General features: G+C 71.5%; 49 protein-coding genes and 1 tRNA gene (1 of these 50 cut by a window edge). 25 read left to right on the top strand and 25 right to left on the bottom strand.

What is annotated here, in order from left to right; all coding sequences use genetic code 11:
* Positions 1-1,135, bottom strand: the 5' portion of a protein-coding gene (locus ACFZDK_RS09000; protein ID WP_390971216.1) for a cytosine permease. 323 nt of this gene lie to the left of the window's left edge; 1,135 of the gene's 1,458 nt are visible here — the first part of the coding sequence; it begins with the start codon at positions 1,133-1,135; its stop codon lies off the left edge, out of view.
* 139 nt (positions 1,136-1,274) lie between these two features.
* Between ACFZDK_RS09000 and ACFZDK_RS08995 the strand changes: the two genes are divergently transcribed.
* Positions 1,275-1,973: an FCD domain-containing protein gene (locus ACFZDK_RS08995; RefSeq protein ID WP_390971214.1), complete on the top strand. Its 699-nt coding sequence runs from the start codon at positions 1,275-1,277 to the stop codon at positions 1,971-1,973.
* A 111-nt stretch (positions 1,974-2,084) separates the two neighbouring features.
* Positions 2,085-3,557, top strand: a complete 1,473-nt coding sequence (locus ACFZDK_RS08990) for a LamG-like jellyroll fold domain-containing protein (protein ID WP_390971212.1) — start codon at positions 2,085-2,087, stop codon at positions 3,555-3,557.
* Between the two features lie 10 nt (positions 3,558-3,567).
* On the opposite strand, the gene ACFZDK_RS08985 is transcribed toward ACFZDK_RS08990, so the two are convergent.
* Positions 3,568-4,260: a uracil-DNA glycosylase family protein gene (locus ACFZDK_RS08985; protein WP_390971210.1), complete on the bottom strand. Its 693-nt coding sequence runs from the start codon at positions 4,258-4,260 to the stop codon at positions 3,568-3,570.
* Between the two features lie 64 nt (positions 4,261-4,324).
* Between ACFZDK_RS08985 and ACFZDK_RS08980 the strand changes: the two genes are divergently transcribed.
* The gene (locus ACFZDK_RS08980) at positions 4,325-4,996 is read left to right on the top strand and encodes a S4 domain-containing protein (protein ID WP_390971208.1); all 672 of its coding nucleotides are present in this window, start codon (positions 4,325-4,327) and stop codon (positions 4,994-4,996) included.
* A 67-nt stretch (positions 4,997-5,063) separates the two neighbouring features.
* On the opposite strand, the gene ACFZDK_RS08975 is transcribed toward ACFZDK_RS08980, so the two are convergent.
* Both ACFZDK_RS08975 and ACFZDK_RS08970 read right to left on the bottom strand, forming a co-directional pair.
* The gene (locus ACFZDK_RS08975) at positions 5,064-5,744 is read right to left on the bottom strand and encodes a methyltransferase domain-containing protein (RefSeq protein ID WP_390971597.1); all 681 of its coding nucleotides are present in this window, start codon (positions 5,742-5,744) and stop codon (positions 5,064-5,066) included.
* Between the two features lie 106 nt (positions 5,745-5,850).
* On the bottom strand, positions 5,851-6,765 hold the full coding sequence (locus tag ACFZDK_RS08970) for an acyltransferase domain-containing protein (RefSeq protein WP_390971206.1): 915 nt from the start codon (positions 6,763-6,765) through the stop codon (positions 5,851-5,853).
* Positions 6,766-6,847: 82 nt separating this feature from the next.
* On the opposite strand from ACFZDK_RS08970, the gene ACFZDK_RS08965 reads away from it, so the two are divergent.
* A complete protein-coding gene (locus tag ACFZDK_RS08965) occupies positions 6,848-7,147 on the top strand; it encodes a DUF6343 family protein (RefSeq protein ID WP_390971204.1) in 300 nt (99 codons plus the stop codon).
* Positions 7,148-7,159: 12 nt separating this feature from the next.
* Here the strand turns inward: ACFZDK_RS08965 and ACFZDK_RS08960 are convergent, their stop codons facing one another.
* From ACFZDK_RS08960 to rpsA, 5 genes are all read right to left on the bottom strand, one after another.
* Positions 7,160-7,546 (bottom strand): tetratricopeptide repeat protein, encoded by a 387-nt coding sequence (locus ACFZDK_RS08960; protein ID WP_390971202.1) that lies wholly within the window; start codon positions 7,544-7,546, stop codon positions 7,160-7,162.
* Between the two features lie 72 nt (positions 7,547-7,618).
* Positions 7,619-8,230 (bottom strand): dephospho-CoA kinase, encoded by a 612-nt coding sequence (coaE, locus tag ACFZDK_RS08955; protein ID WP_390971200.1) that lies wholly within the window; start codon positions 8,228-8,230, stop codon positions 7,619-7,621.
* Between the two features lie 132 nt (positions 8,231-8,362).
* Positions 8,363-9,301 carry a PAC2 family protein gene (locus ACFZDK_RS08950; RefSeq protein WP_359209891.1) on the bottom strand — a complete coding sequence of 313 codons (939 nt, stop codon included), beginning with the start codon at positions 9,299-9,301 and terminating at the stop codon, positions 8,363-8,365.
* A gap of 192 nt (positions 9,302-9,493) precedes the next feature.
* Positions 9,494-11,008 carry an FAD-dependent oxidoreductase gene (locus tag ACFZDK_RS08945; RefSeq protein ID WP_390971596.1) on the bottom strand — a complete coding sequence of 505 codons (1,515 nt, stop codon included), beginning with the start codon at positions 11,006-11,008 and terminating at the stop codon, positions 9,494-9,496.
* Between the two features lie 385 nt (positions 11,009-11,393).
* The gene (gene rpsA, locus ACFZDK_RS08940) at positions 11,394-12,890 is read right to left on the bottom strand and encodes a 30S ribosomal protein S1 (RefSeq protein WP_123977983.1); all 1,497 of its coding nucleotides are present in this window, start codon (positions 12,888-12,890) and stop codon (positions 11,394-11,396) included.
* A gap of 316 nt (positions 12,891-13,206) precedes the next feature.
* Here rpsA and ACFZDK_RS08935 point away from each other — a divergent pair, with 316 nt between their 5' ends.
* Entirely contained in the window at positions 13,207-14,163 is a 957-nt protein-coding gene (locus ACFZDK_RS08935; protein WP_390971197.1) for a methyltransferase domain-containing protein, read from the top strand.
* A gap of 30 nt (positions 14,164-14,193) precedes the next feature.
* Positions 14,194-16,671 (top strand): ATP-dependent helicase HrpB, encoded by a 2,478-nt coding sequence (gene hrpB, locus ACFZDK_RS08930; protein WP_390971195.1) that lies wholly within the window; start codon positions 14,194-14,196, stop codon positions 16,669-16,671.
* Here hrpB and ACFZDK_RS08925 read toward each other — a convergent pair.
* From ACFZDK_RS08925 to ACFZDK_RS08915, 3 genes are all read right to left on the bottom strand, one after another.
* Positions 16,661-17,653: a porin PorA family protein gene (locus tag ACFZDK_RS08925; protein WP_390971193.1), complete on the bottom strand. Its 993-nt coding sequence runs from the start codon at positions 17,651-17,653 to the stop codon at positions 16,661-16,663. The two genes, hrpB and ACFZDK_RS08925, sit on opposite strands and share 11 nt — an antisense overlap.
* Positions 17,654-17,674: 21 nt before the next feature.
* Positions 17,675-17,809 (bottom strand): SPW_0924 family protein, encoded by a 135-nt coding sequence (locus ACFZDK_RS08920; RefSeq protein ID WP_123977979.1) that lies wholly within the window; start codon positions 17,807-17,809, stop codon positions 17,675-17,677.
* 146 nt (positions 17,810-17,955) lie between these two features.
* Positions 17,956-19,719, bottom strand: a complete 1,764-nt coding sequence (locus tag ACFZDK_RS08915) for a lytic murein transglycosylase (protein WP_390971190.1) — start codon at positions 19,717-19,719, stop codon at positions 17,956-17,958.
* A 322-nt stretch (positions 19,720-20,041) separates the two neighbouring features.
* On the opposite strand from ACFZDK_RS08915, the gene ACFZDK_RS08910 reads away from it, so the two are divergent.
* Positions 20,042-20,881, top strand: a complete 840-nt coding sequence (locus ACFZDK_RS08910) for a DUF4184 family protein (protein WP_390971189.1) — start codon at positions 20,042-20,044, stop codon at positions 20,879-20,881.
* On the opposite strand, the gene ACFZDK_RS08905 is transcribed toward ACFZDK_RS08910, so the two are convergent.
* Both ACFZDK_RS08905 and polA read right to left on the bottom strand, forming a co-directional pair.
* Positions 20,817-21,188, bottom strand: a complete 372-nt coding sequence (locus ACFZDK_RS08905; RefSeq protein ID WP_390971187.1) for a hypothetical protein — start codon at positions 21,186-21,188, stop codon at positions 20,817-20,819. The two genes, ACFZDK_RS08910 and ACFZDK_RS08905, sit on opposite strands and share 65 nt — an antisense overlap.
* A gap of 160 nt (positions 21,189-21,348) precedes the next feature.
* A complete protein-coding gene (gene polA, locus ACFZDK_RS08900; RefSeq protein WP_390971185.1) occupies positions 21,349-24,075 on the bottom strand; it encodes a DNA polymerase I in 2,727 nt (908 codons plus the stop codon).
* A 183-nt stretch (positions 24,076-24,258) separates the two neighbouring features.
* Between polA and ACFZDK_RS08895 the strand changes: the two genes are divergently transcribed.
* The 9 genes from ACFZDK_RS08895 to ACFZDK_RS08855 all read left to right on the top strand — a co-directional run bounded on the left by ACFZDK_RS08895 (position 24,259) and on the right by ACFZDK_RS08855 (position 34,284).
* A complete protein-coding gene (locus tag ACFZDK_RS08895; protein ID WP_390971183.1) occupies positions 24,259-26,568 on the top strand; it encodes an FdhF/YdeP family oxidoreductase in 2,310 nt (769 codons plus the stop codon).
* Positions 26,569-26,656: 88 nt separating this feature from the next.
* The gene (locus ACFZDK_RS08890; protein WP_390971181.1) at positions 26,657-27,139 is read left to right on the top strand and encodes a hotdog fold thioesterase; all 483 of its coding nucleotides are present in this window, start codon (positions 26,657-26,659) and stop codon (positions 27,137-27,139) included.
* A 55-nt stretch (positions 27,140-27,194) separates the two neighbouring features.
* Entirely contained in the window at positions 27,195-27,638 is a 444-nt protein-coding gene (locus tag ACFZDK_RS08885; protein WP_390971179.1) for a hypothetical protein, read from the top strand.
* Complete coding sequence (locus ACFZDK_RS08880; RefSeq protein WP_390971177.1) at positions 27,635-28,225, top strand: Tat pathway signal sequence domain protein; 591 nt, start codon at positions 27,635-27,637, stop codon at positions 28,223-28,225. The genes ACFZDK_RS08885 and ACFZDK_RS08880 overlap by 4 nt, the downstream gene beginning before the upstream one ends.
* 305 nt (positions 28,226-28,530) lie before the next feature.
* Positions 28,531-29,769, top strand: a complete 1,239-nt coding sequence (locus tag ACFZDK_RS08875; RefSeq protein ID WP_390971175.1) for an ABC transporter substrate-binding protein — start codon at positions 28,531-28,533, stop codon at positions 29,767-29,769.
* Between the two features lie 114 nt (positions 29,770-29,883).
* On the top strand, positions 29,884-30,816 hold the full coding sequence (locus ACFZDK_RS08870) for a branched-chain amino acid ABC transporter permease (RefSeq protein WP_359209855.1): 933 nt from the start codon (positions 29,884-29,886) through the stop codon (positions 30,814-30,816).
* Positions 30,817-30,821: 5 nt separating this feature from the next.
* Positions 30,822-32,663 carry a branched-chain amino acid ABC transporter permease gene (locus tag ACFZDK_RS08865; RefSeq protein WP_390971173.1) on the top strand — a complete coding sequence of 614 codons (1,842 nt, stop codon included), beginning with the start codon at positions 30,822-30,824 and terminating at the stop codon, positions 32,661-32,663.
* Positions 32,664-32,668: 5 nt separating this feature from the next.
* Positions 32,669-33,571 (top strand): ATP-binding cassette domain-containing protein, encoded by a 903-nt coding sequence (locus ACFZDK_RS08860; protein WP_390971171.1) that lies wholly within the window; start codon positions 32,669-32,671, stop codon positions 33,569-33,571.
* On the top strand, positions 33,568-34,284 hold the full coding sequence (locus ACFZDK_RS08855; protein WP_355708067.1) for an ABC transporter ATP-binding protein: 717 nt from the start codon (positions 33,568-33,570) through the stop codon (positions 34,282-34,284). The genes ACFZDK_RS08860 and ACFZDK_RS08855 overlap by 4 nt, the downstream gene beginning before the upstream one ends.
* Before the next feature lie 114 nt (positions 34,285-34,398).
* Here ACFZDK_RS08855 and ACFZDK_RS08850 read toward each other — a convergent pair whose 3' ends face one another.
* Positions 34,399-35,055 carry a response regulator gene (locus tag ACFZDK_RS08850; protein ID WP_390971169.1) on the bottom strand — a complete coding sequence of 219 codons (657 nt, stop codon included), beginning with the start codon at positions 35,053-35,055 and terminating at the stop codon, positions 34,399-34,401.
* 100 nt (positions 35,056-35,155) lie between these two features.
* On the opposite strand from ACFZDK_RS08850, the gene ACFZDK_RS08845 reads away from it, so the two are divergent.
* Positions 35,156-35,230: transfer RNA gene (locus ACFZDK_RS08845), tRNA-Leu, on the top strand.
* An 88-nt stretch (positions 35,231-35,318) separates the two neighbouring features.
* Here ACFZDK_RS08845 and pyk read toward each other — a convergent pair.
* Both pyk and ACFZDK_RS08835 read right to left on the bottom strand, forming a co-directional pair.
* Entirely contained in the window at positions 35,319-36,755 is a 1,437-nt protein-coding gene (gene pyk / locus ACFZDK_RS08840; protein ID WP_390971167.1) for a pyruvate kinase, read from the bottom strand.
* Between the two features lie 157 nt (positions 36,756-36,912).
* Positions 36,913-37,608 (bottom strand): SIMPL domain-containing protein, encoded by a 696-nt coding sequence (locus tag ACFZDK_RS08835; protein ID WP_390971165.1) that lies wholly within the window; start codon positions 37,606-37,608, stop codon positions 36,913-36,915.
* A 150-nt stretch (positions 37,609-37,758) separates the two neighbouring features.
* On the opposite strand from ACFZDK_RS08835, the gene ACFZDK_RS08830 reads away from it, so the two are divergent.
* The gene (locus tag ACFZDK_RS08830) at positions 37,759-39,564 is read left to right on the top strand and encodes a 5'-nucleotidase C-terminal domain-containing protein (RefSeq protein ID WP_390971163.1); all 1,806 of its coding nucleotides are present in this window, start codon (positions 37,759-37,761) and stop codon (positions 39,562-39,564) included.
* A gap of 60 nt (positions 39,565-39,624) precedes the next feature.
* Here the strand turns inward: ACFZDK_RS08830 and ACFZDK_RS08825 are convergent, their stop codons facing one another.
* The gene (locus ACFZDK_RS08825) at positions 39,625-41,031 is read right to left on the bottom strand and encodes a SidA/IucD/PvdA family monooxygenase (protein ID WP_390971161.1); all 1,407 of its coding nucleotides are present in this window, start codon (positions 41,029-41,031) and stop codon (positions 39,625-39,627) included.
* Positions 41,028-42,386 carry an aminotransferase class V-fold PLP-dependent enzyme gene (locus tag ACFZDK_RS08820; RefSeq protein WP_390971159.1) on the bottom strand — a complete coding sequence of 453 codons (1,359 nt, stop codon included), beginning with the start codon at positions 42,384-42,386 and terminating at the stop codon, positions 41,028-41,030. The genes ACFZDK_RS08825 and ACFZDK_RS08820 overlap by 4 nt, the downstream gene beginning before the upstream one ends.
* Before the next feature lie 243 nt (positions 42,387-42,629).
* On the opposite strand from ACFZDK_RS08820, the gene ACFZDK_RS08815 reads away from it, so the two are divergent.
* Positions 42,630-43,160 (top strand): GNAT family N-acetyltransferase, encoded by a 531-nt coding sequence (locus ACFZDK_RS08815; RefSeq protein ID WP_390971157.1) that lies wholly within the window; start codon positions 42,630-42,632, stop codon positions 43,158-43,160.
* Between the two features lie 3 nt (positions 43,161-43,163).
* Here ACFZDK_RS08815 and ACFZDK_RS08810 read toward each other — a convergent pair whose 3' ends face one another.
* The 4 genes from ACFZDK_RS08810 to ACFZDK_RS08795 all read right to left on the bottom strand — a co-directional run bounded on the left by ACFZDK_RS08810 (position 43,164) and on the right by ACFZDK_RS08795 (position 48,054).
* The gene (locus tag ACFZDK_RS08810; protein ID WP_390971155.1) at positions 43,164-43,997 is read right to left on the bottom strand and encodes an NAD(P)H-binding protein; all 834 of its coding nucleotides are present in this window, start codon (positions 43,995-43,997) and stop codon (positions 43,164-43,166) included.
* Between the two features lie 98 nt (positions 43,998-44,095).
* Positions 44,096-46,579: an aminopeptidase N gene (pepN, locus tag ACFZDK_RS08805; protein WP_390971154.1), complete on the bottom strand. Its 2,484-nt coding sequence runs from the start codon at positions 46,577-46,579 to the stop codon at positions 44,096-44,098.
* Between the two features lie 207 nt (positions 46,580-46,786).
* Positions 46,787-47,137 (bottom strand): chorismate mutase, encoded by a 351-nt coding sequence (locus tag ACFZDK_RS08800; RefSeq protein ID WP_390971152.1) that lies wholly within the window; start codon positions 47,135-47,137, stop codon positions 46,787-46,789.
* Positions 47,138-47,172: 35 nt separating this feature from the next.
* Entirely contained in the window at positions 47,173-48,054 is an 882-nt protein-coding gene (locus ACFZDK_RS08795) for a helix-turn-helix domain-containing protein (protein ID WP_390971595.1), read from the bottom strand.
* Positions 48,055-48,176: 122 nt separating this feature from the next.
* Between ACFZDK_RS08795 and ACFZDK_RS08790 the strand changes: the two genes are divergently transcribed.
* Positions 48,177-49,928 carry a beta-galactosidase gene (locus ACFZDK_RS08790; RefSeq protein WP_390971150.1) on the top strand — a complete coding sequence of 584 codons (1,752 nt, stop codon included), beginning with the start codon at positions 48,177-48,179 and terminating at the stop codon, positions 49,926-49,928.
* Positions 49,929-50,057: 129 nt separating this feature from the next.
* Entirely contained in the window at positions 50,058-50,948 is an 891-nt protein-coding gene (locus ACFZDK_RS08785) for a hypothetical protein (RefSeq protein ID WP_390971148.1), read from the top strand.
* 13 nt (positions 50,949-50,961) lie between these two features.
* Here the strand turns inward: ACFZDK_RS08785 and ACFZDK_RS08780 are convergent, their stop codons facing one another.
* Together ACFZDK_RS08780 and ACFZDK_RS08775 are read right to left on the bottom strand one after the other, a co-directional pair.
* Complete coding sequence (locus tag ACFZDK_RS08780) at positions 50,962-51,867, bottom strand: SDR family oxidoreductase (protein ID WP_390971146.1); 906 nt, start codon at positions 51,865-51,867, stop codon at positions 50,962-50,964.
* 1 nt (position 51,868) lies between these two features.
* Complete coding sequence (locus tag ACFZDK_RS08775) at positions 51,869-52,627, bottom strand: SDR family oxidoreductase (protein ID WP_390971144.1); 759 nt, start codon at positions 52,625-52,627, stop codon at positions 51,869-51,871.
* Between the two features lie 101 nt (positions 52,628-52,728).
* Between ACFZDK_RS08775 and ACFZDK_RS08770 the strand changes: the two genes are divergently transcribed.
* The 4 genes from ACFZDK_RS08770 to ACFZDK_RS08755 are packed head-to-tail and all read left to right on the top strand — an operon-like array spanning position 52,729 to position 56,099.
* Entirely contained in the window at positions 52,729-53,481 is a 753-nt protein-coding gene (locus ACFZDK_RS08770) for an enoyl-CoA hydratase family protein (RefSeq protein WP_390971142.1), read from the top strand.
* Positions 53,474-54,322: a CoA-transferase gene (locus ACFZDK_RS08765; RefSeq protein ID WP_390971140.1), complete on the top strand. Its 849-nt coding sequence runs from the start codon at positions 53,474-53,476 to the stop codon at positions 54,320-54,322. Before ACFZDK_RS08770 ends, ACFZDK_RS08765 begins: the two co-directional genes overlap by 8 nt.
* Positions 54,322-55,050 (top strand): CoA-transferase, encoded by a 729-nt coding sequence (locus ACFZDK_RS08760; protein WP_390971139.1) that lies wholly within the window; start codon positions 54,322-54,324, stop codon positions 55,048-55,050. Before ACFZDK_RS08765 ends, ACFZDK_RS08760 begins: the two co-directional genes overlap by 1 nt.
* Complete coding sequence (locus ACFZDK_RS08755) at positions 55,050-56,099, top strand: nitronate monooxygenase (RefSeq protein ID WP_390971137.1); 1,050 nt, start codon at positions 55,050-55,052, stop codon at positions 56,097-56,099. The genes ACFZDK_RS08760 and ACFZDK_RS08755 overlap by 1 nt, the downstream gene beginning before the upstream one ends.
* Positions 56,100-56,235 lie beyond the last annotated feature (136 nt).

Below are 56,235 nucleotides of genomic sequence, written 5' to 3'. Positions count from 1 at the left end.
AGTTGACGACGGTGGGGTTGGAGAAGAGGTTCCAGGGCGTGACGACCAGGGCCGCGACCGTGCTGATCATCCCGCCGACCTTGAAACTGATCTTCTGCGGCCAGACGTTGGCCAGGTCGTACGCCGGCGAGACGAAGTTGGCGACGATGTTGACGCCCATGGTGGCGACCGCGAAGGTCAGCGCGGCCACCACCAGGACCCAGGTGTTGCCGACCTTGGCGACCAGTTCGGCCGGGTCGGTGATGGCCTCGCCGAAGACCTCCAGGGAGCCGGCCGTGACGATCACCGAGACGACCACGAACGCCGTGGAGTTGATGGGCAGACCCCAGAAGTTGCCGCGGCGCACGGTGCGGTAGTCCGGCGCGAAGCGGGAGAAGTCGCAGAAGTTGAGCATCAGCGTGCCATAGGTGGCGAGGATCAGGCCGATCGCGCCGAACCACTGCCGCCACTGCTCGCCGGTGGAGACCGGGTGCGGGGTGGAGGTGAGCGAGATGGTCCAGTGGGCCTTGGCGAGGATCCAGACGGCGAGGGCGATCATCACCAGCCAGATCGCCGGGCCGCAGAAGTCCTGGAACTTGCGGATCGTCTCCATGCCGCGGCTGATGATCGCCGCCTGGACCAGCCAGAGCGAGACGAAGGAGATCCAGCCCAGCGTGTCCAGGCCCAGGAAGGAGCTCTCGGTGAGGGACTTCAGGTCCGGCCAGGCCGCCAGCAGCATCACGTTGACGGCGACGGAGGCCAGATAGGTCTGGATGCCGTACCACATGATGGCGATCACGGCCCTGATCAGCGCCGGGATGTTGGCACCCCAGACGCCGAAGCTGATCCGGCTGACCACCGGGAACGGCACGCCGTGGCGCTGGCCGATCCTCCCCATCCAGTTCATGCCGACGTAGATGAGCACGAAGCCGACGAGGAGGGAGGTGAAGACCTGCCAGACGTTCATGCCGAGGACCAGCAGGCCGGCGGCGAAGGTGTAGTTGCCGAGGTTGTGGACGTCGGACATCCACATGGCGAAGAGGTCGAAGACCTTCCAGTTCCGCTTCTCGGCGGGGGCGAGGTCTTCGTTGGTGAGCCGTGGGTCGGGGACGAAGGCGGGTGCGCCGGTGACGTCGGCGCGGTCGGCCAGGGACACGGGGCCTCCAGGGAACCAACCGGTGTACCAACTTTTGGTATACCAAACTCCCGTCATGGTGCTCCCGTCAAGCGTTCCGACCGATGTCCGTCCCGTTACGGCTCCGTAAAAGGCCCCCGGGTTCGGCGAAAATGACCTCATGGGCTCTCCCACGACGAAGATCGAACCTCTGGGCGCGGTGCGCGAGCGCGTCCTGGCGACACTGCGGCAGGACATCATCGAGGGCCGCCTGGGCCCGGGCGACCGGCTGGTCGAGCGCGAGCTGGCCGAGCGGTTCGGAGTCTCCCGGGTGCCGGTCCGGGAGGCGATCCGGGCCTTGGTCGCCGAGGGCTTCGTCCTCTTCGAGTCGGCCCGCCGCACGGTCGTGCGCCGGCTGACCCCGACCGACGTCAAGGAACTCTTCGAGTTGCGCGAGGCGTTGGAGGTGTACGCGGCCGGCCTTGCGGCGGCCCGGGCGACCCCCGAGGCACTGGCGGAGCTGCGGGAGCTGCTCGACCGGGCGGCCACGGCCACCGAGGCGGACGACGCCGAGACGATCACCGACATCAACACCCGCTTCCACGACCGGATCCTGGCCCTGGCCGGCAACAGCCTGCTCATCTCGGTGATGGAACCGGTCGACGGCCGACTGCGCTGGCTCACCCGGCGCAACGAGGAGTGGCCCCAACTCCTCACCGAACACCGCGAGCTGTACGACGCGATCGCCTCCGGCGACCCGGACCGGGCCCGCGCCCGCGCACTGGGCCACGTACAGGCCAACTACCGGTCGACGGTGCGACACCTCTTCGGCGACGGCGGGGACTTCGAGGACTTCGAGGACGGGGGGACCGACCGCTAGCCGAGGGCCCGGCCACCCACGGGAACACCCGTTCCCACAGGAATCTCCTAGAGTTCTCCTCGCCGGTGAAGATCACATCACCGCGAGGATCGAAACGGGGAGGGCATCACCATGGTGAGCAGACGGGGGCTGTTGAGCGGAGCCGCACTCGTGGGGGTGGGCGCGATGGCAGGGATGGCGACCGGCACCGGGACCGCCGCGGCCGACACCCCGCTGGACACGCCGTTCACCCCGGTCACCGCGCCGCATCTGGCCGAGGCCGAGCGGCTGGTGCAGTACCAGCGGATGCTGGCCGCCGGCTACCTGCCGACCGGGCTCGCCGGACACTGGCCGCTGGACGGCTCCGGCACCGACCGCTCCGGCCTGGACCACCCCGTCACCCCGGGCTCCGGGGCGAGCTGGACCGGTCTGCGGGCAGGCGGCGAACTGAGCCTCGACGGCACCTCCGGGGCGTACGCCGCCACCGCCTCCGTCCTGGACACCACGGCCCCCTTCACGGTCTCGGCCTGGGTCCGGCTGGCCGACGACGCCGTCCTGACGAACATGTACACGGCCGTCAGCCAGGACGGCGGCAGCGCCAGCCGCTTCCTGCTCCAGTACGACGACACCGCCGGGACCTGGGCCTTCAAGGTACGCAGCGAGGACCAGGCCGCCAAGGCCTCGGCGCTCGCGGCCACGCCGGTGACCAAGGTGGGCGTCTGGACCCATCTGGTGGGCGTCTGGGACGGCACGAGCATCAAGCTGTATGTGAACGGGGTGCAGGAGGGCAGCGCCGACACCACCCTCTCCTGGGCCGCCACCCAGGGCTTCAACATCGGCCGGGCCCGCTGGGACGGCGGTTACGTGAACCGCTTCAAGGGCGCGGTCGACGACGTCCGCGCCTACGGCCGCGCCCTCACCGCCGATGAGATCGCCCTGGTCAGCGGGCGTACGGCACGCGCCAACAACGTCTACCTGATGAACACCACGGCGACTGTGACCTGGGGCCTGCCGGACGACCTCGCGAGCTGGGTGGCCCGGGCCCGCTGCTCGTCCTTCGTCACGGCCGTGCTCAAGCACACCTACGGCTGGGCCACCGACGACTACTTCCTCCAGTACTTCCAGGAGAAGGGCCCGGAGGCCGCCGACTACTGCTCGGCCTTCATCGGCGGCACGGCGGGCCCGCGCTTCCGCCGCATCCGCAAGGTCACCGACCTGCGCCCCGGCGATCTCGTCGCCGTCGACTACAGCGGACAGGACGCGAACAACACCGGGCACATCGTGATGGTCCGCGAGGTCAAGGGCGTCTTCAGCGGGGTCGCCGACTTCGCCGGCGAGACCCAGTACGCCGTCGAGATCGTCGACTGCACCTCCGACCCGCACGGCGTCTACGGCCTCTCCAACTACCCGCAGTACCCCGACACCCGCATGATCGGCACCGTGGACGGCGAGAACCTCCAGGGCGTCGGCATCGGCCACATGATGTTCTACGCCTCCAACACCACCGGCGAGTTCTCCCGCTACCGCTGGAGCGTCAACTCGTCCGCGTCCACCGGCACCCACACGGTCGCCGACCGCCCGGTGGCGGCGGCCCGACTCGCCTGACCCCGCCCCCTCAGGGCAACCCGGCCGCCTCCGCCGCCGTCCGCAGCACCTCGCGGAGCATCTCGGGGGTGAGGCGGCCGGTGAAGGTGTTGCGCTGGCTGACGTGGAAACAGCCGAAGACGTCCAGGCCGCCGAGGTCGACGCGGGCGCCGTGGGCGAAGGCCGGGCGGGGCCGGGGCACAATCCAGCCCGCCTGCGCGAACGCCGGCAGCGCGGCCTGCCAGCCGAAGGCGCCGAGCACGACGGCGGCACGCACCGTCGGCCGCAGCAGCGTCAGCTCCTCGACCAGCCAGGAGCGGCAGGTGTCGCGCTCCTCGGGGGTCGGCTTGTTGGCGGGCGGGGCACAGTGCACGGGCGCGGTGACCCGCACGCCGTACAGCTCCAGACCGTCGTCGGCGCTCACCGACGTCGGCTGCGAGGCGAGCCCGACGTCGTACAGCGCCTGGTACAGGACGTCACCGGAGCGGTCGCCGGTGAACATCCGGCCGGTGCGGTTGCCGCCGTGCGCGGCCGGGGCGAGGCCGATGATCAGCAACCGGGCGTCGGCCGGCCCGAAGCCGGGGACGGGCCGGCCCCAGTACGTCCAGTCGGCGAACGCGGCCCGCTTGGTGCGGGCCACGTCCTCCCGCCAGGCGACCAGCCGGGGGCAGGCCCGGCAGACGCTGACGCGCTGGTCGAGGCGGGCGAGGGGGCTGCTGGTCATGGCTCCACGGTAGGCCCCGGAAATCGGCTCCGTTTCTCTCGGCCCTGGGGGCTAAGGTCAGGGCATGGCTTCTGAGGACGCGGACGAGAGCAGCGAGCGGGCGAACGGTGGGACCGGAACCCCCACCGCGGCCGAGTCCGCCGAAGGCACCGAGGCCGCTGCCGCCCAGGCACCCGATCCCGCCACCCAGACTCTGGACCCCGCCGCCCTGGCCGCGGCCGTCGCCGCCGCCGAGGCCGCCGGGCCCGCCCCCGGTGAGAACGTGCGGATCGACAGCTGGATCTGGGCCGTGCGCCTCATCAAGACCCGCTCCATGGGAGCCACCGCCTGCCGGGGCGGGCATGTCCAGGTGAACGGCGAGCGGGTCAAGCCCGCCCACTCCGTGCGCGTCGGTGACGAGGTGCGGCTGCGTCACGAGGGGCGGGAGCGGATCGTCATCGTGAAGCGGCTGATCCGCAAGCGGGTCGGCGCACCCGTGGCCGCCCAGTGCTTCATCGACAACTCCCCGCCGCCCCCGCCCCGCGAGGCCGTCGCCCCCATCGGCATCCGCGACCGCGGCGCGGGCCGCCCCACCAAGCGCGACCGCCGCGAGCTGGAACGGCTGCGCGGTCTCGGCGGGATGGGCGGAGCGGGAGGCTTCGGCGGAGCCGGAGGCAAGGGGGGCGGAGGCATCGGCGGCGGAGGCAAGGGGGGCGGCACAGGTCGGCCGAGCGGTGGGCGCCCCGGCGGTCGGTGACCCGCCCCCGGACGACTCCCTCCGGACAACCGCCTGCGGACGACCGCCTCCGGAGGAACGGCCCCGGCTAAGCCGTCGGCACCGCCCTCACCCAGGTCCCGTCCTCGGTCAGATACTCGGCCACCTCCAGTCCCCCTTCCGCGAGTGCCTCCTCGAACTGTTCCCGGGTGAGCGGTCGCGCCAGGAACGTCTGGGTCCAGGCCGCGTCCGGGAACTCGTACTCCGCGCGCACCGAGTTCACCCCGTCCCCGACCGGCTCGACCGACGCGATCCGCACGGTGTAACCGCTGGGATCGGCCCGTTCTCGTGGCACGTTCGTGTGGTAGTCCGCGCCCTCCCGCTGGATGAGCACAGAGCCGCCGTCCGCCACGTGCGCCGCGCAGGTGCGCAGCATGCCCCGGCGCACCTCCGTGTCCCCGGTGTTCACCAGGAACGACGCGAGCATCACCACGTCGAACTTCTCGCCCAGGTCGAGCCCTTCGATGGTGCTGCGTATCGTGCGTGCCCCGCGCACCCGCGCCAGCATCTCCGCCGACTCGTCCACCGCCGTGACCCGGAACCCGCGCTCCAGCAGCGGGTGCGTCATCCGCCCCACCCCGCTGCCCAGCTCCAGGATCTGGGCGCCGGCCGGGACCGCCGCCTCGATGATGTCCGGTTCGCCACCCGCGGCCAGGCGGGTGTAGAGCTCCACCGCGCAGCCGTCCGGGGTGATCGCACCGGGCCCTGTTCCCTCGTACCCCTCACGCATTTCAACCGTCATGCCCGAACAACGGCCCGCCGCCGCACGGGCGTTCCCGCCCGCCGATGGTTCACTCGTTCGAGTAGTTCGAGGGCCGACGGGAACTTCGATCACCTCACCGCGGCCACGGGAACCAGCCGTGGCCGACGTACCAGTGGCCGCCCGCCCGCAGATGGTCGCCGACCGTCCGTTCCAGCGAGGTACGCCGGGGCAGGTCCGCTACCGGCAGGTCCGGGACGCCGAAGACGAAGCCGACCGGTGTGGTGTCGGCCGGTTCCGGGTCCTCCCACCCGGGCCGGAACCTCTCCTGGAAACGGACGATGTTGGAGTGCGCCGGGAGGAGGCGGCGCAGCTGCGGATCGAGCAGCCAGGAGTGGCAGGTCGCGACGGCCGGGGACTCCTCGGGGAAGTACCGGGTGAAGAAGTCCCGGGCCCGCGCCAGGGAGTGGTCGAAGGCGGCAGAGGTGAGCGGTCCGAGGAAGTCGGGGATGTGCAGGTTCAGGCAGGGCTCGCCCGCGGTCACGCCGGTTCCGGCCGCGGTGACGGCCCGTGCCGTGCGTTCGCCGAGCCCCGTCCGCTCGTACTGCAGCCGTCCCAGTTGGTAGAGGCGGCCGCCGAAATGGCGGGTGAGCCAGTGCGCCTGGCGGGTGCCCAGCCCTCCGCCGCCGTACCGCCTGCGGTGCAGTGCCATGCCGCGGCCGAGGTCGGCGAGCGTGTGCCGGGAGATGTCGTCGGGGATGCCGAGTGCCCGGTGCCGGGCGCGGATGTCCGGCACCGCGGCGAGGAAGACGTACACGAGGAAGTACGCGCCCAGCGCGGCCGGGGCCCGGGCGGCCCGGGCGCCGAGGCCGTCGGGGTCGTCGACCTCCCGTACGGCACCGGTCGCGTCCTCGGCGCACTCCTCCAGCAGCCGTCGCAGGCCGGGATCGGCGGTCACGGCGCGCCGCAGCGCCACCACCTCGTTGATGTCCTCGTGCGGCACGGCCAGGTCGAGAAGGAGGTCGGGCAGGTCGTCGGCGTCCGGCAGCACGGTGGGTCCCCCCTCGGTGGACGTCCTGCTTGGTGAACGTGCTGGTCGAAGAGTACGTTGCAAGGAGGAGCGGTGATCCGGGATGCGTACGGGCAGTGAACCGGCGACCGCCCGCAGTGCGCTGCGGGCGCGGCTGTGGCTGAGCCTGTGGGGTCTGTTCTGGGCGATCTTCGGCACGGCGGCGTTCGCGCTGGTGGGGCGTCCCGGCTGGGCGGCCGCCTGCGGCGTGCTGTGGCTGGTGGCCACCGTCGACCTGACGATGATCCTCCGGCACATCAGGCAGGGCCCGCACTACCAGCCGGGCCGCGATGTGCCGCCGTACCCGCCGGCCGACGGCAGCCCGCCGCCGTTCAGACGGCCGCCGCGGCACGGGCACCCGTGAGCGAGCGGTCGCTCACGCACCGCTCTCGAAGCGGGCCGCCTTCAGGTACTCCGGGTTCGGGTCCAGGGCGGCCGCCAGCCGGAAGTGGCGTATCGCGAGCTCGGCACGGCCCTGGCGCTGATAGGTGCGGGCGAGCGCGAAGTGGGCGAACGCGTTGTCCGGTTCGCGCTCCAGGACGATGGTGAACTCCAGCTCGGCGGGCCGCAGTTGCGCGGCGGCGAAGAAGGCACGCGCGCGCAGGAGCCGGGCGGCGGTGTTCTCGGGGTGCGCGGCGATCACTCCGTCGAGCAGTTTCACCGCGCCTCGCGGGTCCCGTGCGTTGAGCAGTTGCTCGGCGGCACGGAAATCGATCACATGCGTCTCCGGAGTACGTCCGGTCGAACCGCTGGTCTCGGGCACGGCAAAGTCCTTCCCTCACTGAAGCGGTTCAACGCCCGGACGGCTGCCCGCTATTTCGAAGACGGCTTCCCGCTAGTTGGAGCCCGGCTCCCGCGCCCGCCGCACAAGGTCGGCCCACACCTCCGCGACCCGCTGTTCGAGCACGTCGAGGGGCACGTCGTTGTCGATGACGATGTCGGCGATCTCCCGACGCTTCTCGCGCGTCGCCTGCGCGGCCATGCGCGCGCGTGCGTCCTCCTCCGTCATCCCGCGCAACCGGGTCAGCCGGTCGAGCTGGGTCTCGGGGGCGGCGTCCACGACGACCACGACGTCGTAGAGCCCGGCGAGGCCGTTCTCAGCGAGCAGCGGGACGTCGTTGACCACCACGGCGTCGGCGGCTGCCGCGCTCTCCAGTTCACGGGAGCGGGCGCCGACCAGGGGGTGCACGATCGAGTTCAGTACGGCCAGTTTCGCGGGGTCGGCGAAGACGATCGAACCCAGCTTCGGCCGGTCCAGGCCGCCGTCGGCGGTGAGCACCTCCGGGCCGAAGGCCTCGACGACCGCCGCGAGGCCCGGGGTTCCGGGCGCGACGACCTCCCGCGCGATCCGGTCCGCGTCGATCAGCACGGCGCCGTGCCCGACGAGCAGTCGCGACACCGCGCTCTTGCCGGCGCCGATCCCGCCGGTGAGGCCCACTTTCAGCATGCCCCGAAGCTTAGGGCCTGGCACGGACACCGGCCCGGAGGGGGCTCGTTCTCCCCGTCCGGGCCGGTGCTCGTCGCTCGCGCGGGCCTTCGCTGCAGCCCGCGCGGACCTTCGTTGTCGCCCGCGCGGGCTTCAGTTGTCGCCCTCGCGCTCCGCGAGGAAGCGTTCGAACTCGAGGCCGATCTCGTCCGCCGACGGGATCTCCACCGGCTCGGCGAGCATGTTGCCGCGGGTCTCGGCGCCCGCGGCCGCGTCGTACTGGTGCTCAAGACCCTGGACGAGGGCGGTGAGCTCCTCGTCGCCCTCCTGGATCTGGCTGTCGATCTCCGTCTGCGTGCGGTGGGCGTCCGTGCGCAGGGCGTGCGCGATCCCGGGGAGCACCAGGCCGGTGGCGCCCGTGATGGCCTCCAGGACGGTCAGGGCGGCGTCCGGGTAGGGCGAGCGGGCGATGTAGTGCGGGACGTGCGCGGCGACGCCCAGGACGTCGTGGCCGGCCTCCATGAGGCGGTATTCCAGCAGCGACTCGGCGCTGCCGGGCACCTGGGCCTCGTCGAAGGGGCTGCGGTGGCCCGGGACGAGGTCGGTGCGGTTGCCGTGCGGGGTGAGGCCGACGGGCCGGGTGTGCGGGACGCCCATGGGGATGCCGTGGAAGTTCACGGACAGGCGCACACCGAGCCGCTCCACGACCTGCTGTACGGCCGCGGCGAAGCGCTCCCACTCGACGTCCGGCTCGGGGCCGGACAGCAGCAGGAAGGGCGCGCCCGTGGCGTCCTGGACCAGCCGGACCTCGATGCTGGGCTCCTCGTACTCGGTCCAGCGGTCCCGCTTGAAGGTGAGCAGCGGGCGGCGGGCCCGGTAGTCCACGAGCCGGTCGTGGTCGAAGCGGGCCACGACCTGGTGGGGCAGCGAGTCGAGGAGCCGGTCGACGATCTGGTCGCCGGTCTCACCCGCGTCGATGTATCCGTCGAAGTGGTAGAGCATGACAAGACCGGCCGACTCCTGGGCGAGCGCCATGTCGACCACGGCGAGGCCCTTCGGCTCCCATGCGTACAAACCCTGCGGATCAAGCACTGTGACCGCTCCTCCTCGTGTTCGTACGGCTCAACGCGGCACAGTCCACAGGCATTCCCGTCGGCGCCCCTGAACAGGCGGGCTCTCACCGCCTTCTCATGCCGGGAGGGCGACACGCGCGCGTGTCCTGCCGGGAGGGCGGGCACGCGCGCGTGCGGGACTCAGGGGCTCAGGCCGACAGCACGCGGGGACTCAGGCCGACAGCACGCGCGCGTGCAGCGCCGTGACCGCCTTGCGCGCGGAGCTGAACGCGCCGTGCTGCCAGGCGTCCGTGTAGCTGAGCCAGTCGCCGGCGAAGTAGACCCGCCCGGTGGGCTCGTTCAGGGGCTTGTAGCGCACGTCGTCCGGACCGCCGGGGGTGTCGTGCCAGGCGGCCTCCAGGTGGGGTGTCTGGCGCCAGTGGTGGGAGAAGGAGGAGACCAGCTCGGTGCGGTACTTGGCGCCGTAGATCTTCACGCCGGCGGCCACCGCGCGCTTCTCCCGCGCGGCGGGGCTCAGCTTGGCGTAGGAGTCGGCGTCGTCGCCGTAGTTGTAGTAGCCGATGAGGACGCCCCGTTCGCCGTGGAAGCCGTACGAGGGATGCCAGATGTGGGTGACGTCCTGGTCGGTCTCGGTGATGCCGCCGTAGATGTGGTGGTCCAGCTCCCACCAGCGGGAGCGGTACTCGAGGCCGATCTTGGCCGCGGACGACGGTGTGATGGCCTCCAGGGCGCTCTGTACGCCGGAGCCGAGGTTGTGCGGCACCTTGGCGAGGATGTTGGGCGGCATGGCTGCCACGCAGTAGTCGGCGTCGACGGTCCTGGTACGGCCGCCCTGGGTGTACGTCACGGTGACGCCGTTCCCGGTGTCGGTGATCTTGGAGACGGCGGCTCCGGTGCGGATGCGGTGGGCGCCGATCGCCCGGGTGAGGGCTCGCGGTATCTGGTCCATGCCGCCGACCGGCTGGAACATCAGCATGGCCTGGTCGAAGCCGAACTCGAAGGAGAAATAGCGCCCGACACCACTTGCGAACACCTGGGAGGCGGTCGGAACGTCGCCGAGCAGCACCCCGGGGGTGCCGGCGGCGGCCGGTACGGTCGTGTATCCGCGCCGCTCGCCTCCCTCGTACGTCAGTTTGTCGCCGAGTTCGCCCCAGTCCTTGAGGAACTCGACGAGCCGCTCCTGGTCGGTGGCCGTCAGCGCCTCGTCCAGCGCGCCCTTGTCGCTCGCCTTGGCGAGCAGCTCCGAGACATAGCCGTACACGTCGGCCTTGGCGGTGCGGTAGCGCTCGGGCTTCGTCATGCCGGCCGACTCGTTGTAGAGGTACGCGTCGGCGTTGACGTTCGTGAACACCTGGATGGGAACACCGAGTTCACGACAGTAGTCGAGGGTGATCATCCACTGCGGTATCCGGGCGGGCCCGGCGTTCATGTAGTGGCCGTCGGCGAACCGCGCGGTCTGCGTGTTGCCGTAGAGGTCGGTGGTCGAGTCGCCGCCGCGCACGGTGAAGTTGCGTCCGCCGGTACGGTCCCTGGCCTCCAGGATCGTACAGTCGTAGCCGGCCTTGCCCAGTTCGTAGGCGGTCGCCAGGCCGGCGATGCCACCGCCGAGGACGACCACCCGGGCCGCGGCGCGTCCGGTGAGGGTGAAGTCGCCGGTGCGGGGAGCCTGGAAGGCCTCCGCCCGGGCGGTGGGAGCGAGGCCGAGGGCCCCCATGGTGGCGAACATGGCGCCGGCGCCGCCGGTGACACCGACGTTCCGCAGGAACGCCCGCCGACTCGTCCCTGACCTGTCCTGAGGCTGTGCCATGACGGGACTCCCCTTCCGATCTTGAACGAAGACCGGGGAAGCGTCCCAGCGCCGCGTTACGGCCCCACGATGACTCGTGTATCCCACACATTTCCGCGAACGCGAAGGGGAGCAACTCCCCACAAGGCGCTCGGAACCCTCGGGCAGACGGCGACGACGACCCCCCGAGGGGCGCGAGGAACTACGCGCTCAGCCCCCACCAACCGTGGACCGAGAGAAAGCCCAGGGCGAGCAGACAGCACTGAGGGCCCGCACCTCGAAAGGTGCGGGCCCTCAGTCATCGGCTAGGCCGAGCGGCGAGCGATCAGCTCTGGCCGCCCGCGAGCTTCTCGCGAAGCGCGGCCAGCGCCTCGTCCGAGGCCAGCGCACCGGAGGTGTCGGCGCCCTCGGAGGAGTACGAACCGCCACCGGCGGCCGGAGCGGCACCCGCGGCGTCGCCACCCTCCTCGGCAGCGGCAGCGTCGGCCTCGCGGCTCTTGATGACCTGCTGCTGGTGCTGCTCGAAGCGCTGCTGCGCCTCGGCGTACTGGTGCTCCCACGCCTCGCGCTGGGTCTCGTAGCCCTCGAGCCAGTCGTTGGTCTCGGGGTCGAAGCCCTCGGGGTAGATGTAGTTGCCCTGGTCGTCGTAGGACGCGGCCATGCCGTACAGGGTCGGGTCGAACTCGACCGTGGCCGGGTCGGCACCGAAGGCCTCGTTGGCCTGCTTCAGCGAGAGGCTGATGCGGCGGCGCTCGAGGTCGATGTCGATGACCTTGACGAAGATCTCGTCGTTGACCTGGACGACCTGCTCCGGGATCTCCACGTGGCGCTCGGCCAGCTCGGAGATGTGGACCAGACCCTCGATGCCCTCGTCCACGCGGACGAACGCACCGAACGGAACGAGCTTGGTGACCTTACCCGGGACGACCTGACCGATCTGGTGCGTACGGGCGAACTGCTGCCACGGGTCTTCCTGGGTCGCCTTCAGCGACAGGGAGACGCGCTCGCGGTCCATGTCGACGTCGAGGACCTCGACGGTGACTTCCTGGCCGACCTCGACAACCTCGGACGGGTGGTCGATGTGCTTCCAGGACAGCTCGGAGACGTGGACCAGACCGTCGACGCCACCCAGGTCCACGAAGGCACCGAAGTTGACGATCGAGGAGACCACACCGGAGCGGACCTGACCCTTCTGGAGGGTCGTGAGGAACGTCTGGCGGACCTCGGACTGGGTCTGCTCCAGCCAGGCACGGCGGGACAGGACCACGTTGTTGCGGTTCTTGTCCAGCTCGATGATCTTCGCCTCGAGCTCCTTGCCCACGTAGGGCTGGAGGTCGCGGACGCGACGCATCTCGACCAGGGAGGCCGGGAGGAAGCCGCGGAGGCCGATGTCGAGGATGAGACCACCCTTGACGACCTCGATGACGGTACCGGTGACGATGCCGTCCTCTTCCTTGATCTTCTCGATGGTGCCCCAGGCACGCTCGTACTGGGCGCGCTTCTTCGAGAGGATCAGGCGGCCTTCCTTGTCCTCCTTCTGGAGAACAAGGGCTTCGATCTCGTCACCGACGGCGACGACCTCGTTGGGGTCGACGTCGTGCTTGATCGAGAGCTCGCGGCTCGGGATGACACCTTCGGTCTTGTAACCGATGTCGAGCAGGACCTCGTCCCGGTCGACCTTCACGATGACGCCGTCGACGATGTCGCCGTCGTTGAAGTACTTGATCGTCTCGTCGATCGCGGCGAGGAAGGCTTCCTCGTTACCGATGTCGTTGACCGCTACCTGCGGGGTGGTGGCGGTGGTCTCGGTGCTGCTCGTCATGTGAGAAAGGGCTCCGGTACGGACATTGAAGTCGTAGGTACTGCTTACGCCGGGAGCCTGTTTCGCTCTGCAGAAGCCGGACAGCCTGGGAAGCGTCACCCGAACCACTGGTGACGCCTCGACAACCGAGGGGACATACATACAGATGCGAGCGCAGCCTGCTACGTCTGAGGTGCGCAGGCCCGCAGCGCAACTTGTAGCATACGGGGGCAGCCAGGCAGGGTCAATGCGCGAAGCCGCACACCCGGGGCGGATCGCCGCATACCCGGCACAAGAACCGTCCCAGGAAGCCACGCAGGCCTGCGGGACCTCTTCCGTGACGCCCTCCGAACGGGTTGCACGGAAGAGTACGACGAGGGAGCCGATCATCCAAGAGCCCGATTCGTTCGACCTCGCAGAGGCCGGGACAGACACCGGAACCGAGGCCGAACCGGAAGCCACCCGGCGCGACGCCGGTACCACGGAGAGCAGCCGGGCCAACCGGGGCTGGTGGGACCGCAACGCGGACGAGTACCAGATCGAACACGGCACCTTCCTCGGCGACGACCGTTTCGTGTGGGGCCCCGAGGGGCTCGACGAGGTGGAGGCGGAGCTGCTGGGCCCGCCGGAGGAGCTGAAGGGCAAGGACGTCCTGGAGATCGGCGCCGGCGCGGCCCAGTGCTCGCGCTGGCTGGCCGCCCAGGGGGCCCGTCCGGTCGCCCTGGACCTCTCGCACCGCCAGCTCCAGCACGCGCTGCGCATCGGCGGATCGTTTCCCCTGGTCTGCGCGGACGCCGGCGCGCTGCCCTTCTCCGACGCCTCCTTCGACCTGGTGTGCTCGGCGTACGGCGCGCTCCCCTTCGTCGCCGACCCCCGCCTGGTGCTGCGCGAGGCGCGCCGCGTCCTGCGCCCCGGCGGGCGTTTCGTCTTCTCCGTCACGCATCCCGTCCGCTGGGCCTTCCCCGACGAGCCCGGCCCCGAGGGCCTCACGGTCTCGGCCTCCTACTTCGACCGCACCCCGTACGTCGAGCAGGACGAGGACGGCCGCGCGGTGTACGTGGAGCACCACCGCACGATCGGCGACCGGATACGCGACATCGTGTCGTCGGGCTTCCGGCTGGTCGACCTGGTGGAGCCGGAGTGGCCGGCCTGGAACACCTCCGAGTGGGGCGGCTGGTCCCCGCTGCGGGGCAACCTCCTCCCGGGCACGGCGATCTTCGTGTGCGAGCGAAGCGAGATGGGGGTCCCCCGGCCGAAGGCTGGGGGAGGGACTGAGCCGGCACACCCGGCGTAGCCGGAAGCGGGCCCGTACGACACTAAGAGCGTGATCCGCCACGACGCCCTGGACGCGCTCCCCGTACGGCAGGCCCTGCCCGGTCTGGACGACGCCCTGGAGGGGCACGGCACCGCCGTCCTGGTGGCACCGCCCGGCACCGGCAAGACGACGCTGGTGCCGCTGGTGCTGGCCGGGCTGGTGGGCGAGGGTCCCGCGCGGCGGGTGGTGGTGGCGGAGCCGCGCCGGATCGCCGCCCGCGCGGCGGCCCGCCGGATGGCCTGGCTGCTGGGCGAGCAGGTCGGGCGGAGCGTCGGCTACACGGTGCGCGGCGAGCGGGTCGTCGGGCGCCACGCGCGCGTGGAGGTCGTCACGACCGGTGTGCTGCTGCAGCGCCTGCAACGCGACCAGGAGCTGTCCGGGGTCGACGTCGTCGTCCTCGACGAGTGCCACGAACGCCATCTCGACGCCGACACGGTGGCGGCCTTCCTCTGGGACGTGCGCGAGACCCTGCGGCCGGAGCTGCGGCTGGTGGCCGCGTCGGCGACCACGGACGCGCAGGGCTGGGCTCGGCTGCTGGGCGGGGCTCCGGTGGTCGAGGCGGACGGCGTCTCGTACCCCGTCGAGGTGGTGTGGGCGCCGCCCGCGCGGCCGGCGCGGCCACCGCACGGGATGCGCGTCGATCCGGCGCTGCTGACGCACGTGGCGTCGCTGGTGCGGCGGGCCCTGACCGAGCGGCCGGGGGACGTGCTGTGCTTCCTGCCGGGCGTGGGCGAGATCGCGCGCGTGGCGGGGCAGCTGGGCGGCCTGGGGGAGGTGGAGGTGCTCCAGGTGCACGGCAGGGCGCCGGCGGCGGTCCAGGACGCGGTGCTGGCGCCCGGGGCGCGGCGCCGGGTGGTGCTGGCGACGGCGGTCGCCGAGTCGTCGCTCACCGTTCCCGGGGTGCGGGTGGTCGTCGACTCGGGGCTGGCCCGGGAGCCGCGGGTCGACCACGCGCGCGGGCTGAGCGCGCTGACGACGGTACGGGCGTCCCGCGCGGCCGGGCGGCAGCGGGCGGGGCGGGCCGGGCGGGAGGCGCCGGGGGCGGTGTACCGGTGCTGGTCCGAGGCCGAGGACGCCCGTCTTACGGCGTTTCCGGCACCGGAGATCAGAGTGGCCGACCTGACCGCGTTCGCCCTCCAGGCGGCCTGCTGGGGCGATCCCGGGGCGACGGGGCTGGCGCTGCTGGATCCGCCGCCGGGCGGGGCGATGGCGGCGGCCCGGGAGGTGCTGACGGCGATCGGAGCGGTCGACTCCGCCGGGCGGGCGACGGAACGCGGGGTGCGGCTGGCCCAGCTGGGCGTGCATCCGCGGCTGGGGCGGGCGCTGCTGGACACCCCCGACGGGGGTGCCGAGGTGGTCGCGCTGCTGAGCGAGGAGGCTCCGCGGGAGTACGGCGACGATCTGGCGGCCGCCCTGCGCACGGTCCGGCGCGGCGGTGACGCCTACGCCGGGCGGTGGCTCGCGGAGGTGCGGCGGCTGCGGACGGACGACGAGGGCGCGTCGGCGCCCGGCGTGGACGACCGCGCCGTGGGGCGCGTCGCCGCCCTCGCCTTCCCCGAGCGCGTCGCCAGGGCCGACGGAGGGTCGTACCTCATGGCCTCCGGCACCCGGGCCGAGCTCCGTGAGGGCAGCCCGCTGCGTGGTGCCCCGTGGCTCGCCGTGGCCGTCGCGGACCGTCCCGTCGGCAAGGGCCACGCGCGCGTGCAGCTCGCGGCGGCGGTGGACGAGGACGTGGCCAGGTCGGCGGCGGCTTCCCTGTACGCGGAGGGCCAGGAGGTTCACTGGGCCGACGGGGACGTCGTCGCGCGGCGCGTGGAACGGCTCGGGGCGATCGAGCTGGCGGTGCGGCCGTTGCGGGACGCCGACCCGGCCCTCGTACGCGAGGCGCTGCTGGACGGGCTGCGCCGCGAGGGGCTCGGCCTGTTGCGGTGGACTCCCGACGCGGCCGGCCTGCGGCAGCGGCTCGCCTTCCTGCGGCTGCACCTCGGGGAGCCCTGGCCCGACGTCTGCGACGACGCGCTGCACGCGCGCGTGGACGACTGGCTGGAGCCGGAGCTCGGCAGGGCGCGGCGGCGGGCCGATCTCGGGCGGATCGACGCCGGGGAGGGGCTCCGGCGGCTGCTGCCGTGGGCGAGCGGGGAGGCGGGGCGGCTGGACGAGCTGGCGCCCGAGCGGATCGCCGTGCCCAGCGGGTCGCGGATCCGGGTCGACTACGGGAATCCCGAACAGCCGGTCCTCGCCGTGAAGCTGCAGGAGATGTTCGGGCTGCAGGAGTCGCCGGCGGTGGCGGGGGTGCCGGTGCTGGTGCATCTGCTGTCGCCGGCCGGGCGGCCCGCCGCGGTCACCGCCGATCTCGCCTCCTTCTGGCGGGACGGGTACAAGGGCGTGCGGGCCGAACTGCGCGGGCGGTATCCGAAGCATCCCTGGCCCGAGGACCCGGCCGGCGCCGAGCCCACCCGGCACACCAACGCACGGCTCAGGCGCTGACCGGTTCCGGGACCTCGGACGGCGCGGGTTCCGGGTCGGCGGGGCGGCGGGCGCGCGCCTCCAGCCAGAGGGAGAGGGCGAGCAGCACGATGCCGAGCGAGAGGAAGCCCCAGGGGAGATAGGAGGTCAGCAGCAGGACGATGGTGCGGTTGTGCTTGACCAGGGCGACCGTGTGCTCGATGTAGTCCTCGCGCATCTTCACGTCGCCGGCGAAGGCCGTCACCTTGGCCCGGCCGCCCAGCAGGGTGCCGCCGCGCAGCTCCTCCTTGTGGATCTCCTCGCCGTAGACGGGCGCCCCGGTGACCGGTTCGACCCAGAACCTGCGGACCGTGGTGTACCAGCGGGTGGTGCCGGTCTTGGCGACGGTCTCCGGGGTGACGCCCTGCACCGGCATCTTCTTCGGCAGGGAGACCTTGGTCCACGGGATGGTCTGCTCGAAGTAGTAGACCTCGACGCCCCGGAAGGTCTGCGTCCCCTTGTAGTGGATGGGGTTGGTGGTGCGGGTCTGCGCGTCGAAGTACTCGTAGTCGCGCTTCTCGGTCAGGAACGGCCACTTGAACTCGATGCCGTCCCGCTTCACCGGGTCGCCGTCGACCATCTCGCCGGTGGCGTGGACGGGTTCCTGGCTGTGGGCGTCGAAGATGTAGCGCTCGGGGATCTCGGAGACCATCTTGCCGTCGGGGCCCTGGACGTACGACAGGCCGTCCCAGACGACGACGTCCCGGCCCGCCGTCTTCTCGATCTTCTTCGCCGCCTCCACGTTGCCCTTGAGGGTCTGCACGATGGTGACCTGGGGGACCTTCTTGGCCTGCATGGTGCCGTAGTCGAGGAGGGTGGCGTTCCTCGCGACCAGGACCATGTCCTGGTACTGGTTGGCCGGGATCTTGGCGAGGCGCGGGAAGGCGTACCAGCGCAGCAGCGGGGACAGGGCCGCGAAGAACACGGCGCAGGCGAGCAGGACCAGACTGGCCTTGCGGCGCATCTCGGCCTCCCGGGGCGGCGGTTACGGGTGTGAGGGCACCGTCGTGAGCAGCGGCTTCGGGGACGTCTTCCCGTTCGGCGACCCCAGGGCGCTGATGGTCACGACCAGGACGAGCGCGAGGGCGAGACCGGTCGCGGCGGCGATCAGGGCACGCATGCGGAGCCTCCCTGCGGACGGTTTCCTGATGGATCGTCAGGTCGGGGCACCGTAGCAACGGGAGGGTGAGATGAGAACAGGTCTCGCACGCGAGGGCGCCCTCCCGCTGTCGCGGAGGGGCGCCCCGGTGGCCGTACGGCTGTGGATCAGGAGGAGGCGGAGGCGGACGGGCTCTCCGAAGCCGAGGCCGACGCCGAGGCCGAAGGCGAGGCGGAAGCGGACTCGGAGGCGGTCGGTGACGGGCTCGGCGAGCTGTCCGCGGTGACCGTCAGCTCGACGGTGAGCGTGGCGCCACCGGTGGTCGTGATGCGGAGCAGGAACGTGCCGGTGGCGTCGTCCGCGTACAGCTTGGGCAGCGTGAGCAGGCCGTTCGCGTCCGTCTGGAGGTCCGTGAGGGTGCGGACGGCGTCGCCGTTCGCGTCCTTGAAGTACGGGCCCTTGTCGTTCTCGCTCGTGTCGTCCGCCGACTTGACGAGCGTGGCGGTGGCGGCGACCTTGTCGGCGACGGCGCCCTGGTAGGTGGCCTTCGCCTGCACCTGGTCGGCGAACTCGCCGCCCGCCACGCAGGTCAGCGGGGTGGTGTTGGCGAGGGCGAGGGTGTCGGCGGCTCGCGCGGTGACCGTCGCGTCGTAGTCGACGCCCTTCGCCGTACGGCCGACCACGCTGGCGTGGATCGTGAAGTCGCCAGTCTTCTCGCCCGCCTGGAGCGTGGGGGCGACGGCGACGCCCTTGCTGTCGGTGGCGACCGTGGCGACGCTCTCGCCGCCGGTGAAGGTCGTGTCCGTGTCCCCGACGATGGTGAAGCGGACGCGGACCTTGGCGACGGTCCGGCCGGCCTTGGTCTCCGCGCGCGTGCTGATCCTCTTGGCGAACGCGTCGCCGGCCGTCGCCGTGAGCTTGGCGGTGCCCGCGTCCTCGAGGTGGTCCACGGTGTCGGTGGCCGTGGGCGGCAGGGTCGGGTCCGTGCTCGGGGTGCTCGGCGTGGGCTCGGTGGGCTTCGGCGTGCTCGTGGTGGGCTTGCCCGTGGAGCCGTCGGAGCCGGAACCGGTCTTGCCGTCGCTGCGGTGCGTGGGCAGGGTGCCGGTGCCGTTCGGGATCGAGTGCGTGCCCTTGCGGTAGAACTCGTACCAGGACAGGACCAGGTTCAGGTAGTCCTGCGAGTTGTTGTAGCTGAGGATCGCGCTGTTCATGTCGGCCTGGACGGACAGGTCCCAGCCGTAGCGGCACAGGTAGTGGCCGGCCGCGAGCGCCGCGTCGTAGACGTTGTTGGGGTCCTTGACGCCGTCGCCGTTGCCGTCGCGGCCCGCCCACGCCCAGGTCGACGGGATGAACTGCATGGGGCCGACGGCCTGGTCGTACTGGCTGTTGCCGTCGTACTTGCCGCCGTCGGTGTCCTTGATGAGCGCGAAGCCGTTGCCGTCGAGCTCGGGCCCGAGGATGCGGTGCAGGGTGTTGCCCTCGGCGTCGACGTCACCGCCGCGAGCCTGGCCGGACTCCACCTTGCCAATGGCGGCGAGCAGTTGCCAGGGCAGGTTGCAGCCGGGCTTGGAGCTGCGCAGCTCCGCCTCGGCCTTCTTGTAGGCGTCGAGGACCGTGGCCGGTATGCCGGCCTCGGCCGCGCCCCGGGAGACGGCGGTGCCGATGCTCGACGAGGGGGCGGTGGGGCTGGAACTGGGGTTCGGGCTGTTGAGCGGCGGCAGGTCCGTGTAGTACGGCGAGTTGCCGGTGGCGCCGTCGGCCGCACCGCCCCCGTCGGGCACGGAGGTGCTGGCGCCGGCGTTGGCCTGCCGGCCCGCGTCGCCGGTCGTCCCGCCGGGTGCCTGGGACGCGGACAGAGCCGCTACCGCCAACGCGGCCGCGGCGGTCGTCGCCGCTCCCTTGCGCAGCCGCCTGCCGATGTGCGCCGCCATAAGGTGAACCCCTCCCCTGGGCGCCTTCCGAGCGCCCGTCTCCGTCTGTCTGCTCGCCCTGGTGTGACGGTTGACCCGGTGCTGTGGTTGCCCCCTGTTGCCTCCGTTACCTCTTTCGAGTGGTGAGGTGGTGCATCCTGCGGTGCACGCCGGGGCGGCGACCCAGGCGACCCTACGACAACTTCCCTTCCACGGACACCCGGCGGTGCCCGATTTTCACCAGTTGGCCATCCCCCGTTGAATGATGGTGGTGTCCCGGATACTTGCCGTACGCGATCACTTGTTCGGCGCTTCGGCCGACGACCGTTCCAGGGGGACCCGGGTGCCGTTCACTCTCAGCCACGCCGCCGCCGTGCTGCCCGCCGTACGCGGCGACGGGACCGGGCGCGGGCGGCTGGTGCCGGCGGTGCTCGTCGCGGGGTCCTTCGCGCCCGACCTCACCTACTACGCGGCGAGCGCGGCGCCGGACGCGATGGAGTTCGGCGCGTTCACGCACTCCTTCACCGGTGTCCTCACGGTCGATGTGCTGTTCGCCTGGGCGCTGGTGGCGTTGTGGGTGCTGGTGCGCGAACCCCTGGTGGCGCTCGCGCCGCGGGCCCGGCAGGGGCGGCTGTCCGCGCTGCTGCGCTGCGGGACGCCACGCGCGCGTGCCGGTCTCTCCCTGACGGCCCGGTGGTACGTCTCCGCCGTGCTCGGCGGGCTCACGCATGTCGTCTGGGACGCGTTCACGCACCACGACCGCTGGGGGACGCGGCTGGTCCCCGCGATCGGCCGGAACCTCGCGGGCGTGCCGCTGTACACCCTGCTCCAGTACGGCAGTTCGGCGGCGGCCGCGGCCGTGCTCGCCGGGTTCCTGGTCCGCGCGGTACGACGGGCGCCGGCCGGGGAGCCGGTGGGGGTCCCGACGCTGTCGGTACGGGACCGGTGGTGGGCCGGGGCCGGGATCGGCGGCTGCGCGCTGGCCCTGGGGGTGCGGCGGGCGACCCGGTGGTGGGAGTACTGGGGGGCTGTGGCGAAGCCGTGGGAGCTGCTGCCCACGGTGCTCTTCGGGGCGGGCGCCGGGCTGCTGCTCGGGGTGCTGGGATACGCCGTGGCGGTCAGGGTGTGGCGTCCGGCTCCGGTGGCCGACGGCGTGCGGCCGAGCCCTTCGGCCGTTCGGTGAGGCTCGCCACGAACACGGTCATGGTGCGGGGGCGGCGGGTGCCGGGGAGCGCGGTGAGGAACAGCGCGAGGTAGCTGCGGGCGAGGTCGAGCCACTGGCGCAGGCCGGACCGGGCGCGCAGTCGCCACCGGAGGCGGGTGACCGCCCGGCGCACGGCGACGGTGAGGTCGGAGGGGATGCGGGCGGAACTGGCGTCGGCCGCCACGGCCGGTCCCGACGAGTCCGTCGTGACCTGGGCGGAGGCGGAACGGGCCTTGGCCGGGGGCCTGCTCTGGGGCGTCCGGCGGTGAACCATGCGTATACCCATGGCCGCATCCTTGCCGGTGGCGATGGCGAGGGCGTTCTGGCGGGGTCCAGGTGAGTGATGCGGCCGGAAAGGGCCGAAGGGCGTCGCTCCACCGAGGTCGGGGAACGGCGCCCTCTGCCGGTCTCTCCGGCACGCGCCCTCTGTCGGCCCGCGCCGCGGGCTAGTGCGCCGCCGACTCCCAGTCCGGGCCCACGCCCACCGAGACGTCCAGCGGGGCCCGGAGGTGGACCGCGTCGGACATCTGCTCACGGAGGACAGCCTCGACCCGGTCGCGCTCGCCGGGGGCGATCTCCAGGACGATTTCGTCGTGGACCTGGAGCAGCATGCGGGACTTCAGCTCCGCCTCGCGCAGCGCGCCGTCCACCCGCAGCATCGCGATCTTCACGATGTCCGCCGCCGTGCCCTGGATGGGCGCGTTGAGCGCCATCCGCTCGGCCGCCTCGCGGCGCTGGCGGTTGTCGCTGTTGAGGTCCGGGAGGTAGCGGCGGCGGCCGAAGAGCGTCGCCGTGTAGCCCGTGGCGCGGGCCTCGTCGACGACCCGGCGCAGATAGTCGCGGACCCCGCCGAAGCGCTCGAAGTACGTGTCCATCAGGGCCCGGGCCTCGCCCGCGTCGATGTTCAGCTGCTGGGACAGGCCGAAGGCCGACAGTCCGTAGGCGAGGCCGTACGACATCGCCTTGATCTTGCGGCGCATCTCCGGCTCGACGGCCGAGCGGTCGACGTCGAACACCTGGGAGGCGACCGTGTTGTGCAGGTCCTCCCCGGAGGTGAACGCCTCGATGAGGCCCTCGTCCTCGGAGAGGTGGGCCATCACGCGCAGTTCGATCTGGCTGTAGTCGGCCGTCATCAGCGACTCGAAGCCCTCGCCGACGACGAAGCCCCGGCGGATCGCCCGGCCCTCGTCCGTGCGGACCGGGATGTTCTGCAGGTTCGGGTCGGTGGAGGAGAGCCGGCCGGTCGCGGCGACGGTCTGGTTGAACGTGGTGTGGATACGGCCGTCGGCTGCGACGGTCTTGATCAGGCCCTCGACCGTCACCCGCAGCTTGGCCTGCTCGCGGTGGCGGAGCATGATCACCGGCAGTTCGTTCTCGGTCTGGCCGGCGAGCCAGGCGAGTGCGTCGGCGTCGGTGGTGTAACCGGTCTTCGTCTTCTTGGTCTTGGGGAGGGCCAGCTCGCCGAAGAGGACCTCCTGGAGCTGCTTGGGCGAGCCCAGGTTGAACTCGTGGCCGGCGGCCGCGTGCGCCTCCTTCACGGCCTGCTGCACCGCGCCCGCGAACATCTGCTCCATCGCCTCGAGGTGGGCGTGGTCGGCCGCGATGCCGTGCCGCTCCATACGGGCGAGCAGGGCCGAGGTGGGCAGCTCCATGTCGCGGAGCAGATCGGCCGCGCCGACCTCCTCGAGACGGCTCTCGAAGGCCTGCCCGAGGTCGAGGATCACGCGGGCCTGGATCATCAGGGCCTCGGCCTCGGCGCCGTCGTCCGCGCCGAAGGCCAGCTGCCCGTCGGCCGCCGCCGCGGGGGCCAGCTCGCGGCCCAGGTACTCCAGGGACAGCGCGTCCAGGTCGAAGGAGCGGCGGCCGGGCTTGACCAGGTAGGCGGCGAGCGCGGTGTCCATGCCGACGCCCTCGATGCGCCAGCCGTGCTCGGCGAAGACCCGCATGGCGCCCTTGGCGTTGTGGAAGACCTTGGGCCGCGCGGTGTCGGCGAGCCAGGCCGACCACGCGTTCTCGTCGGCCTCGTCGAGCTCCGCGGGGTCGAACCAGGCCGCCGCTCCCTGGGCCGCGGCCAGCGCGACCTCGGCGACCGAGCCGGTGCCGAGCGCCCAGGTGTCGACGGTGGCGACGCCCAGCGGCTCCGCGCCGTGCTCGGCGAGCCAGCCGGCCAGCTCGCCGGTGCCGAGGACGGTGCCGTCGACCTCCACGCCCGCTTCGGCGACCGGGGTGGACTCGGCCTCCTCGGCGCCGGGGTCGACGGCGTAGAGACGCTCGCGCAGCGACGGGTTGCGGATCTCCAGGGTGTCCAGGATCATCGCGACGTTCTTGCGGTCGTACGGGGCGCGCTCCAGGTCGGCGACCGTCCTCGGCAGCTCCACGGCCCGCTCCAGCTCGGTGAGCCGGCGGTTGAGCTTGACGGACTCCAGGTGGTCGCGGAGGTTCTGGCCGGCCTTGCCCTTCACCTCGTCGACGCGCTCCACCAGCTCGGCGAAGGAACCGAACTGGTTGATCCACTTCGCGGCGGTCTTCTCGCCGACGCCGGGGATGCCGGGGAGGTTGTCGGACGGGTCGCCGCGCAGGGCCGCGAAGTCGGGGTACTGGGCGGGCGTCAATCCGTACTTCTCGAAAACCTTCTCCGGGGTGAACCGGGTCAGCTCGGAGACGCCCTTGGTGGGATAGAGGACCGTGGTGTGCTCGGTGACCAGCTGGAAGGAGTCGCGGTCGCCGGTGACGATCAGGACCTCGAAGCCCTCGGCCTCGGCCTGGGTGGCGAGGGTGGCAATGATGTCGTCGGCCTCGAAGCCCGGCACGGCGAAGCGCTGCGCGTGCATGGCGTCGAGCAGCTCGCCGATCAGCTCGACCTGGCCCTTGAACTCGTCCGGGGTCTTGGAGCGGTTCGCCTTGTACTCGGTGAACTCCTCCGAGCGCCAGGTCTTGCGGGAGACGTCGAACGCCACCGCGAAGTGCGTGGGCGCCTCGTCACGCAGGGTGTTGGCCAGCATCGACGCGAAGCCGTAGATCGCGTTCGTCGGCTGCCCGGTCGCGGTCGTGAAGTTCTCCGCGGGCAGCGCGAAGAACGCGCGGTACGCCAGCGAGTGCCCGTCCATGAGCATCAGCCGGGGACGGGGGCCGCCGGGGGTCTTGTCGGTCTGCTTCGCTGCTGTCTCTGCCACGCCCCCGATCCTGCCACGCCGCACTGACAGTCAGGGCCGACGGTTCGCGGACGCAGCCGTGGCAGGCATCCGTGCGGGCATTGATTCCGTTCTGTCCGGGAACCCGCCCTCGATCGGTGTCGGTGGCGCGTGCGAGGATCGGTGGCTCAGGGCAGTGGTGCCGGCGTAGAGGGAGATCGTGCGATGGCGACTAAGCCGCCCAAGGGCGACCCGGTTCAGGACGCGCCGCGGGTCGCGGAGCCCAAGCACGCGGCGGCGGGACTGCCGGCCATCGGACACACGCTGCGCATCGCCCAGCAGCAGATGGGCGTGAAGCGCACCGCGCTGACGCTGTTGCGGGTCAACCAGAAGGACGGCTTCGACTGCCCCGGCTGCGCCTGGCCGGAGCCGGACCACCGGCACGCGGCCGAGTTCTGCGAGAACGGCGCCAAGGCCGTGGCCGAGGAGGCCACCCTGCGGCGGGTGACCCCCGAGTTCTTCGCCGCGCACTCCGTCGCCGATCTGCACCACCGCAGCGGCTACTGGCTCGGCCAGCAGGGACGGCTCACCCACCCCATGTACCTCGCCGAGGGCGCCGAGCACTACGAGCCGGTCGACTGGGAGCGCGCCTTCGACATCATCGGCGAGGAGATCGACGCCCTTTCCTCCCCCGACGAGGCCGTCTTCTACACCTCCGGCCGCACCAGCAACGAGGCCGCGTTCCTGTACCAGCTGTTCGCGCGCGAGCTGGGCACCAACAACCTGCCGGACTGCTCCAACATGTGCCACGAGTCCTCGGGCTCGGCGCTGAACGAGACGATCGGCATCGGCAAGGGCAGCGTCCACCTCGAGGACCTCTACAAGGCCGACCTGATCGTCGTCGCCGGGCAGAACCCGGGGACCAACCACCCCCGGATGCTCTCCGCGCTGGAGAAGGCCAAGGCCAACGGCGCGAGGATCATCAGTGTCAACCCGCTCCCCGAGGCCGGTCTGGAGCGGTTCAAGAACCCGCAGACCCCCCAGGGCATGCTCAAGGGCGCCGCCCTCACCGACCTGTTCCTGCAGATCCGCATCGGCGGCGACCAGGCCCTGTTCCGGCTCCTCAACAAGCTGGTCCTGGAGACCGAGGGAGCCGTCGACGAGGAGTTCGTGCGCGAGTACACCCACGGGTACGAGGAGTTCGCGGCGGCCGCCCGGGCCGCCGACTGGGACGAGACGCTCGCGGCGACCGGTCTCACCCGCGCGGAGATCGAGAAAGCCCTCGCCATGGTGCTCGCCTCGGAGCGGACCATCGTCTGCTGGGCCATGGGCCTCACCCAGCACAAGCACTCGGTGCCGACCATCCGCGAGGTGGTCAACTTCCTGCTGCTGCGCGGCAACATCGGCCGCGCCGGCGCGGGCGTGTGCCCGGTCCGCGGCCACTCGAACGTGCAGGGCGACCGCACGATGGGCATCTTCGAGCGCCCGGTCCCGGCCTTCCTGGACGCCCTGGAGAAGGAGTTCGGCTTCGCTCCCCCGCGCGAGCACGGCTTCGACGTGGTCCGGGCGATCCGCGCGCTGCGCGACGGCGAGGCGAAGGTCTTCTTCGCGATGGGCGGCAACTTCGTCTCCGCCACCCCCGACACGGAGGTCACCGAGGCGGCCGTGCGGCGGGCGCGGCTGACCGTGCACGTGTCGACGAAGCTCAACCGTTCGCATGTCGTCACGGGCGCGCGGGCGCTGATCCTGCCGACGCTCGGCCGGACCGAGCGCGATCTCCAGGTCGGCCCGAACGGGAAAAGCACAGAGCAGTTCGTCACCGTCGAGGACTCCATGGGCATGGTGCACGCCTCGCGCGGCCGGCTGCGGCCCGCGAGCGCGCACCTGCTGTCGGAGCCCGCGATCGTGTGCCGGCTCGCCCGCCGGGTGCTGGGCTCCGGGTCCCGGACGCCGTGGGAGGAGTTCGAGAAGGACTACGGATCCGTCCGGGACCGGATCGCCCGCGTGATCCCGGGCTTCGAGGACTTCAACACGCGCGTGGCGCACCCGGGCGGGTTCGCGCTCCCGCACGCCCCGCGCGACGAGCGCCGCTTCCCGACCGCCACCGGCAAGGCGAACTTCACGGCGGCCCCGGTCGAGTTCCCCGAGCTGCCCGAGGGCCGGCTGCTGCTGCAGACGCTGCGCTCGCACGACCAGTACAACACCACCATCTACGGCCTGGACGACCGTTACCGGGGCATCACCAACGGCCGCCGGGTGGTCCTGGTGAACCCGGAGGACGCGCGGCGGCTGGGGGTCGGCGACGGGTCGTACGTCGACCTGGTGAGCGAGTGGAAGGACGGCGTGGAGCGCCGGGCACCCGGTTTCCGGGTGGTGCACTACCCGACGGCGCCGGGCTGCGCGGCGGCCTACTACCCGGAGACCAATGTGCTGGTCCCGCTCGACGCCACCGCCGACACCAGCAACACCCCGGCCAGCAAGTCCGTCGTGGTGCGGCTGGAGAGCGCCGTGCCGCACCCGAGGACCGCGCCCTGAGCGCCCGCTCAGCGCATCTGGAAGAATCGGCAGCCGACTGAGCGTTTGCTCAGGGGAGAGTCAGCTGTACGACGAACGGAGTCGGCCCATGGGCGAGCAGCAGCATGTGAAGTTCCCGCAGGAGGTCATCGACGAGTACGCCTCGCTCGGCGTCGATCTGCCGGCCCTGTTCTCGGCGGGCCACCTCGGCACCCGGATGGGCGTGCAGATCGTGGAGGCCTCGGCGGACCGGGTCGTCGGCACCATGCCGGTGGAGGGCAACACCCAGCCGTACGGGCTGCTGCACGGCGGGGCCAGCGCGGTGCTGGCGGAGACCCTGGGGTCGGTCGGGTCGATGCTGCACGGCGGCAGCTCGAAGATCGCGGTCGGCGTCGACCTGAACTGCACGCACCACCGCGGGGCCCGCTCCGGCCTGGTCACCGGCGTGGCCACGCCCGTGCACCGGGGGCGTTCGACCGCGACGTACGAGATCGTGATCAGCGACGAGGAGGGCCGCCGGGTGTGCACGGCCCGCCTCACCTGCCTGCTGCGGGACGTGACCAAGGCCGACGAGGCCCGCGTCCGGGGCTGACACCCGCTGTGACGCATCCATTGCCCCACGCCGTCCGCGCCCGTAGCTTCGGCGCATGGGACGGCGAGGAGGCCCCCGGCCGGGGACGACCGCACTGGGGCTGGGGCTGGGGCTCGGACTCGCCCTCGCCCTCGCCCTCGCCCTGCTGACCGCCTGCGACGGCCCGGACGGCCCCGGCCGCCCCGATCCCACCCCCGCGAGCCCCGCGCCCTCCACGTCCCCGTCGGCCTCGTCCACGGTCTCCGACGCCAAGCTGTGCGCCACGATCGTCGCGCACTGGTCGCGCGAGGTGCTCGACAGCGGCACCTACGGCGACTACCAGTCGATGGGGCTGTCCAACGGGCAGTACGAGATCCTGCGGGACGTCGTGGACGCCGCGCGGGCCGCGCGACGCGGCCAAGGGGCCGCTGCCGCCGACGAGTTGATCGACCGCCGGGCGCGGACCGCCTGCGCCGAGCGGTATCGCGACGGCACACCGACAGGAGGCCCCTGGCAGTGAGCGGCACGAGCGGCATCGGCCCCGTCGAGGCGGGCGAGGGCACCAGCGCGTGGGACGTCCCGGAGACGGTCGCCCCCGCCCCCCCGCGCTCCGCCCGCCATCGCGCCGCCGTCGCCCTCGCCGCGTCGGCCGCCCTGCTCGCGGGCGGCGGCTACCTCGTCGCGACCCGCCCGCACAGCCCGCCGCCGCCCGAAGCGCCGTACCCCGCGCAGACGGTGGCGTTCGCGTTCCTCGGCGGCCGCGCCACCTCCCCCTGGGCGGAGCCCCGCAGTTTCAGCTTCGCGGTGCGCATGACCGTCATGGACGGGCCGCCGGTCACCGTGCCCCGGATGACCCAGCCCTATGCCGGCCTCGCCCTGACCGTGTCGCCACGCGCACCGTTCCGGACAAAATCGGGCTCACCCCGTGAGATCACGATCACGATGCATGTGACCGATTGTGGGGCAGTTCCGAAGGATGCCGGACTTCCTTTCCTGGACGTAACTCTACGTAATACTCGTGCAATACAAGTACAGAGTTTCATCCTGGGATCCCGCTACGCACAGCACCTCTCTCGCGCCCTGAAAGTCGCCTGTAGCAACAGTTAGCGACCATCCCGGGTAATCACCAAAACGCCCGAGACGCCTGATCCGATTACGGCGGGTCCTGCGGGTTCTCAGCATGCGGACAGGGCGAATCGGCCGGAATTCCGCTCTTCTCCGCACCGTGTACCGCTCTGCATTACCTCGTGTCATAACAAGAGCGTCACAGCATGGGTCAGACCCTCCTCCGCGTTCCCCCCACCCGCCTAGAGTCACGGCCAGTCACGGCACCGTCGGAATCTCTCTTCGACCGGGGCGCGCGACTCGACCGTTTCCACGGGGATGCGGTTGTTCAGGGGAAAGGACTGATCGTGCGTCAACGTTCGCTCATCGCCATCACCGCCTCGCTGGCAGCGGGAGCACTCACCCTCACCGCCTGCGGTTCGCGAGACAGCGGCGACAAGGGCTCCGACTCCGGCAGCGGTGGCACCACCGTCACCATCGGCGTCGACGCCCCGCTGACCGGCGACCTGTCCGCGCTCGGCCTGGGCATCAAGAACTCGGTGGACCTGGCGGTCAAGCAGGCCAACAAGAAGAAGTACGTCGACGGCGTCACCTTCAAGATCGAGGCCAAGGACGACCAGGCCCAGCCCTCCTCCGGCCAGGCCAACGCGTCCGCCTTCGTCAGCGACAACAGCGTCTACGGCGTGGTCGGCCCGCTGAACTCCTCCGTCGCGCAGTCGATGCAGAAGGTGTTCGACGACGCGAAGCTGGTCGAGGTCTCCCCGGCCAACACCAACCCGGCGCTGACCCAGGGCGACAACTGGCAGACGACGAAGGCCCGTCCATACAAGTCGTACTTCCGTACCGCGACCACGGACGCCATCCAGGGCCCGTACGCCGCGCAGTACGTGTACAACACGGCGAAGCTGACCAAGGCCTTCATCATCGACGACAAGAAGACCTACGGCGCCGGTCTCGCCGCGACCTTCACCGGGGAGTTCAAGAAGCTCGGCGGCAAGGTGGTCGGCACCGAGCACATCAACCCGGACTCCAAGGACTACTCCGCGGTCGTCACCAAGGTGAAGAACTCGGGCGCCACCGTGGTCTACTACGGCGGCGAGTACCCGCAGGCCGGTCCGCTGAGCAAGCAGCTCAAGGCTGCCGGCGCCAAGATCCCGCTGGTCGGCGGCGACGGCATCTACGCCGACGACTTCATCAAGCTGGCGGGCACCGCCGCGACCGGCGACATGGCCACCTCGGTCGGCGCCCCGGTCGAGACCCTCGACTCCGCCAAGGAGTTCGTCGCCAACTACAAGGCGGGCGGCTACACGGAGGCGTACGGCGCCTACGGCGGTTACTCGTACGACTCGGCCTGGGCGATCATCGAGGCCGTGAAGAAGGTCGTCGACGACAACGGCGGCAAGCTGCCGTCCGACGCCCGCGCGAAGATCACCGCCGCGGTGCAGAACGTCTCCTTCGACGGTGTGACCGGCAAGGTCTCCTTCGACGAGTACGGTGACGCGACCAACAAGCAGCTCACCGTCTACAAGGTCGACGGCGGTGCGTGGAAGGCGGCCACCTCGGGCACGTTCACGCCGAGCAGCTGACCCATACCCGCACGCATCACCGAGCCGCGCGGGGCGCTGTTCCACTGGCGCCCCGCGCGGACTCGCATCCGGCCTCATCCGTCGAAACTTTCCGAACGTCTCGGAGGACATGCGGTGAACGAACTGCCGCAGCAGCTGGTCAACGGCCTGCTACTGGGATCCATGTACGGGCTGGTCGCCATTGGCTACACGATGGTCTATGGCATCGTCCAGCTCATCAACTTCGCCCACGGCGAGATCTTCATGACCGGCGCCTTCGGCGCGCTCACGGTCTACGCGTACGTACTGCCCGACGGCACCTCGATCTGGATAGCGCTCCCGCTGATGCTGGTGGGCGCGATCATCGTCGCCGTCCTGGTCGCCGTAGGGGCGGAACGCTTCGCCTACCGCCCGCTGCGCACCGCGCCGCGTCTCGCCCCCCTCATCACCGCCATCGGCCTCTCGCTGGCCCTGCAGCAGGCGGTGTGGGCCTGGTACCCCGAGGCCAAGTCCGCCCGTACCTTCCCCACCATCCCGGGCGGCCCCTTCAACATCGGCAACGTCACGATCCAGACCGGTGACATCTTCCTGGTGATCGTGGCCCCGCTCAGCATGGCCTTCCTCGCCTACTTCGTGATGCGCACCCGCACCGGCCGCGGCATGCAGGCCACCGCCCAGGATCCGGACACCGCGAAGCTGATGGGCGTCAACACCGACCGCATCATCGTGATCGCGTTCGCCCTCGGTGCCGCCTTCGCCGCCGTCGGCGGTGTCGCCTACGGCCTCAAGTACGGCCAGATCGACTTCAAGATGGGCTTCCTGCTCGGTCTGAAGGCCTTCACCGCGGCCGTCCTCGGCGGCATCGGCAACATCTACGGCGCCATGCTCGGCGGCCTCGTCCTCGGCGTCGCCGAGGCCCTGTCGACCGCTTACATCTCGGACATCCCCGGCATGAGCCAGTTCGGCAGCCAGTCCTGGGCCGACGTCTGGGCGTTCGTACTCCTCATCCTCGTACTGCTGTTCAGGCCCCAGGGTCTGCTCGGCGAACGCGTCGCGGACAGGGCGTGACACCGATGACCACACAGACCACCGCATCCGAGACCCCCGAGTCCCCGGAGACCCCGGCCGCCCCCGCGGCCCCGCAGAGCGGCCTGATCGGCCTGCCGGCCCCGCTCGGCCGCGCCCTCGCCACCGGCGGCGGCGTCCTCGCCGTCATCTCCACGTTCATGTCGTGGACCTGGACCTCCGAGTTCCCCGGTGACCTCACCGTCTACGGCTACCCGGGCGGCCTGCAGGTCCTGGTGCTGATCGGCGGCGTCATCACCACCCTGTTCGGTCTGGCCTCCTACGGCGTCAAGGGGCTGTCCTGGCTGACCCCGGGCAGCGCCGACAGCGCACTGAAGATGGCCGCGCTCGGCACCTTCGCCACCGCCTGGTACACGGTGATCGCCATCAGCGTGAAACTCGGCGGCGTGGTGAACCTGGACCCCGGCGGCTTCGTCGTCGCGATCGCCACCCTGCTCGCCGTGGTCGGCGCGCTGGCCCTGCCGTTCGAGCGGCCGGAGCCCGACCCGATCGACCCGGACGACACCGGCTGGGAGCTGTTCCGGCACAACACCCGCCAGAGGTGGAACGTGTTCAGGGCGGCCTTCGCCGCCAAGGCGCCGGCCCCGGCGGCCCCGCTGCTCCCCTGGGTCGAGATCCTCGTCATCGTCGCGTCCATGGCCGTGGGCCTGATCGTCTTCAGCTACGGCATCGGCACCTCGTACGACCAGCTGTTCATCGGCTTCCTGATCACCGCCGGCTTCGGTTTCGCCTCGCTCTCCAAGGCCGGGATCGTGGCCCGCGTCTCGGCGATCAACGCGAAGCACCGGATCATCACCATGACCGGCGCCTTCCTGGCCGCCGCGGCGTTCCCGTTCACGCAGTCCAACGACCAGTACGCGACGATCGGCGTCTACATCCTGATCTTCGCGACCGTCGCCCTCGGCCTGAACATCGTCGTCGGCCTCGCCGGCCTCCTCGACCTCGGTTACGTCGCCTTCCTCGGTGTCGGCGCCTACACCGCGGCCCTGGTCTCCGGCTCGCCGTCCTCGCCGCTGCACGTGGAGTGGCCGTTCTGGGCGTCGGCGCTGCTCGGCGCGGTCGTCGCGATGATCTTCGGTGTCGTCATCGGCGCCCCGACCCTGCGGCTGCGCGGCGACTACCTGGCCATCGTCACCCTCGGCTTCGGTGAGATCTTCCGGATCACCGTCCTCAACCTGGACGGCACCTCGGGCCCGGACGTCACCAACGGCTCCAACGGCATCTCCTCGATCCCGAACCTGAACATCCTCGGCTTCGACTTCGGCGCCGAGCACCAGATCCTCGGCGCCACCATCGGACGGTTCGCCAACTACCTGCTGCTGATGCTGATCATCACGTTCATCGTGGTCATCGTCTTCCGGCGCAGCAGCGACTCCCGTATCGGCCGTGCCTGGGTCGCCATCCGCGAGGACGAGACCGCCGCGCTCGCCATGGGCATCAACGGCTTCCGGGTCAAGCTGATCGCGTTCGCCCTGGGTGCCTGCCTGGCCGGTCTGTCGGGCTCGGTCCAGGCGCACGTCACCTACACGGTGACCCCGGAGCAGTACCAGTTCGCCTACGTGGTGCCGCCCAACTCGGCGTTCCTGCTGGCCGCGGTGGTCCTCGGCGGCATGGGCACCATCTCCGGCCCGCTGGTCGGCGCGTCCCTGCTGTACCTGATCCCGGCCAAGCTGCAGTTCCTCGGCGACTACCAGCTCTTCGCCTTCGGTGTCACGCTCATCCTGCTGATGCGCTTCCGCCCGGAGGGCCTCATCCCCAACCGGCGCCGCCAGCTCGAGTTCCACGAAGAGGCCGAAGCGCCCGCCGTCCTCACCAAGGCAGGGGCCTGACCACGATGACCACGGAAACCCCCATCAAGGACGCCGCTGCCGGCGAAGTCGTGCTCGACGCGCGCGGTGTGACCATGCGCTTCGGCGGCCTCACCGCCGTCCGCAACGTCGACTTCACCGTCAAGAGCGGCGAGATCGTCGGTCTGATCGGCCCCAACGGCGCCGGCAAGACCACCTTCTTCAACTGCCTCACCGGCCTCTACATCCCCACCGAGGGCGAGGTCCGGTACAAGGGCGAGGTCCTGCCGCCGAAGTCCTTCAAGGTGACGGCGGCCGGCATCGCCCGGACCTTCCAGAACATCCGGCTGTTCGCCAACATGACGGTCCTGGAGAACGTGCTGGTCGGCCGCCACACCCGCACCAAGGAGGGCCTCTGGTCCGCCCTGCTGCGCGGCCCCGGCTTCCACCGCGCCGAGTCGGCCTCCCGGGCCCGGGCCATGGAACTCCTGGAGTTCGTGGGCCTGGAGAAGAAAGCCGAGCACCTCGCCCGGAACCTGCCCTACGGCGAGCAGCGCAAGCTGGAGATCGCGCGGGCGCTGGCCAGCGAGCCGGGCCTGCTGCTGCTCGACGAGCCGACGGCCGGCATGAACCCGCAGGAGACCCGGGCCACCGAGGAACTGGTCTTCGCGATCCGGGACAAGGGCATCGCCGTGCTCGTCATCGAGCACGACATGCGCTTCATCTTCAACCTCTGCGACCGCGTCGCCGTCCTGGTGCAGGGCGAGAAACTGATCGAGGGCGACAGCGCGACCGTGCAGGGCGACGAGCGGGTCATCGCCGCGTACCTCGGCGAGCCGTTCGAGAACGCGCCCGGCGACGAGGAGGCCGCCGAGGTCGAGGCGGCGGAAGCCGCAGCCGAGGCCGACACCCCGACCGACGCCGCGCCCGGCAAGGAGAACGACCGATGACCGCACTGCTCGAAGTGGAGGACCTGCGGGTCGCCTACGGCAAGATCGAGGCCGTCAAGGGCATCTCGTTCAAGGTCGAGGCCGGCGAGGTCGTCACCCTGATCGGCACCAACGGCGCCGGCAAGACGACGACCCTGCGCACGCTGTCCGGGCTGCTCAAGCCGGTCGGCGGGCAGATCCGGTTCAACGGCAAGTCGCTGAAGAAGGTCCCGGCCCACCAGGTGGTCTCGCTGGGCCTCGCCCACTCCCCCGAGGGGCGGCACATCTTCCCGCGCATGACCATCGAGGACAACCTGCGCCTCGGGGCGTTCCTGCGCAACGACAAGCCGGGCATCGAGAAGGACATCCAGCGGTCCTACGACCTCTTCCCGATCCTCGGTGAGCGGCGCAAGCAGGCCGCGGGCACCCTCTCGGGCGGTGAGCAGCAGATGCTGGCGATGGGGCGGGCGCTGATGTCCCAGCCGAAGCTGCTGATGCTGGACGAGCCGTCCATGGGTCTGTCGCCGATCATGATGCAGAAGATCATGGCGACGATCGCGGAGCTGAAGTCCCAGGGGACGACGATTCTGCTGGTCGAGCAGAACGCGCAGGCCGCGCTGTCGCTGGCCGACCAGGGGCATGTCATGGAGGTCGGCAACATCGTCCTGTCGGGCACGGGTCAGGATCTGCTGCACGACGAGTCGGTTCGAAAGGCCTATTTGGGCGAGGACTAGGCAGTCGGTCGTCCGCGGGACGGTGGGGGCTGGTCGCGCAGTTCCCCACGCCCCCAAAAACGTAGGCCCGCGCCCGTTTCTCCGGGGCGCGGGCCTACGTACGCACGCATCGCGTCAGCCCTTGCTGGACTTCTTCTCCTCGCTGTCCGCGATGACCGCCTCGGCGACCTGCTGCATCGACATGCGGCGGTCCATGGAGGTCTTCTGGATCCAGCGGAAGGCGGCCGGCTCGGTCAGGCCGTACTCGGTCTGGAGGACGGACTTGGCGCGGTCGACGAGCTTGCGGGTCTCCAGGCGCTGGGAGAGGTCGGCGACCTCGGCCTCCAGCTGCTTCAGCTCGCTGAAACGGGAGACGGCCATCTCGATCGCCGGGACGACGTCGCTCTTGCTGAACGGCTTGACCAGGTAGGCCATCGCGCCGGCGTCCCGGGCCCGCTCCACCAGGTCGCGCTGGGAGAAGGCGGTCAGCATCAGGACCGGGGCGATGGACTCCTCGGCGATCTTCTCGGCCGCCGAGATGCCGTCCAGCTTGGGCATCTTGACGTCGAGGATGACCAGGTCGGGGCGGTGCTCGCGGGCGAGTTCCACGGCCTGCTCGCCGTCACCGGCCTCGCCGACGACCGTGTAGCCCTCCTCCTCCAGCATCTCCTTGAGGTCGAGCCGGATCAGGGCCTCGTCCTCGGCGATGACGACCCGGGTCGTCATCGGAGGCACGTGCGACTTGTCGTCGTCGGGTGCGTCGACTGGCTGGGGCGACTCGGCGGCGGTCACAGCGGCTCCTCGTTCAGGGCATGGGTACTGCTGACAAGAGCCTACCTAGCTACGGTATGGTGGACGCGCGGAGGGTCGGGGATCACCTTGGATTCTTCGAGCCCCGGTAGCCCAATTGGCAGCAGGCAACGGATTCAAAACCCGTACAGTGTCGGTTCGAGTCCGACCCGGGGCACTTTTCCTTGGATTCCAAGGTCGCGATAAGAAGACAATAAAAAGACGTGAATGAGGGCCCCTCCGCCGGACGGAGGGGCCCTCGCTCGTCACTTGGGGCTGTCGTCCTCGCCGATGTGGTGCACGCGGACCATGTTGGTCGAGCCGGAGACACCGGGCGGGGAGCCCGCCGTGATGACCACGATGTCGCCCTTCTGGCAGCGTCCGTACTTCAGCAGCAGTTCGTCGACCTGGTCGACCATCTTGTCCGTCGAGTCGACGTGCGGGCCGAGGAGGGTCTCGACGCCCCAGGTGAGGTTGAGCTGGGAGCGGGTGGCCGGCTCCGGGGTGAAGGCCAGCAGCGGGATCGGCGAGCGGTAGCGGGAGAGCCGGCGGACGGTGTCTCCGGACTGGGTGAACGCGACCAGGAACTTCGCGCCCAGGAAGTCGCCGATCTCGGCGGCGGCCCGGGCGACCGCGCCGCCCTGGGTGCGGGGCTTGTTGCTCTCGGTCAGCTCCGGCAGGCCCTTGGCGAGGATGTCCTCCTCGGCAGCCTCGACGATCTTCGCCATCGTGCGGACGGTCTCGATCGGGTACTTGCCGACACTGGTCTCGCCGGAGAGCATCACCGCGTCGGTGCCGTCGATCACCGCGTTGGCGACGTCGGAGGCCTCGGCGCGGGTGGGGCGGGAGTTCTCGATCATCGAGTCGAGCATCTGGGTGGCGACGATGACCGGCTTGGCGTTGCGCTTGGCCAGCTTGACGGCGCGCTTCTGGACGATCGGCACCTGCTCCAGCGGCATCTCCACGCCCAGGTCGCCGCGCGCGACCATGATGCCGTCGAAGGCGGCCACGATGGAGTCGATGTTCTCGACGGCCTGCGGCTTCTCGACCTTGGCGATCACCGGGAGGCGGCGGCCCTCCTCGTCCATGATCCGGTGGACGTCCTCGATGTCCCTGCCGCTGCGCACGAAGGACAGGGCGATCACGTCGACGCCGGTGCGCAGCGCCCACAGCAGGTCCGCCTCGTCCTTCTCGGAGAGGGCCGGGACGGAGACGGCGACACCGGGGAGGTTGAGGCCCTTGTGGTCGGAGACCATGCCGCCCTCGACCACGGTGGTGTGCACCCGGGGGCCGTCCACATGGGTGACCTCCAGGCAGACCTTGCCGTCGTCGACGAGGACGCGCTCACCGGGGGTGACGTCACCGGCGAGGCCGGAGTACGTCGTTCCGCACTGCCGGCGGTCGCCCTCGGCGCCCTCCTCCACCGTGATGGTGAAGGTGTCACCGCGTTCGAGGAGTACGGGTCCCTCGGTGAAGCGGCCGAGCCGGATCTTCGGGCCTTGAAGGTCGGCGAGGATCCCGACGCTGCGACCGGACTCGTCGGAGGCCTTGCGCACCCGCTGGTAACGCTCCTCGTGCTCGGCGTAGCTGCCGTGGCTGAGGTTGAGTCGGGCGACGTCCATGCCGGCCTCGACCAGGCCCTTGATCTGGTCGTACGAGTCGGTGGCGGGCCCCAGAGTACAAACGATCTTTGCTCGGCGCATGCTTCGAGCCTAGGCCTTACCGGCGGGTAGAGAATTGGTCGTACATGACGACCCAACAACCTTTGCGTGAAGGCCTATTGACAAGTGTTGAATTGTGCGACAGGCCGCTCCGATGAGCATCTCGCATGTGCTGAATGCGGCATTGCCGATACCGGGATCACAGCTCCGGCGGCGCCATGGTGAAGTGCGCGCTGACCTGAGCGGTCACGCGCAGTTGCGGAGGTTCGAGATCCAGGGGTTCGGCGGGCTCGCGCAGGTCGGCGGCCGCCCTGCTGCGGACTCCGGCGGCGAAGGCCGGCCGGTGCGGCCTCGGGCCCTCCACACCGGTGTCGGCGAGCTCGATCAGGGCGGCGAGGGAGGTGCCGAGGGCGCTCGCGTACTCCCGGGCCCGCTGCACCGCTTCGGCGACCGCCCGCCGACGGGCCTCGCCGTGCACGGGTGAGTCGGGGCGCAGCGACCACCAGGGGCCGTCGACCCGGGTCAGCTCCAGGTCGGCGAGCCGGGTGACCAGTTCGCCGAGCACGGTGAAGTCGGCGAACTCGGCGGTGAGCTGCACCCGGCCGTGATAACTGCGCACCCGTTCGCCCCGGCCGCGCTCGGTGAACTCGGGGGCGATGGAGAAGGCACCCGTCGACAGCCGTTCCACCACGTCGCCGTACGACTTGATGAGGTCGAGGGCGGTGGTGTTGCGGCGGGTGAGGTCGTCGAGGGTCGAGCGGCGGTCGCGGCCCCGGGCGCTGACCAGCACGCCGATCCGGGCCAGCTCCGGCTCGACCTCCAGCTCGGCCTCGCCGCGCACGACGAGGAGCGGGGCGTCGGGGGTGCCGGCCGAGGGGCGCTCCTCTGAGGTCATACGCCCCACTCTGTCATGTCATCCCCGCTTGTGCGCACCGGAGTTAACAGTCCGGGTCACCAGATCGCAACCTCCCCGACCTGTTGCCGTCAGTCATGCCCAGGACAGAATCTACGCGCGTCGTTGACCGAATCCCGAGGAGATCAAGACATGCCGTTGAACCGCCGGAAGTTCCTGAAGAAGTCCGCCGCGACCGGAGCGGGAGTGGCGGTCGCCGGCGCGGCGGCGGCTCCGGCGCAGGCCGCCCAGGCTTCGGCGAAGCCCGCCAAGCAGCCCAAGCGGTACGCGCTGACCGTCATGGGCACCACCGACCTGCACGGGCACGTCTTCAACTGGGACTACTTCAAGGACGCGGAGTACTCCGACAAGGCCGGCAACGCGATGGGCCTGGCCCGCATCTCGACCCTGGTGAACCAGGTGCGCGAGGCGAAGGGCCGCTGCAACACCCTGCTCCTCGACGCCGGTGACACCATCCAGGGCACCCCGCTGACGTACTACTTCGCCAAGGTCGACCCGATCACCGCCAAGGGCGGCCCGGTGCACCCGATGGCGCAGGCCATGAACGCGATCGGGTATGACGCGGCAGCGCTCGGCAACCACGAGTTCAACTACGGCATCGAGACCCTGCGCAAGTTCGAGGACCAGCTTCACTTCCCGCTGCTCGGCGCCAACGCGGTCGACGCCACGACCCTGAAGCCCGCCTTCCCGCCGTACTTCATCAAGAAGTTCCACGTGCCGGGCGCCCCGCCGGTCAAGGTCGCCGTCCTCGGTCTGACCAACCCGGGCATCGCGATCTGGGACAAGGCCTATGTCCAGGGCAAGCTGGCCTTCCCCGGTCTTGAGGAGCAGGCCGCGAAGTGGGTGCCCAAGCTGAAGGCGATGGGCGCCGACGTGGTCGTGGTCTCGGCGCACTCCGGCTCCTCCGGCACCTCGTCCTACGGCGACCAGGTGCCGTACGTCGAGAACGCCGCCGCGAACGTCGCCAGGCAGGTGCCGGGCATCGACGCGATCCTGGTCGGCCACGCGCATGTGGAGATCCCGGAGCTGAAGGTCACCAACGAGGCGACCGGCAGGACCGTCGTCCTCTCCGAGCCGCTGTGCTACGCCGAGCGCCTCACCCTCTTCGACATCGAGCTGGTGTTCGGCAAGGGCAGGTGGGAGGTCGAGTCGGTCTCCGCCTCGCTGCTGAACTCCAACACCGTGGCCGACGACCCGAAGATCACCAAGATGCTGTCGGACGAGCACGCCAAGGTCGTCGCGTACGTCAACCAGGTCGTCGGCACCGCCACCGAGACCCTCACCACGGTCGACGCCCGCTACCAGGACGCCCCGATCATCGACCTGATCACCAAGGTCCAGGAGGACGTGGTCAAGGCGGCCCTGGCGGGCACCGGGTACGCCGCGCTGCCGGTGATCGCGCAGGCCTCGCCGTTCTCCCGCACCTCGGAGATCCCGGCCGGCAACGTGACCATCCGGGACCTGTCGAGCCTGTACGTGTACGACAACACGCTGGTCGCCAAGCTGATGACGGGCGCTCAGATCCGCGCGTACCTGGAGTACTCGGCGGAGTACTTCGTCCAGACGGCCGCTGACGCCGCCGTCGACGTGGAGAAGCTGACCAACGCGAACAGCCGTCCGGACTACAACTACGACTACGTCTCGGGCCTCCGCTACGAGATCGACATCGCCCAGGCGGCCGGGTCGCGCATCAAGAACCTGACCTACGGTGGTGCCGCTCTCGACGACACCCAGCAGTTCGTGTTGGCGGTGAACAACTACCGGGCCAACGGCGGCGGGGCGTTCCCGTACGTCGCCTCGGCCAAGGAGCTGTGGTCCGAGTCGACGGAGATCCGCACCCGGATCGCGGAGTGGGTGACCGCCAAGGGCGTGCTCGACCCGAAGGACTTCGCGTCGGTGGACTGGGCGCTGACGCGGAACGGCACTCCGGTGTTCTGAGGCGTTCGCATGTTCCAAGGCGTTCGAAGGGCGCCGGTCCGCGGGGCCGGCGCCCTTCGCTCAGTCGACCAGCGGGGTGAGCTGCCTCGGCTGCTGCTGCGCCGGGACCCGCTCCTCCGGCCGCTCCAGGCCGAAGCTGGTGAAGGCCGTACGGGCGGGCAGCGGGTAGGGGTCCTTGCCGGTCAGGGAGTTGAGGATGGTGGCGCTGCGCCAGGCGGCCAGCCCCAGGTCGGGAGCGCCGACGCCATGGGTGTGGAGTTCGGCGTTCTGGACGTACGCCGAGCCGGTCACCGACGGGTCGAGGACCAGCCGGAACCCCTCGTCCACGCGCGGGCGTTCGCTGCTGTCGCGGCGCAGATAGGGGTCGAGTCCGGCGAGCAGCCGGCCGAGGGGGCGCTCGCGGTAGCCGGTGGCCAGGACGACGGCGTCGGTGGCGAGCCGGGAGCGGGTGCCCTGCTGGACGTGTTCCAGGTGGAGTTCGACCTTGGTGGTGGCGATGCGTCCGGCCGTACGGACCTGGACGCCCGGGGTGAGGACGGCGTCGGGCCAGCCGCCGTGCAGGGTGCGGCGGTACAGCTCGTCGTGGATGGCGGCCATGGTGTCGGTGTCGATGCCCTTGTGCAGCTGCCACTGGGAGCCGACGAGCCGGTCCCGGACGGGCTCGCCGAGGGCGTGGAAGTAGCGGGTGTAGTCGGGGGTGAAGTGCTCCAGACCGAGCTTGGAGTACTCCATGGGCGCGAACGCCTCGCTGCGGCCGATCCAGTGCAGCTTCTCGCGGCCCGCGGGACGGTGGCGCAGCAGGTCGAGGAAGACCTCGGCGCCGGACTGCCCGGAGCCGACGACGGTGACGTGCTCGGCGGCGAGGAAGGCCTCGCGGTGGTCGAGGTAGTCGGCCGCGTGGACGACCGGGACGCCCGGGGACTCCACCAGGGGTCTGAGCGGATCGGGCACGTAGGGGATGGTCCCGACCCCGAGCACGACGTTCCTCGTGTAGGTACGACCGAGGGCCTCGGCCTCCCCGTCGGCGTCGAGCTGGGTGAAGTCGACCTCGAACAGGTCCCGTTCGGAGTTCCAGCGGACGGCGTCGACCTGGTGGGAGAAGCGCAGTCCGGGCAGGTTCTCGGCGACCCAGCGGCAGTAGGCGTCGTACTCGGCGCGCTGGATGTGGAAGCGCTCGGCGAAGTAGAAGGGGAAGAGCCGGTCGCGGGCCTTGAGGTAGTTGAGGAACGACCAGGGGCTGGCGGGGTCGGCGAGGGTCACCAGGTCGGCGAGGAACGGGACCTGGATGGTGGCGCCGTCGATCAGCAGTCCGGGGTGCCAGTCGAAGCCGGGGCGCTGCTCGTAGAAGACGGCGTCGAGTTCGGCGAGCGGGTGGGCGAGGGCGGCGAGGGAGAGGTTGAACGGTCCGATGCCGATGCCGACCAGGTCGCGGGGTGCTTCCGGCTCGTGGCGTGGGGGGTTGGTCATCTGAGGGTGGTTCCTTCGACGAGTTTGAGGAGGACGGCCAGTTCGTCCGGCCGGGTGTGGGGGTTGAGGAGGGTGGCCTTGAGCCAGAGCCGGCCGTCGAGCCGGGCCCGGCCGAGGACCGCCCGGCCGTCGTGCAGCAGCCTGCGGCGTACGTCGGCCACCTCGTCGTCGGTGGCTCCGGCGGGGCGGAACAGCACCGTGCTGATGTCCGGGCGGTCGTAGAGCTCGAAGCCGGGGTGCTCGTGGACGAGCGACGCGAACTCCCGGGCCCGTGCGCACACCTGGTCGACGAGGGAGCCCAGTCCGCTGCGGCCCAGGGTCTTGAGGGTGACCGCGATCTTGAGGACGTCGGGGCGGCGGGTGGTGCGCAGGGAGCGGCCGAGCAGGTCGGGGTAGCCGGCCTCGGTGTCGTCGTCGGCGTTGAGGTAGTCGGCGTGGTGGTGGAGCACGCCGAGCTCGGCCGGGCGGGAGACGGCGAGGAGGCCGGCGGCGACCGGCTGCCAGCCGAGCTTGTGCAGGTCGAGGGTGACGGTGTGGGCGCGCTCCAGGCCCGCGAGTTTCTCCCGGTGCCGGTCGCTGAAGGCGAGGCCGCCCCCGTAGGCGGCGTCGACGTGCAGCCGGGCGCCGTGGGCCGCGCACAGGCCGGCGATCTCCGGGAGCGGGTCGATGAGTCCGGCGTCGGTGGTACCGGCGGTGGCGGCGACGACCAGGGGCCGGGGCAGGCGGGTGAGGGCGTCGTGCAGGGCGGCCGGGTCGAGGGTGCCGTTCGGCGCCGGGACCACGACGGGGTCGGGCAGGCCGAGCAGCCAGGCGGCGCGCGGCAGCGAGTGGTGGGCGTTGGCGCCGCAGACCAGCCGGGCGCCGCCGCCAAGGGCCTCGCGGGCGAGCAGCAGGGCGAGTTGGTTGGATTCGGTGCCGCCGGAGGTGACCACGGCGTCGGAGAGGCCGATGGTGTGGGCGAGGGTACGGGTGACCATGGCTTCCAGGGCCGAGGCGGCCGGGGCCTGGTCCCAGGAGTCCAGCGAGGGGTTGAGGGCGCTCGCGGCGAGGTCGGCGGCGGTGGCGACGGCGAGCGGCGGGCAGTGCAGATGCGCGGCGCACAGCGGGTCGGCCGGGTCGGCGGCGCCCTCGGCGAGCGCGGCCACCAGGGTGCGCAGGGCGCCGGGTTCGCCGTCGTCCGGGAGGACGTCCCCCACCGCGTCCGCCACCCGCTCGGCCACCGCCTGCGGTCCGCCCGCGGGCAGCGGACCGCCGCGCGCCCGGCCGCCCTCGCGCAGCGCGTCGAGCACGGTGTCCAGCAAGGGGCGCAGGGCGTCGGGTCCCTGGGGTCCGGATGCGAGGGGCGGCGTGCTCATGGGCTCTCCTCGGGGCGCTGGCCGAAAGGGGGTGTCCGCAGGGTGAGTTCCAGCTTGTACGGGATTGGGTCCGCGCGCCCGTAAAGCCCAACGATCGGAACCCGAAAGTGGGTACTGCCGTGCGGGGAAAACCTGTCGGGGCGGCGCGCCCGGGGCACGCGCCGGGCGCTCGGGCGAAGTGCCGGAAGGGCGTTGAGGCGGGGGCTGACCGGGATTAACGTCGACCGGGTGATGGACGCGTGGATGATCGACGTGCCCGGTGAGCGGGTGGTGGTGCGGGAGCCGCTGCCCTCGGACGAGGTGCCGCTCCTGGAGCTGTTCGAGGCATGCGAGGACTGGTTCGTGGCGGCGACCGGGCTGCCGTCGGGACCGGGCGATGTGCAGAGCCTGTTCTACGGGCTGCCCGAGGGCGCCGACCCGGCGGACAAGGTGCTGCTGGTGCTGGAGCGGGACGGGGTCGTCTCGGGCCTGGTGGACGCCGTACGGAACCATCCGGCGCCCGGCGCGGTCGCGGTGGGGCTGTTCCTGCTGGCGCCCTGGGCGCGGGGCCGGGGTCTGGGGCGGGCGCTGGCCGAGTCGCTGCTCGCGCATGCCGAGGGGGTGTCCCTGGTGACGGCGAGCGTGCCGCCGGGGTGGCGCTCCGGGGAGTGCTTCCTGGAGCGCCTGGGCTTCACGCTGGGCACGGCGGCACCGACCGCGGCCGAGGTCGGGAACCGGCGCACGGGACCGCGGGAGGGCGGGGTGCGCCGGGCGGAACTGCGGCCGGCCCGCTGACGGTCAGGGGCGGAAGTCGGCCGCGTGGTCCTCGGCCCACCGCGCGAAGGTGCGGGCCGGGCTGCCGGTGATCTCCTCGACCGTGGTGGTGATCTCCGGCGGCACGCCGACCGTGGCCTCGAACGTCTTCAGGAGGCCACGGACCAGCTCCGGCGGAGTCTGCGGGAACAGCAGCGGTCCCGCCTCCTGCGGGCTCACCTCGACGAAGGCCAGCTCGCGGCCGACGGCCCGCGCGATCGCGGCGATCTGGTCGGTGTTGGTGGTGGCGGCGGGCCCGGTGAGGCGGTGGGCCGCGCCCTCGTGGCCGTCGTCCAGGAGGGCGCGTTCCGCCACGGCGGCGATGTCGTCCTCGTGGATGGGGGCCGTGAGCATGCCGGCGAAGACACCGCGGACGGTGTTCCCGGCGCGGATCTGGGGCGCCCACTGGAGGGCGTTGGTGGCGAACGCGTTGGGGCGCAGGAACGTCCAGGCGAGGCCGCTGTCGCGGATCTGCCGCTCGGCCGTGGCGTGCATGACGTGGATGGGGTGGGTCTCGTCGGCGCCCTCCTGGATGATTCCGGAGGAGAGCAGGACGACGTGCCGCACCCCGGCCGTGCGGGCCGCGTCCAGGAGCTCGGGCATCCGGCCGCCGGCGCCCTGGACGTACAGGAAGAGCCTGGTCGCCCCCTCGAAGAGGGCGGCCTGGTCGTCCGGCCGGAACCTCACCACCTCGGCCTTGTCGGGCAGCCCGGCCCGCTCCGGGTCACGGGTGAGCGCCCGCACGGGCTGCCCGCCGGCGACGAGCCGCTCGACGAGGGCACGGCCGACGTTGCCGGTGGCACCGGTCACTGCGATCACGGATCTCTCCCTCAACTCAGTGCTCTTGGGCACCGAGCCTAGGAGCGGCGGCCGGTCGCCGGGACCCGCCGCGCCCGAGTCGTCCGGAAACCGCCCTCCTACGCCTCGCGGACGCGCAACGCCCTTTCCAGGTCGTCGAGTTCGTCGATCAGACGGCGGCGCAGGGCCGTCACCGGCTCGGCGTCGCGCAGACAGGCCCGGCCCAGGGCGAGGTTCTCTGCGTCGACGGCGTGGGCGGGGAAGGCCTGCCGGCCGGTGACCGTGGCGATGCGGGGGCCTCGCCGGGCGGCCACGGCGACCGCGTCCTGGTAGTAGCGCGGCACGTAGTCGCGGACCAGGTTGGCCTGTTCGGGGTGCCAGAAGCCCTCGGCGGTGGCCGTGAACAGGTAGTTGGACAGCTCGTCGCCCGCGAACATGGCCTCCCAGGCCTTGCGCTTGGCCTCCGGGTCGGGCAGCGCGGCCCGGCAGCGGGCGGCGCCCTCCTGGCCGCTGGCGCTGGGGTCGCGGACCAGCTCGGCGGCGATCCGGTCCTCGTCGGCGGCGCCGAGCACGGCGAGCCGGCCCAGGATGCGCCAGCGCAGCTCGGGGTCGAGCTCGGGCCCGCCGGGCACGGTGCCCTCGGCCAGCCAGGCGGCGATGGTGTCGGGCTGGGCGGCGGCGCGGATGAAGTGCCGTACGGCGATCAGGCGCAGGCCGGGGTTGTCGCCGTCCTCGGTGCGCCGGATGAAGTCGCGGCACAGGGCGGAGACGGTGGCGAGCGCGGCCGGGCGCTCCTGCGGCCGGAGGTACCGGTCGACGACATACACCGCGGTGAAGGCCAGCACCCCCTGGACCAGAGCGAGGTCGGTCTCGTGCGGGAGGTGGGCGCGGGCGGTCTCCAGGTAGGCGGAAGGCGGGAGTTCGCCGTCGCGGACCGCGTCCCGCAGGGCGTTCCACACCACCGCGCGGGTGAGCGGGTCCGGCAGGCCGGAGAGGCCGGCCCGGATCGTCTGCGCCGACTCGGCGTCGAAGCGGACCTTGGCGTAGGTCAGGTCGCCGTCGTTGAGCAGGAGCAGCGCGGGGCGCTTGCCGAGGGGCTGCGGGGCGCTCTGCGGGATGTCGAGGTCGATGCGCTCGCGCAGGGTGAGCCGGCCCTCGTCGGCGAGGTCCTGGTCGTAGACGCCGACGCGGATGTGGTGCGGGCGGCTGCCGGCGCGCTCGACGGTGAGGGTGCGGGTGCCGTCGGGGGCGGCGGCGAGGACCGGGGTGAGGGTGTCGACCCCGGTGGTGCGCAGCCAGCTGTCGGCCCAGGCGTGCACATCGCGTTCGGTGGCGGCGGCGAGGGAGTCGATGAAGTCGGCGAGGGTGGCGTTGGAGAACCGGTGCCGCTGGAAGTGGATGTTGATGCCGGCCAGGAAGTCCTTCTCGCCCATCCAGGCGACCAGCTGGCGCAGGGCGGAGGCGCCCTTGGCATAGGAGATGCCGTCGAAGTTGAGCAGGGCGGCGGCGGTGTCGTCGACGGCCTCGGGGGCGACCGGGTGGGTGGAGGGGCGCTGGTCGGCGTCGTAGCCCCAGGCCTTGCGGGAGACCCCGAAGTCGACCCAGGTGTCGGTGAACCGGGTGGCCTCGGTGAGGGTCTGGTACCCCATGTACTCGGCGAAGGACTCGTTCAGCCAGATGTCGTCCCACCAGCGCAGGGTGACGAGGTCGCCGAACCACATGTGGGCCATCTCGTGGGCGATGACCATCGCGCGGGTCTGCCGCTCGGTGTCGGTGACGGCGGAGCGGTAGACGAACTCGTCGCGGAAGGTGACCAGGCCGGGGTTCTCCATGGCGCCGGCGTTGAACTCGGGGACGAACGCCTGGTCGTAGGAGTCGAAGGGGTAGGGCTCCTCGAACTTCTCGTGGTAGCGGTCGTAGCACGCGCGCGTGATGTCGAGGATCTCCTCGGCGTCGGCGTCGAGGTGGGGTGCGAGGGAGCGGCGGCAGTGGATGCCGAAGGGCAGTCCGCGGTGCTCGGTGCGCACGGAGTGCCAGGGGCCGGCGGCGACGGCGACCAGGTAGGTGGAGATCAGCGGGGTGGCGGCGGCCCGCCAGCGACCCTCGCCGAGGTGCTCGGTGATCCCGTTGGCGAGGACGCTCCAGCCCTCGGGAGCGGTGACGGTGAGCTCGAAGACGGCCTTCAGGTCGGGCTGGTCGAAGGCGGCGAAGATCCGCTGCACGTCGTCCATGAACAGCTGGGTGTAGACGTACGTCGCGTCGTCCGTCGGGTCGGTGAAGCGGTGCATGCCCTCGCCGGTGCGCGAGTAGCGCATGGTGGCGTCCACGCGCAGCTCGTGCTCCCCGGCGGTGAGGTTCTTCAGGGGCAGCCGGTCCTGGTCCAGCGTCTCCGGGTCGAGGGGCTGTCCGTCCAGGGTGACGGCGCGGAGCTCGACGGGCTTCATCTCGACGAAGGTGTCGCCGTCGGATCGGGCCGTGAACCTGATCACGGTACGGGAGTCGAAGGTCTCGTCCCCGGTGGTCAGGTCGAGGTCGATCGTGTAGCGGTGGACGTCGAGGAGCTCGGCGCGGCTCTGCGCTTCGTCGCGAGTCAGTACGGACATGCGGGCCATGCTGCCCGATGACACCGACAACGCACAGGGGTGGGAGCGGTACGCGGCTTATGTCCGGCCGGGATCCGCAGGCCGGGGCGAGACACTGCTGGTGGACGCCCCTCCACGGCTGGAGCACCTGTTCGAGCGCCTGGTCACCGCACGGGGGTCGCACGGCGGTGCCGGACGCTCAGCGAGGCGTGCGGCGGGTGCCCCGGATCAGTGTCCGCCGGTCTCCCGGCTGTTGACCGTGTCCTCGGCGATGGACTCGTGGTGCCTGATCACCTCGGCGATGATGAAGTTCAGGAACTTCTCGGCGAAGGCCGGGTCGAGCTTGGCGTTCTCCGCCAGGGCGCGCAGCCGGGCGATCTGCCGGGCCTCGCGGGCGGGGTCGGCCGGGGGCAGCCGGTGGACCGCCTTGAGGCGGCCGACCTGCTGGGTGGCCTTGAAGCGTTCGGCGAGCATGTGGACGACGGCCGCGTCGATGTTGTCGATGCTGTCGCGCAGCCGGCCGAGCTGTTCGCGGACGGCGGGGTCGACGTCACCGGTACCGGTGTTGCTGGTGGTCATGGGCGTCAACCCTAAGGGGGGCGGCGGTGTGATCCCTAAGGGCCGTCGGCGGGTTCGGCCACCGGCGGGCCCGGTGCGCCGTCCTCCTGGAGGCCGTCGTTCCAGTCGTCGGGGACGGCCCGGCCCTGCTGGGCGCGGAAGCGGACGGGGGCCGTGCCGACCCGGCGGGTGAACAGGCGGGAGAAGTAGGCCGGATCGTCGTAACCGACGCGTCGGGCGACGGCGGCCACGGAGAGTTCGGTGGTGGCGAGGAGTTCCTGGGCGCGGCCGAGCCGGATGCCGATCAGATAGTCCTTGGGGCTGCACCCGGCGACCCGGCGGACGGCGGTGCGCAGCTCGGCGGGGGTCATGCCGTGCCGGGCCGCGTGGTCGGCGACGGTCATGCCGGTGCAGGCGTCGCGGGCGAGGGCGTGCAGCACCGGGTCGCCGTCGGGGGCGAGGTCGGCACGCGCACGGCGCAGGGCGACGAGCAGCTCGTGCACGGCGGCCCCGGCCTCGACCTCCAGGAGGGGGTTGCCCTGCCGGGCGGCCCGGACGATCCGGGCGATGACGTCCCGGGGGCCGGTGGCGTCCGCGAGGGGCACCACGGGCCGCTCGGGCTCGATGTAGCCGAGTTCCGTGTAGGTCGCGGTGTCGGGCCCGGTGAACGTCACGAAGGCCTCGTCCCAGCCGCTGTCCGGATCGGGCCCGTAGTGGTGCGGGACGCCCGGCGTGAGCCACACCAGGGCGGGTGCGACGACGGCGGTGCCGCGCCCGTCGGGCGTGCGGTACCAGCCCCGGCCCGAACTGATCACCACGGCGACGTGGTGGTTGAGCAGACGCGGGCCGACGGCGGGCACCGCGCCGTGCTGGAGGCCGACGCCCCAGCAGACCAGGCCGAGCCGCTGATGGACGGCGCCGGGTGTGAAGAACCGCATCCAGGTGCGGAAGACCGGCGCCCCTCCCGACACTGCCCGCTCCTTCTCGTCGGCTCTTTCGTCCAAGTGCTGCCGATCTTTGTCCATGGTCTCGGCACATGCCAGCAGGCCAAAGTGAGCGTATGAGCGACTTCACGGTGGGCGAAACGGATTTCCTGCTGGACGGCCGGCCGGTGCGGCTGCTGTCCGGCGCGCTGCACTACTTCCGGGTGCACGAGGAGCAGTGGGGCCACCGGCTGGCGCTGCTGCGCGCCATGGGGCTGAACTGCGTGGAGACGTACGTCCCGTGGAACCTGCACGAGCCGCACCCCGGCGCCTTCCAGGACGTGCGGGCGCTCGGCCGATTCCTGGACGCCGCGCGGGAGGCGGGCCTGTGGGCGATCGTGCGGCCGGGGCCGTACATCTGCGCGGAGTGGGAGAACGGCGGCCTGCCGCACTGGGTGACGGGCGAGTTGGGCGCCCGCGCGCGCACGCGTGACGAGACTTTCCTGCGCTACGTGGACCGCTGGTTCCGCCGTCTGCTGCCCGAGGTCGTGCCCCGGCAGCTGGACCGCGGCGGCCCCGTGATCATGGTGCAGGTCGAGAACGAGTACGGCAGCTACGGCTCCGACGCCGACTACCTGGCCCACCTCACCGGCCTGCTGCGCGCCGAGGGCGTCACGGTGCCGCTGGTCACCTCGGACGGCCCCGAGGACCACATGCTCACCGGCGGCTCCGTCCCCGGTCTGCTCGCCACGGTGAACTTCGGCTCGCACGCGCGCGAGGCCTTCGAGACGCTCCGTCGCCACCAGCCGCACGGCCCGTTGATGTGCATGGAGTTCTGGTGCGGCTGGTTCGACCACTGGGGCGGCGAGCACGTCGTACGGGACGCCGAGGACGCGGCGGCGGCCCTGCGGGAGATCCTGGAGTGCGGGGCGTCGGTCAACGTCTACATGGCGCACGGCGGCACCAACTTCGCCGGCTGGGCGGGCGCCAACCGCCCCGGCGGCGAACTGCACGAGGGGCCGCTGGAGGCGGACGTGACGTCGTACGACTACGACGCGCCGATCGACGAGTACGGCCGCCCCACCGAGAAGTTCTGGCGCTTCCGCGAGGAGCTCGCCGAGTACCAGGACGGCCCCCTGCCCGAACTGCCGCCCGCACCGGCCGTGCTGGAGGCGGCGACGGACGTCACGGCGACCGGCTGGGCCCCCCTGACCGCCGTCATGGAGGCCCTCGGCACCCCGGAACGCGTCCACGCCGTCCCGCCCACCTTCGAGGAACTGGACATCGCCCGGGGCCTGGTCCGCTACGAGGTGGACGTCCCGGGCCCGCGCCAGCCGTACCCGCTCACCGCGCGGGGCCTGCGCGACCTCGCGGTCGTCCACGTCGACGGGGAGCGGGCCGGGATCCTCACCGAGGAGGAACCCCAGCTCAAGAAGCCGATCGCGGGCCCCGCGCGCGTGACGCTCTGGGTGGAGTCCCTGGGCCGCGTCAACTACGGCCCCCGCTCCGGCGAGCCGAAGGGCATCACCGGCGGCCTCCTCCACGAACGCCAGTTCCTGCACGGGGTACGCGCACGCGGCCTGGACCTGGACGCCTTCGACACCGGCGTCGACGCGGTGCCCTTCGGCCCCCTTCCGGAGGACGGCACCCCCGGCCTCTACCGGGGCACGGTGACGGTCCACGACGCCGGCGACGCCCGCCTGGAACTCCCCGGCTGGACCCGCGGCTTCGTCTGGATCAACGGCTTCAACCTGGGGCGTTATTGGTCGGCAGGCCCGCAGGAGTCGTTGTACGTGCCGGGCCCGATCTTGAGGGAGGGCGAGAACGAGGTGTGGCTCCTGGAACTCCAGGGGACTGATCAACGAACGGTGCGATTGGCGCCCCTTTAGGGGCGCGGGGAACTGCACGACAAGCCCCCGCCCGCCCGCAGACATCCGACAGCCTTCCGCCCCCCGATTTCCCCCGTCCCTCGCATACTGTGAAAGAAAGCTCAGCCGACGTCTGTGGGGGTAAGCGGCGTGGCGAACGGCGGCCCGGTAGAACACGGCTACCCGCACCTCGACACCGTGCGGGCAGCCATCACCGCCCTGTACCGCCGCCTCTCGTACGACACCGTCCAGACCTTCGCCACCAGCGTCGCCCCCGCCGACGTCGCCTTCTGTGACACCGACGACCTCCACCTCGGCTCCCAGCGCGTCGCCCGCGAGATCGTCCGGCACTTCCGCCTGCCCGACGCCCGCATGATCGTCGGCTTCAAGGACATGACCCACGCGGCGAACGTCGAACTCACCGCGGGCCCCGAGTACTTCGTCGAACTGAACGACCGTTTCCGCACCCACCGCAGGGACATCGGCGCGGCCCTTGCCCACGAGGTGATGCACGTCTATCTGCACCGCCTGGACCTGTCCTTCCCGAGCACCCGGGAGAACGAGATCCTCACGGACACGGCGACCACCTACCTGGGCGCCGGCTGGCTGCTCCTGGACGCCTTCCGGGAGCACGGGGAGGCCTCCCAGAAGCTCGGCTATCTCACCCCGGAGGAGTTCGGCTACGTCCTGGCCAAGCGCTCCCTCGTCTTCCACGAGGACCCCTCCGTGTGGTTCACCAGCCCGCAGGCCTACACGGCGTACGAGAAGGGCATGGCCCGGGCCCGCCAGGACGAGGAGCAGCCGCCGCTGAGCGCGGCCGGGTGGGCGGGCCGCCGCCGCTACGCCCGCGACCGCCGCCACGCGCCCGCCGCGCCGTCCCCGCAGCCCGGCTCCCCCTACGCGTTCAGCCCCGACAGCGGCGGCCGGCTGCGCGTCTCGTTCCCGTGCCCGACCTGCCACCAGCGGATCAGGGTGCCGGTGCGGGGCCGGGTCCGGGCCCGGTGCTCGCTGTGCCGGACGGTACTGGAGTGCGACACCTAGGCTCCGCCACAGGTCACGCCCCGTACACCGCCCCGGGCACCGCCGCCTCGGCCAGCAGCTTCAGCGCCGTCTCCCCCGCCTCCGACGGGGTCCACCGGGCCCCCTTGTCAGCGGTCGGTCCGGGCCGCCACCCCTCCATGACGGTGATCCGGCCGCCCTCTGTCTCGAACACCCGCCCGGTGACCCCGGCGCTCGCGGCGGAGCCCAGCCAGACCACGAGCGGGGAGACGTTGTCCGGCGCCATGGCGTCGAAGCCGGTGCCGGGAGCGGCCATGGTCTCGGCGAAGGCCCGCTCGGTCATCCGGGTGCGGGCGGCCGGGGCGATCGCGTTGACCTGGACGCCGTAGCGGGCCAGTTCGGCCGCCGCGACCAGGGTGAGGCCGACGATGCCGGCCTTGGCGGCGCTGTAGTTGCCCTGTCCGACCGAGCCCAGCAGGCCCGCCCCGCTGCTGGTGTTGACGATCCGGGCCACCGGGGTGCGGCCCGCCTTGGCCTCGGCCCGCCAGTGCGCGGCCGCGTGCCGCAGCGGCAGGAAGTGGCCCTTGAGGTGCACCCGCATGACCGCGTCCCAGTCGTCCTCACCGAGGTTGACGAGCATGCGGTCGCGCAGGAAGCCCGCGTTGTTGACGAGGGTGTCGAGGCGGCCGTACGCCTCCAGGGCCGCCGCCACCAGCGACTCGGCACCGGCGGCCGTCGCGATGTCGCCGCCGTGCGCCACCGCCTCGCCGCCCGCCGCGCGGATCTCGTCGACGACCGCCCCGGCCGGGCTGTCCGGTCCCGGTCCGCCGTCGAGGCCGACCCCGAGGTCGTTGACGACGACCCGGGCGCCCTCGGCGGCGAAGGCGAGCGCGTGGGCCCGGCCGAGCCCGCGCCCGGCGCCGGTGACGACGACGACCCGGCCCGCGCAGATTCCGCTCATCTCAGTCCTCCTGGTCGGACGGCTTGTTGGCAGTTGCGGCGTCGAGGAAGGCGGGCCGCTCCCCGCCGCCGTGCACGAGCAGGCTCGCCCCGCTGATGTAGGCGGCCGCGTCGGAGGCGAGGAAGACGGCGGCGGCGCCGATGTCGGACGGGGCGGCTAGGCGGCCGAGCGGGACGGTGCGGGAGACGGCGTCGATGCCGTCCTGGCCGCCGTAGTGGAGGTCGGCCAGTTCGGTGCGGACCATGCCGACCACGAGGGTGTTGACCCGGACGTCCGGCGCCCACTCCACCGCCATGGACCGGGCGAGGTTCTCCAGCCCCGCCTTGGCCGCGCCGTAGGCGGCGGAGCCCGGCGAGGGGCGGGCGCCGCTGACGCTGCCGATCATCAGCACCGCTCCGCGGGCCCGCCGGAGGTGTTCGTACGCGGCCAGGGAGGCGGTCAGCGGGGTGAGGAGGTTCAGCTCGATCACCCGGGCGTGCCGCTCGGCGTCCGCGTCGGCGAGCCGCCGGTAGGGGGTGCCGCCCGCGTTGTTGACGAGCACGTCGACCCGGGGCAGGGCGTCGAAGAAGGCGCGTACGGCGGGCGGGTCGCGCAGGTCGAGGGGGGTGAACTCGACGCCGTCCAGGTGCTGTCCGGGCGGCCTGCGGGCACAGGCCACGACGTGGGCTCCGGCCTCGGCGAAGGCCCGGGCGATCCCGGCGCCCACCCCCCTGGTACCGCCGGTGACGACGACCGTTCTGCCGCTCAGCGAGTTATCCACAGGGCCTCCCGCTCGTCCGCACCGGCTGCTAGCTTCGAAGCCTCACACCTAACAAATGTTTGGTGGAAAGGCAGCTGAGTGCGAAGGTAGCTGATGCGTCCATGGGTGTCTCCACCTCGTGTCCGGAAAAGGGAGTCGCGCTCGTCACCGTCGACCATCCGCCGGTGAACGCACTGCCGGTGCGCGGCTGGTTCGCGCTGGCGGAGGCGGTGCGCGCGGCGGGCCGCGACCCCGGCAACCGGTGTGTCGTGCTGGCCGCGCGGGGCCGCGGTTTCAACGCGGGTGTGGACATCAAGGAGATACAGGCGGAGGGGCGCGACGCACTGCTCGGCGCCAACCGGGGCTGCGCAGCGGCCTTCGCCGCGGTGTACGAGTGCGAGACCCCGGTGGTGGCTGCGGTGCACGGCTTCTGCCTGGGCGGCGGGATAGGCCTGGTGGGCAACGCGGACGCGATCGTGGCGAGCGAGGACGCCGTCTTCGGGCTGCCCGAGCTGGACCGGGGCGCCCTGGGCGCGGCCACGCATCTGGCCCGGCTGGTCCCGCCCCATCTGATGCGGACGCTGTACTACACCTCGCGCACGGCGACCGCGGCCGAGCTGCACACGCACGGCTCGGTGTGGCGGGTCGTACCGGGCGAGGAACTGCTGTCGGCCGCGCTGGAGCTGGCGCGGGAGATCGCCGCCAAGGACGGCCGGCTGCTGCGGCTGGCCAAGGCCGCCATCAACGGCATCGACCCCGTCGACGTACGGCGCAGCTACCGCTTCGAACAGGGCTTCACCTTCGAGGCCGCCCTCAGCGGGGTGGCCGACCGGGTCCGCGACACCTTCGGGAAGGAGGCCGCGACAGATGACTGACAAGACGATGACCGCCGACGAGGTCGTCGCCCGGCTGACCAGCGGCATGACCCTCGGCATCGGCGGCTGGGGTTCCCGGCGCAAGCCGATGTCCCTGGTCAGAGCGCTACTCCGGAGCGACATCGGCGATCTCACCCTGGTCTCGTACGGCGGCCCGGACGTCGGGATGCTGGTCGCCGCCGGCCGGGTGCGCAAGCTGGTGACGGCGTTCGTCACCCTCGACTCCGTGCCGCTGGAACCGCACTACCGGGCGGGGCGCGAACGCGGGGCGTTCGAGCTGATGGAGGTCGACGAGGGCATGTTCATGTGGGGCCTGCACGCGGCCGCGGGCCGGCTGCCCTTCCTGCCGGTGCGGGCCGGGATCGGCTCGGACGTGATGCGGGTCAACCCGGGCCTGCGGACCGTCACTTCGCCGTACGACGACGGGGAGACGTTCGTGGCGATGCCCGCCCTGCGCCTGGACGCGGCGCTGGTCCACGTCAACCGCGCCGACCGGCTGGGCAACGGGCAGTACCTGGGCCCCGACCCGTACTTCGACGACCTGTTCTGCCAGGCGGCGGACGCGGCCTATGTCTCCTGCGAACGGATCGTGGACACCGCCGAGCTGACGAAGGAGGCCCCGCCGCAGTCGTTGCTCGTCAGGCGGCTCGATGTGACCGGGGTCGTGGAGGCTCCCGGTGGCGCGCACTTCACCTCCTGCGCGCCCGACTACGGCCGGGACGAGGAGTTCCAGCGGCTGTACGCGACCACCCCGTGGGCGGAGTTCGCCGACCGGTTCCTGGCGGGGGACGAACAGGCCTACCGCTCGGCGGTGCGGAACCGGCAGGAGGAGCAGGGCTGATGGACGTACTGCGCTCCGAGTACTGCGTGGTCGCCTGCGCCGAGGCCTGGCGCGGCTCCGGTGAGATCCTGGCGAGCCCGATGGGCCTGATCCCCTCCCTGGGCGCCCGGCTGGCCCGGCTCACCTTCGCGCCGGACCTGCTGCTGACCGACGGCGAGGCGATGCTGGTCCGCCCGGACGGGACCCCGGAGGGCTGGCTTCCCTACCGGCAGCACCTCGCCCTGGTGTCCGGCGGGCGCCGGCACGTGATGATGGGCGCGAGCCAGCTCGACCGGTACGGCAACCAGAACATCTCCTGCATCGGCGACTGGGCGCAGCCCCGCCGCCAGCTGCTGGGGGTGCGCGGCGCCCCGCTCAACACCCTCAACAACCCGACGAGTTACTGGGTCCCGAAGCACTCCCGGCGGGTGTTCGTGACGAAGGTCGACATGGTGTGCGGGGTGGGATACGACCGGGTCGCGGCGCACCCGGGCACGGAACGCTTCCACCGCGTCCCGAGGGTCGTCACCGACCTGGGCGTCCTCGACTTCGAGACCCCCGACCGCTCGATGCGGCTGGCCGCGCTGCATCCGGGGGTGAGCGTCGACCAGGTGCGGGAGGCGACGGAGTTCGAGCTCACCGTCCCGGACGAGGTGCCGTACACCCGCGAACCGAGCGAGGAGGAGCTGCGGCTGATCCGCGAGGTGCTGGATCCGGCCGGGGCGCGGACGAAGGAGGTCGCGGGCTGATGGAGACCGCGCTCACCCGGCTGGCCGGGGTCCGGCATCCGATCGTGCAGACGGGGATGGGCTGGGTGGCGGGACCCCGGCTGGTCTCGGCCACGGCCAACGCGGGAGCCCTCGGCATCCTGGCCTCCGCCACGATGACCCTGGACCAGCTGCGGACCGCGATAGCCGAGGTGCGGTGCCGTACGGACGCCCCGTTCGGGGTGAACCTGCGGGCGGACGCGGCCGACGCCGGCGACCGGGTCCGGCTGATCATCGACGGGGGTGTGCGGGTGGCGTCCTTCGCCCTCGCCCCCTCCGCCGAACTGATCGCCGAGCTGAAGGAGGCGGGGGTGGTGGTGATCCCGTCCGTCGGGGCGCGGCGGCACGCCGAGAAGGTGGCGGCCTGGGGCGCGGACGCGGTGATCGTGCAGGGCTGTGAGGGCGGCGGGCACACCGGCGAGGTGGCGACGAGCGTGCTGCTGCCGCAGGTGGTGGACGCGGTGCGGATCCCGGTGGTGGCGGCGGGCGGGTTCTTCGACGGGAGGGGGCTGGTGGCGGCGCTGGCGTACGGGGCCGCGGGGGTGGCCATGGGGACGCGGTTCCTGCTCACCTCGGACTCGACGGTGCCGGACGCGGTGAAGGCGAGATATCTGGCGGCGACGGTCAAGGACGTCACGGTGACCCAGGCGGTGGACGGACTGCCGCACCGGATGCTGCGGACCCCGCTCGTCGACTCGCTGGAGAACACCGGCCGAACCCGCCGACTGCTGCGCGCCGTACGCCACGCGGCCGCCTTCCGGAGACTCTCCGGACTCACCTGGCGGCAGACGCTCCGCGAGGGACTCGCCCTCCGCCACGGCAAGGACCTGTCCTGGAGTCAGCTGCTGCTGGCGGCCAACACCCCGATGCTGCTCAGGTCGGCGATGGTGGACGGCCGAACGGATCTCGGCGTCATGGCCTCCGGGCAGGTCGCCGGAGTGATCGACGACCTGCCGTCGTGCGCGGAGCTGGTGGAACGGATCATGAAGGAGGCGGAGCAGACCACGGCACGACTCACAACCGCTCGATGACCGTCCCGTTCACAACCGCTCGATGACCGTCACGTTGGCCTGTCCGCCGCCCTCGCACATGGGCACCATCCCCCACGGCCCCCTCACACCGCTCGGCCCGAGGGGGCCTCCCAGGCTTCGGCGGCCTGCGCCGGAC

The sequence above is a fragment of the Streptomyces sp. NPDC007901 genome (genome assembly GCF_042959465.1).
Classification (GTDB): Bacteria; Actinomycetota; Actinomycetes; order Streptomycetales; family Streptomycetaceae; genus Streptomyces.
The sequence above is the reverse complement of the archived record's forward strand: the minus strand, read 5'-3'. Positions and strand labels throughout refer to the sequence as shown.

Excerpts from the sequence above, each read along its gene's own strand:
- ACFZDK_RS08995 (WP_390971214.1), top strand. The coding sequence starts at position 1,275 with ATGGGCTCTCCCACGACGAAGATCGAACCTCTGGGCGCGGTGCGCGAG.
- ACFZDK_RS08990 (WP_390971212.1), top strand. The coding sequence starts at position 2,085 with ATGGTGAGCAGACGGGGGCTGTTGAGCGGAGCCGCACTCGTGGGGGTG.
- ACFZDK_RS08985 (WP_390971210.1), bottom strand. The coding sequence starts at position 4,260 with ATGACCAGCAGCCCCCTCGCCCGCCTCGACCAGCGCGTCAGCGTCTGC.
- ACFZDK_RS08980 (WP_390971208.1), top strand. The coding sequence starts at position 4,325 with ATGGCTTCTGAGGACGCGGACGAGAGCAGCGAGCGGGCGAACGGTGGG.
- ACFZDK_RS08975 (WP_390971597.1), bottom strand. The coding sequence starts at position 5,744 with ATGCGTGAGGGGTACGAGGGAACAGGGCCCGGTGCGATCACCCCGGAC.
- ACFZDK_RS08965 (WP_390971204.1), top strand. The coding sequence starts at position 6,848 with ATGCGTACGGGCAGTGAACCGGCGACCGCCCGCAGTGCGCTGCGGGCG.
- coaE (WP_390971200.1), bottom strand. The coding sequence starts at position 8,230 with ATGCTGAAAGTGGGCCTCACCGGCGGGATCGGCGCCGGCAAGAGCGCG.
- ACFZDK_RS08945 (WP_390971596.1), bottom strand. The coding sequence starts at position 11,008 with ATGTTCGCCACCATGGGGGCCCTCGGCCTCGCTCCCACCGCCCGGGCG.
- rpsA (WP_123977983.1), bottom strand. The coding sequence starts at position 12,890 with ATGACGAGCAGCACCGAGACCACCGCCACCACCCCGCAGGTAGCGGTC.
- ACFZDK_RS08925 (WP_390971193.1), bottom strand. The coding sequence starts at position 17,653 with ATGCGCCGCAAGGCCAGTCTGGTCCTGCTCGCCTGCGCCGTGTTCTTC.
- ACFZDK_RS08920 (WP_123977979.1), bottom strand. The coding sequence starts at position 17,809 with ATGCGTGCCCTGATCGCCGCCGCGACCGGTCTCGCCCTCGCGCTCGTC.
- ACFZDK_RS08915 (WP_390971190.1), bottom strand. The coding sequence starts at position 19,719 with ATGGCGGCGCACATCGGCAGGCGGCTGCGCAAGGGAGCGGCGACGACC.
- ACFZDK_RS08905 (WP_390971187.1), bottom strand. The coding sequence starts at position 21,188 with ATGGGTATACGCATGGTTCACCGCCGGACGCCCCAGAGCAGGCCCCCG.
- ACFZDK_RS08895 (WP_390971183.1), top strand. The coding sequence starts at position 24,259 with ATGGCGACTAAGCCGCCCAAGGGCGACCCGGTTCAGGACGCGCCGCGG.
- ACFZDK_RS08890 (WP_390971181.1), top strand. The coding sequence starts at position 26,657 with ATGGGCGAGCAGCAGCATGTGAAGTTCCCGCAGGAGGTCATCGACGAG.
- ACFZDK_RS08885 (WP_390971179.1), top strand. The coding sequence starts at position 27,195 with ATGGGACGGCGAGGAGGCCCCCGGCCGGGGACGACCGCACTGGGGCTG.
- ACFZDK_RS08865 (WP_390971173.1), top strand. The coding sequence starts at position 30,822 with ATGACCACACAGACCACCGCATCCGAGACCCCCGAGTCCCCGGAGACC.
- ACFZDK_RS08860 (WP_390971171.1), top strand. The coding sequence starts at position 32,669 with ATGACCACGGAAACCCCCATCAAGGACGCCGCTGCCGGCGAAGTCGTG.
- ACFZDK_RS08855 (WP_355708067.1), top strand. The coding sequence starts at position 33,568 with ATGACCGCACTGCTCGAAGTGGAGGACCTGCGGGTCGCCTACGGCAAG.
- pyk (WP_390971167.1), bottom strand. The coding sequence starts at position 36,755 with ATGCGCCGAGCAAAGATCGTTTGTACTCTGGGGCCCGCCACCGACTCG.
- ACFZDK_RS08835 (WP_390971165.1), bottom strand. The coding sequence starts at position 37,608 with ATGACCTCAGAGGAGCGCCCCTCGGCCGGCACCCCCGACGCCCCGCTC.
- ACFZDK_RS08830 (WP_390971163.1), top strand. The coding sequence starts at position 37,759 with ATGCCGTTGAACCGCCGGAAGTTCCTGAAGAAGTCCGCCGCGACCGGA.
- ACFZDK_RS08825 (WP_390971161.1), bottom strand. The coding sequence starts at position 41,031 with ATGACCAACCCCCCACGCCACGAGCCGGAAGCACCCCGCGACCTGGTC.
- ACFZDK_RS08820 (WP_390971159.1), bottom strand. The coding sequence starts at position 42,386 with ATGAGCACGCCGCCCCTCGCATCCGGACCCCAGGGACCCGACGCCCTG.
- ACFZDK_RS08815 (WP_390971157.1), top strand. The coding sequence starts at position 42,630 with ATGATCGACGTGCCCGGTGAGCGGGTGGTGGTGCGGGAGCCGCTGCCC.
- pepN (WP_390971154.1), bottom strand. The coding sequence starts at position 46,579 with ATGTCCGTACTGACTCGCGACGAAGCGCAGAGCCGCGCCGAGCTCCTC.
- ACFZDK_RS08800 (WP_390971152.1), bottom strand. The coding sequence starts at position 47,137 with ATGACCACCAGCAACACCGGTACCGGTGACGTCGACCCCGCCGTCCGC.
- ACFZDK_RS08795 (WP_390971595.1), bottom strand. The coding sequence starts at position 48,054 with ATGCGGTTCTTCACACCCGGCGCCGTCCATCAGCGGCTCGGCCTGGTC.
- ACFZDK_RS08790 (WP_390971150.1), top strand. The coding sequence starts at position 48,177 with ATGAGCGACTTCACGGTGGGCGAAACGGATTTCCTGCTGGACGGCCGG.
- ACFZDK_RS08780 (WP_390971146.1), bottom strand. The coding sequence starts at position 51,867 with ATGAGCGGAATCTGCGCGGGCCGGGTCGTCGTCGTCACCGGCGCCGGG.
- ACFZDK_RS08770 (WP_390971142.1), top strand. The coding sequence starts at position 52,729 with ATGGGTGTCTCCACCTCGTGTCCGGAAAAGGGAGTCGCGCTCGTCACC.
- ACFZDK_RS08765 (WP_390971140.1), top strand. The coding sequence starts at position 53,474 with ATGACTGACAAGACGATGACCGCCGACGAGGTCGTCGCCCGGCTGACC.
- ACFZDK_RS08760 (WP_390971139.1), top strand. The coding sequence starts at position 54,322 with ATGGACGTACTGCGCTCCGAGTACTGCGTGGTCGCCTGCGCCGAGGCC.
- ACFZDK_RS08755 (WP_390971137.1), top strand. The coding sequence starts at position 55,050 with ATGGAGACCGCGCTCACCCGGCTGGCCGGGGTCCGGCATCCGATCGTG.